This window comes from Paenibacillus sp. GCM10027626 (assembly GCF_042676285.1).
Lineage (GTDB): Bacteria > Bacillota > Bacilli > Paenibacillales > Paenibacillaceae > Paenibacillus_Z.
Genome location: NZ_JBHTHC010000032.1, coordinates 1 through 57,671 on the forward strand (window position 1 = coordinate 1; position 57,671 = coordinate 57,671).

The window sequence follows — 57,671 nt, forward strand, 5'->3', positions numbered from 1 at the left end:
ATCTCCACCATTTCGGCCCCATCAAGGAGCAGATTGTTGCATTTCGTACAACAATTCGGGGCATGCTTGCCCTCATACCGCGGATTTATTGCATAACCTGCAACATTTGAGCGAGTTCTCCCATTTGTCGGACCGTAGATCCGCTATCCCTCTCCAAACACCGTAAAATCCAGCAAAACTAGCGAATAAGTGATCGTCTGTCCGCGAAACTACGAATCAGCCTGCATTTCGGCAAAACGTAGGTCGGTCTCGTGTCTCGCGTCTCGCGTCACACGCCGCGGATCGCGGGCTGTGAACCGCTGCCCGCTGATCACTGCCCTCTGGGACGCACTGCATCATTTATGTGCAGCAGCGCTCTCACTACCACCGATAAACGAGCTTATCGATGGTAGTAGCTGAGATTATCCTCTTGCAGTTTAATGACACCTTCTGGACGCATGGGGCGTAATCGGTATAGTAGAATGATATAGGGCAAGAGCAGCCAGACATGCCAGCTGACCATGGCAATCATCAGAGGCTTGCTGGCCCAGGGATACCATACGCCAATTGCGCAAAGGCCAAGCCAGAGCAGATGACGATGCACCTTGCGGAATAGAGCAAGCTCTATATAGGCGATTGGGGTGTAACCGATCCAGGGAGGGGTGAAGCGCCATCCCCAGCGGCGGTAGTCGGAGACATCGACACGTCTTAAGGTGAGGCGTATTATGATAAAGTGAATGGGTTGAATAATAAGCAAGCCCAAGCCCATTGCTACTGCTCCATCGAGCCGGTACTGGATCAGCTCCCAAGTACAAAAGGCGACAGCCAGTATTAAATATACCCATAATATGCGCTTGTGAATTGTTATTTTACATATAAGCTGATACTGGTAAATTGTTGCTTTTACCTGTTCGGCAAGCGTTCCTCTCATTAATGTTCAACGCCCTTTCTTCATCTGTATAATGTATCGGAAGATGGAAGTTCAGAATGAAGATCAACAGGAAACAAATCTGATACGATGACTCACCAAAGCAAACAGTGTGACATAAGATATATTATTATTTGAAAAAGATTATGAAACAAGTTTAATTTGCTAGACTGCAGGGTATACTAGAAGCAATGAAGTTTGATCAAGGTGAGGTGTGCGGAAATGCCAGATGAAACTGCTGCCATCCATTGCTGTATCATTTGCGGGTTCGAAAATCATGAAGGTATCCGTATTATTGATGATTTTATTTGTAAATCTTGTGAGTATGAAATGGTTCGTACAGAGGTTGAAGATGAAAAGTATCCATTTTTTATTCATCAGCTAAAAAAGATTTGGATTGAGAAAAATGCCTGATTTTAGAGCAGCCATTTATAATCTCCGGCTTGAGCGCGAGTGCTCACTTCTACTGGGTAGAAGCTGCTGGAGATTTTATTGTTTTATACGGCGGAATTCACTATGATAGATGGGAATGCAAAAGGAAGGGAAGTTTCATCATGGAAAGCGGTTCGATGCGATGGAGAGCGCCGATTGTAGAAATGCTGGACAGGCATATAAGCTCGGCACCGACAAGTTATCATGTTCCAGGACATAAATTTGGTCATACGTTGAATTCGGTCCATAAATATATTCCCCAGATGGCTGAATCATTCGCAAAGATTATGGCAATCGATATTACTGAACTGACCGGAACGGACGATTTGCATGCGCCAAGTGGAGCAATTGCTGAAGCGCAGCAGCTTGCCGCAGGCTGTTTTGGAGCGGAGGAGACCTATTTTCTAGTAGGAGGAAGCACAGCGGGCAATTTGGCGATGCTGCTTGCCTGCTGTGGGCAGGGAGAGCTTGTGCTTGTCCAGCGGAATGTGCATAAATCTGTCCTTCACGGACTTGAATTGGCAGGTGCGCAGGCTGTTTTTATTATGCCTGATGAGGATGAAGGAAGCGGCCTGCTTCTTCCCCCGTCTTTAACGGCGATTGAGCAAGCTATGCAGCGCTATCCGCAGGCGAAGGCTGTATTTTTGTCCAATCCAAGCTATTATGGCTTGAGCGTTGATTTACGGCCATATGCTGAGCTGATTCATCAATATAATTGTTTATTGCTGGTGGATGAAGCACACGGAGCCCATTATGGACTGCATCCGGGCTTTCCGCTCTCAGCGATGCAAGCTGGTGCCGATGCGGCTGTTCAGTCGACGCATAAAACGTTATCTGCAATGACGATGGGGGCCATGCTGCATATTCAAGGAGAGCGGCTAAATCGGGGAATGATTAGACGCGTGCTGACGATGCTGCAAAGCTCTAGCCCATCCTATCCGATAATGGCATCACTTGATATTGCCCGGGCAATGATTGACGCTGAAGGCGCTTTTTTGTTTGCAAGCGGCATTGAAGCGGCTGCTGCTTTTCAGAATTGGTTGGATCATTCCAGTCATATATTTGAAAGCGTACGCTGCTTGCATCCGTTATGCCGGCAAGATCCGCTGCGGGTAATATTGCATGACCGGACGATGACAATGTCCGGCTACGATCTTATGCAGCGTTTGGAGCAGCATGGCTGCTGGGCGGAGATGGCAGACAGCCGTTATGTTGTTTTGCTCTTTCCGATCACTGCGGCATTAACTGATGTTGAGAAGCTTAAAGAGGCATTGAAGGCTATTGAGCTGCAAATACAGCAAAATAGGCTGCAGCAAGCGGAGAACGTCCTACATGCCGTTAAAGCGCCTGCTTCTTATGAAGCGATTTCCCAGCCTGTGCACTTCCGCCTGCATGAGCTGTCTAACCAGCAAACAGAGAAGGTGCTACTTGAGAAAGCAGTCAATCGGATAGCGGCTGAGCCGATCGTTCCATACCCGCCGGGTATTCCCGTTGTTTACGGCGGCGAGAAGATTACCAAAGCAATGGTTGATTATTTGTCGCGGATGGGACGGCTGGGAGCGCGATTTCAGGGCGCCTATCGTCCGGATAAAGGCACAATTGCTGTCCTACGCGGCAGATAGCCGTTTACCGCTTGTACTAATGTTTGTTACACTAGATGGAGAAGCAGCAAAGGAGGCCGTTTTTGTGGATAAAGGTCGGTTTATTACGATAGAAGGTGGAGAAGGAGCTGGAAAAACGACACTTATCCAGGCATTAGCACATACATTAAAAGCAGACGGCTACACAGTGATGGTGACAAGAGAGCCGGGAGGAATTCGCATCGCAGAACAGATCCGTGGCGTCATATTGGATTGCGACAATACGATGATGGAGCCCCGTACGGAGGCCTTGCTCTATGCTGCAGCGAGAAGACAGCATTTGACGGAAAAGATTATGCCTGCACTTCAGGCGGGGCAAATTGTCATTTGCGATCGTTTTATCGACAGCAGCCTGGCTTACCAAGGCCACGCCAGAGGAATTGGAATGGATGCGATCCGTTCGATCAATCAATTTGCCATCGACGGTATCATGCCGGATTTGACTTTGTTTATGGATATTGAGCCGGAGGTTGGCTTACAGCGTGTCCGGCAGGGTGACGGCAGGGAAATTAACCGGCTTGATTTGGAGGATATGCAATTCCATCGGCTTGTCCGTGAAGGGTATATGCTGCTGATGCAGGAGGAGCCGGAGCGGATGGTGCGCATCGATGCGGGAGGAACGCCCGAGCAAGTATTAGAGGCTGCTTTAGCTGTTATAAAAGGTCGATTTTCATGAAAATAAAGGACTTTATGCAAACGATGTCAAATAATTAAAGAGTATAACAATTCGGCCGATGGTCAATTTATTAGGAGGGATTAGGATGAAATTAGTGATCGCGATCGTACAGGATAAAGACAGTAACCGATTGTCGAATGCACTCGTCCGGGAAGGATTCAGGGCTACGAAGCTGGCTAGTACAGGCGGCTTTTTGCGAGCAGGAAATACGACATTTATGATCGGTATTGAAGATGAACGCGTGCACGAAGTGCTGAATGTCATACGTTCTAATTGTAAAGTGCGCGATCAACTTGTTTCACCGGTTTCTCCGATGGGAAGTACAACAGATGCTTATATTCCGTTCCCCGTTGAAGTACAAGTGGGAGGAGCAGCAGTGTTTGTCGTTCCGGTTGAACGCTTCGAACATTTTTGATTGGACGTGACAGATGATGAAAATTAATCCGGGCTGGCGTCCACTAGGACAAGATCGGGCGCGTACGGATATCGGCACCAAGCCAGTACAGCCGAAGAGCTTTAACGATATTATGCATCAGCAGGAAGAGATGCGGTCGATGGAGCAATTGCAGCAAAAGCTGCAAGATATTCATTTGCAGGGAGAACGGCTTTCCAGAGCGATGACGGTTCGGGAGCTTAAGCTGTACCGGCAGATGGTGAAGCAATTTTTGGAAGATACGGTTCGGCGCGGTATTGGACTTAAGGAAGTGCGGGGATTCGATCGCAGAGGGCGGACCAAGCGTTATAAGCTGCTTGATGAGATTGATGAAGCCTTGGTGGCAATGGGAGAGGAATTGCTTGCTACTGAGGAAGGGCATCTGGAATTGTTGCAAAAAATTGGCGATATACGCGGCATGTTAATTAATTTGTTCTATTAAGAAAGGAAAGACGATTATGAGCATCGAACAATTACCCGGTCAGCCTAAGGCAAAGCGAATTTTGTTGCATGCGCTGAAAAGCGGTAAGGTATCGCATGCTTATCTGTTTACAGGACCTCCGGGCAGTGGGAGAATGGCGATGGCTCAGGCATTTGCCCAAGCATTGTTTTGCAGCAGCGGCTCTGGCGATGCTTGCGGGGAATGTCTGGAATGTCGCAAATTCGAACATGGCAATCAACCGGATTTGCATATCATTGAGCCTGACGGACAATCGATCAAAATCGACCAAATTCGGGAGCTGCAGCGTGAGCTTGCTTATCGGAACAGCGGTACGGCACGCAAAGTATACATTATGAAGCGTGCAGAGACGATGACCTTGCAGGCTGCCAACAGTTTGCTTAAATTTCTGGAAGAACCGCAATCAGAGGTGGTTGCAATTCTGCTGGCGGACAACGGACAAGCTGTGCTGCCTACGATCCGCTCCAGAACGCAGTGGGTTCCCTTTTTGCCGCTAGCTCCAGGTGAAATGCTGCAAACTTTAACGGAGGAAGGCTTTCCGGCGCTATTGGCCAGAGCTGCCGTTCAACTTGCGTCCGGTTTGGATAGCTGCCGGGAAATTATCCAGCAGAATGAGTTTGCAGAAATGAGAAACGTAGTGATACAATTAGGCAAGGATAGTCTAACCCGATTCACCGCGGCGATGTTGACTGCCCAGCAGCGAGTATTCAAATCCGAGCTCGGCAATCAGCCGCAATTGCTGTTGTCGCTGCTCGTTTTGTGGTATAAAGACATGATTCATATTCAAGCAGGAAGACAGGAAGCAGTCGTTTTTATAGATCAAGTGGATTGGCTAAGCAAGCATGCGTTTGGACGATCAGCCGCTGGATGGGTGCAATGTATGGAGCATACGTTAGAGGCTGGCAAGCGCATTCGAGCTAATGTGGCGCCACAGCTGGCGATTGAGCAGCTGCTAGTGCGCATACAGGAGGGGTGATGGATTGTATAACGTCGTTGGCGTTCGTTTTAAGAAAGCGGGCAAAATATATTACTTTGACCCAGCTGAGCTCCCTGTCGATAAGGAACAGCATGTTATTGTAGAGACAGCGCGCGGAGTTGAGTATGGCAAAGTGGTGGTCGGACAGAAGCAAGTCGGTGAATCGGATGTTGTCCTTCCTTTAAAAAAAGTGATCCGCATAGCCGGTGACAACGACGCTAAAGTTGTAGAAGAGAATAAGGCGGCCGCGAAGAATGCTTTCGCTACTTGTCTCGACAAGATTAAAGATCATCAGCTGAAAATGAAATTAGTCGATGTTGAGTTTACATTTGACCGCAACAAAATTATTTTCTATTTTACAGCCGAGGGCAGAGTTGATTTTCGCGAGCTGGTCAAGGATCTGGCCAGTGTATTCCGTACCCGAATCGAGCTCAGGCAGATTGGCGTGCGCGACGAAGCGAAGATGCTCGGCGGTATTGGGCCTTGCGGCCGGATATTATGCTGTTCCTCTTGGTTGGGGGATTTTGAGCCCGTCTCGATCAAGATGGCCAAGGATCAAAATTTGTCCCTGAATCCGACCAAAATTTCCGGATTATGCGGCAGATTAATGTGTTGTTTGAAATACGAGCACGATAATTACGAAAGTGTTCGCGAAGAGCTGCCTGCAGTAGGCAAAATCGTCATTACATCATACGGTGAAGGAAAAGTAACCGGACTGAATGTTGGCGCTAAGACAGCCTTTGTACAGCTATTTGATGGCGGGAAGCCAAAAGAGCTTCCATTAGATGATGTTATAGTAAAATAGCTTAATCAGAAAAGGATCATATCTCGCAGGCCGAAAGTCCGGAGCAGAACCGTCTTTGGGGTGGGAATGTGAATAAAAATGATTTTTTTAATCGGGTGGAAGAATTGGAGGCGAAAGCAGGCAGCTTGCACCAGGAATTAGGTGAACTGAAAGAGCAGATCAAAAAGCTGCTGGAGGAAAACAAGCGCCTAAGTATCGAAAACCGCCAATTGCGCAAAATATTTAAACGGGAAACCGATGTCCACCGTCATACAGCGGCAGCAGCGCCTGCAACGGTGAGGAAGGTGTCGGTTGCAGCAGTCGCTGCAGCAAGCTCTGTAATGGAGGAAGATGTCGAGCAAGCTGAACAAGAACGGCTGGATGTACCCGGGCAGGTGACAGAAACAGTCGGCGTTGGAGAGGGCTACGACAATCTGGCTCGCCTCTATCATGAAGGTTTCCATATTTGCAATATATATTACGGACATTTGCGAACAGAAGGGGATTGTCTCTTCTGTCTGTCCTTTCTTAACAAATAAAGGTCGGCCAAACAGGACGACGATGATACGGAAGCACCGAATCGAGGCCGTCCTTTAGAAGGGCGGCCTCGCCCTATACATGCGACTATGCGGGAGGAGCAACAGCTGTGGTAAAGGAAGTGGTCTTGCAGCCTAATGAGCGGGTGGACGATTTATTGACACATGGGCTGCATATTATACAAAGCCGTGAAGTGTTCAGCTTCTCGATGGACGCAGTGCTGCTGGCCAGATTTGCCGGCGTACCGCTGCAAGGGAAGGTGCTCGATCTATGTACGGGCAATGGCGTTATCCCTTTGTTGCTGTCGACGCGCACGCAGGCCCAGATCGATGCTGTTGAAATACAGCCAAGGCTTGCCGATATGGCCAGACGCAGTGTAGAGTTGAATGAGCTGCAGCATCGCATACATATTCATGAAGAGGATTTACGCGAATATTTTGCGAATAATGGATACCAAGTATATGACGCGCTGACGATAAATCCGCCTTATTTGCCTGGTCATACCGGGGATAAAAATGACAATGAGCATTATGCGATGGCTCGTCATGAGCTCAACGGCTCGCTTGATGAAATTGTGGCTGCCTGCGCCAAGCTTGTCCGGACGGGGGGACGTGTATCGATGGTGCACCGCCCTTCCCGTTTTGTAGAAATTGTCGAAACAATGCGCAAATACCGTATGGAGCCGAAGCGGGTTCGCTTTGTCCATCCGCATGCGGATGCGGAAGCTAATATTGTGCTGATTGAGGCGGTAAGAGACGGCAAGCCTGATGTTAAGATTCTTCCGCCGTTAATTGTATATAATGAAGAAAGACAATATCATGAAGAAATTTACCGCATATATTATGGGGACAAGCGTCCATAAGAGAGGAAATGCAGCCAATTATGAATGTGCAGAAAAGTTTTGCGCAGCAGCATGAAGCAGGCAGAGAAGGAGCGGGGGCAGGAACGCTCTATTTGGTCGGTACGCCAATCGGGAACTTGGAGGATATGACATTTCGGGCGATTCGGATGTTGAAGGAAGCAAATCTCATTGCGGCCGAAGATACGCGGCAAACCCGCAAATTGCTTACTCATTTTGAAATATCGACCCGTCTTGTCAGTTATCATGAGCACAACAAAAAGGCTAGCGGAAATGAGCTGCTGCGATTGTTGGAGGAAGGGCAATCGATCGCTCTTGTCAGTGACGCAGGTTTGCCGGCGATCTCCGATCCAGGCGCTGATTTAGCCGCGGATGCTATAAAACGGGGAATTGCCGTCGTACCTGTACCTGGTGCTAATGCAGCGCTGTCAGCCCTTATTATGTCCGGATTACCGACTGAACGTTTCAGCTTTGTCGGCTTTCCTCCGCGTGAACGCAAGGCGTTAAGCCAGTGGCTGGACAATATGCGCAAGCTGGAAGGCACTATCATAGCTTATGAATCGCCGCATCGAATCGTCAAAACTTTAACAGCTGTTCAGGAGCACTGGGGAGAACGTCAGCTTGCTTTAGTTCGCGAATTGACTAAGCGGCATGAAGAAGCGGTTAGGGGAACCGTGTCAGAATGTATACAATGGCTGGAGGAGCATCCCCCCCAAGGAGAGTACTGTCTTGTAATCGCTGGATTTGATCCGGCGCTGCAGAGCGAAGGCGGGCATGCTGCTCAGGAACGGCCTTGGTGGGATGATCTGGAGCTGGAGGAACATGTAGGACGCTATGAGGCGCAAACAGGCAATCGAAAGGAAGCGATCAAGCGGGCGGCGGCCGATCGCGGAATACCCAAGCGCGAAGTGTATAATGCGCTGTTGAGGTAAAAAAAAGAAGAAGCGGCTGACGCCGTCTTCTTCTCCTGAGCATATAAGCGGTGAAAAAAAGGGCCTTCCTGATCGGGTTCTTGGCCAGGAAGGCAATAAAGGAGTATAAAAAGGTTAGAATTAACAAGTGCGGTAATTATATTATAACCGATCTTTCCGAATTTGTCTCTTATTTTGTCAGGGGAGTTGGCAATTCTATCAAACAATCATTGCAAACGATTTTCCCTTTGAAATAAGTTACATTTTCGGCATTGCCGCAGAAGATACATGCAGGTTCATATTTCTTGAGCATGATGCGCTCGCCGTCCACATAAATTTCCAGCGCGTCCTTCTCACCAATGCCAAGTGTACGACGCAATTCAATTGGAATTACAACGCGCCCAAGTTCATCAACCTTACGAACGATTCCTGTCGATTTCATCATAATAATATCCTTTCCCCTCTCAAACTACTGATTCGCCATTATTCGACAAAATTCTATCATTTCTTGTATATATAGTACCAACGTTTCCCAAAATAGTCAACATACAATTGATGGGGAATTCGCTGCAAATTATGAGTTATTACGATAGGAACAAGGTTATGCGCCAGCAGTTGCAGGCGGATTAATTGCTAGCAATTTGGAAAATGAAATACGACATTATTCGACAAATTTCTTGGTTCTTTTGTCGAATCGCTCTAGTGAATTGTCGAAAAAAATATAAAGGCTAGGAGGGGTTAAATTGGGGATCAGGCCGAGACCGCTTGCTGAAGAAAAGGTATTTAAAGATCCTGTTCACAAATATATTTATGTGCAGGATGAAATCATTTGGAAATTAATTAATACGAAGGAATTCCAGCGCTTACGAAGGATCAGGCAGCTTGGAACCTCTTATTTGACCTTTCACGGCGCAGAGCATAGCCGCTTTTCTCATTCGCTCGGCGTATACGAGATTACCCGAAAAATTATTTCCCAATTTGAGCGGGGAGGGTATGCAGATTGGCCCAAAGAGGAAAAGCTCGTCTCGCTATGCGCGGCGCTCCTGCATGACTTGGGACATGGTCCTTTTTCCCATTCTATAGAAGAGGTTTTTGAGACGCATCATGAGGAGTGGACATGCCGCATTTTATTAGAAGAAACAGAAATAAATGCAGTACTCCGGGAAGTTGATTCTGCCTTTCCGAAGCAAGTCGCCGATGTGATTTGTAAGTCATATGGGCAACCTATCGTTATAAGCCTTGTCTCCAGCCAGATGGATGCGGACCGGATGGATTATTTGCTGCGCGATGCGTATTTTACTGGTGTAAATTATGGCACCTTCGACCTTGAACGAATTTTGCGCGTGCTGCGTCCCCATAAGGGCAGAATAGTCGTTAAGGAGAGCGGCATGCATGCGGTAGAGGATTATTTGATGTCCCGCTATCAAATGTATTGGCAAGTTTATTTTCATCCGGTGACACGCAGCTCGGAAATTATTTTAAGGCAAATTTTCCGCAGGGCAAAAGAACTGCATCAGCAGGGATATTCCTTTAAGTGGATAATTGAGCCGCTCCGTCAATTGTTGGCAGGGACGATTGATGTCAAAAGCTATACAGCGCTGGACGAGGCCATGGTGCAGACAGCCTTTGGCCAATGGCAGTATGAGCAAGACGAGCTGCTGGTGGATTTGTGCGAACGGTTTTTAAATCGTAAACTGTATAAATATGTAACGATGGACGAAGCTAACGAGTCGTTATGGCAAAAGGCGCGCGAGCAAATGAGTCAGGCGGGATTGCCGCCGGAATATTATTTGGAAATTGATTTTCCGTTTGATTTACCTTACGATGTGTACCGGACAGGAGCGTCCTCAGCGGAAAAAGACGAAAAACCGCCTATTTTGCTGCTTGATCAAGAAGAGAGGCTATTTGAGATTTCGGCAAGATCCGAGATTATTCACTCGATTTCCGGATTACATCGCGGCAAATATCACTTATATTTTCCAGAAGAAATTTTACGAACAAAGGCGCATCAGCTCTCGAGGGATGTTCGGCAATTGTTTGGCTTTTAATAGAAGAAAGGGGATTTGGACAACAGCATGTTAATCGACACACATACACATTTGGACTCTTACAAATTCGACGAAGATCGCGCGGAAGTAATTGAGAGAGCATTCGCATCCGGGGTTGGCAAGTTAATCAATGTCGGATTTAATCGGGAGACGATCCCGACAACGATGAAGCTTGCCGAGCAGTATGAAAATATATATGCAGTGGTAGGCTGGCATCCGGTTGACAGCATTGACATGAAAGATGGAGATCTCGAATGGATTGCATCTTTATGCGATCATGAGAAGGTTGTCGCCATAGGTGAAATCGGGCTGGACTATCACTGGGATACATCCCCAAAAGATGTGCAGCAGCGTGTTTTTCGTCAGCAAATTGCCTTGGCCAAACATAAGAAAATGCCAATTGTTATTCATAATCGCGATGCGCATGAGGATGTTGTAAGGATTTTGAAAGAAGAAAATGCCCGCGATGTGGGAGGCGTTATGCATTGCTTCTCAGGAAGCTGGGAAACGGCCAAGCAATGTTTGGATATGAACTTTTATATTTCGTTCGGAGGGCCGGTAACATTTAAAAATTCTAGGGTACCGAAAGAGGTATTGGCTAAGGTTCCTTTGGACCGAATTTTGATCGAAACGGATTCCCCTTATTTGGCTCCTCATCCACATCGTGGAAAGAGAAATGAGTCATCTTATGTCCGTCATGTAGCCGAGACAGCAGCGGAAATAACAGGGAAATCAATGGAAGAAATTGCCAAAATAACATACGAAAATGCAATAAATTGTTTTGGCATTCGATGAAACAAGCTTTGAGAGCAAGAAAAAGAGACTAATATTGTGAAAAAACTAATTTTCTTATAGAAATTCACGCGGTTTTCACGAGTTTTTCCTTAAAATTCGTTAAAATCGTCATTTATCGCATCTTTACAATGTGCCGCAAAAGACGGTATCATTCATCTCAGAGCTCACGAAGCTGCAATTTGTATTTTCAAAATAATCGCTTAATCTCCAATCTGGAGAGCGGGGGAACCTGGTGCAGGCAGTTCGAAATTTTGAACATGCATGCCCGACATGATTTGGGGTGAATTTTGCGGCTGACCTTTTACTCGGAGGCAATCGGTCAGAAGCGAATAGGGCGACTCTCTCGCCCGAATCCGGCAGCTAACCTCGTAAGCGCAAATAGAGAGATCAACCTCGTGCATCTATTCATTCGCCATTTGCGAAAAAGCCACGAAAGAGATCCTCTGTCGTCGGCTTTTTTGTGATCTAGAATTATAAACTTCCATTCGGCTTATAAATTCTAAGCATCACCTTGAGAAACATCTCAGTCTTTTACAGACCAATGAATCTGTTTCTTCTCGTAATTTTGAATATTATTCTATCTGACGACATAGGGTGTAAGGCGGAGGTGAATGGTAGCACAATCGAGGCAGCGTGCCAGACACGCTATAATCTAACTTAGTCACGTCAAATTCAATCATGCGTAATTCGACGGCGGGACTATGTAAGGAGGACCGATGGAGTGGGCGAACCCAAGATTAAGGACACCCATGAGAAACGATCATCCAGCATGTCTTTCGCATTGCGATGGAAGCATGAGAACTTGCGTTTAATTGTACTAAGCGCTATGATCTCGATCGCTATGACTTTCATGTTTTTGGTGTTGTTGTACGGAACGGCTGACAAGCGCGTATCCGTAGTATTGAACGGACAGGAAAATATTGTTTCGACCAAACAATTGGTCCTTCAACGCCTACTGGATGAACAAGCCATTAAGATTGGACCGCATGACGAAGTGTCCATTCCACTGAACGCGGGAATTAAAGACGGTGATCGGATTGTTGTCGATCAAGCAGTCCCGCTGCAGGTTAAGGCTGACGGCAAAGTAAGAACGTTGTACACGACAGAAAAGACGATAAAGGAAGCGGTCGATAAAGCCAATATATCGATCCGTAAAGAGGATAAAGTATTTCCTTCGTTGGAGAAGACGATTGAGCCGAATATGACGGTCACGGTCGTCAGAATCGACAAGCATCGTTTGTCGCGTGAATATGCTCTGCCTTATTCGATTGTGAAGAAAGAAGATCCCGAACTTGAGAAAGGGAAGGAGAAGCTAATTCAGGTCGGTAAGGAAGGCAAAGTAGTCAAGCAATACGAAAAGGTGTTTGCCGATGGCAAACTGGTCAATCAAACCTTCGTTACGAAATTGTCCCAAGAGAATGCCGTCAACCAAATCGTTGCTGTTGGAACGAAGAAAGAGGAGCCGCCAGTGCAAATTTTAGCGGCCGCAGCCGATGATTCGGATTCTTCAGGTGCGACGGTTACGAAGCAGGGCGTCACTTTCAAAGCGAAAAAAGTATTGAAAAATGTGACCTTAACAGCCTATTCAGCCGGCGTAAATGATACGGGCAAGGGCAAAGGCCATCCTGATTATCGTATTACAGCGTCGGGTGCTCGCGTCAAAGAAGGGCATACCATTGCTGTCGATCCTAAGGTCATTCCGCTTGGCTGGTGGGTTTACATTGAGGGTATCGGCTTCCGCCGCGCGGAAGATACCGGTGGTGCGATTAAGGGGAAAATAATTGACGTTTTTATTGAGAGCGAGAAGAGCGTCAGAAAATTTGGCCGTAAAAAAGGCTATACCGTACATGTAATTGGACCGAAAAAGCCTGATTCCATTTAAGCGATAGCAGGAATCTTAATGAGCGTTGTCATAAATTTATCGTATTTCGCATCGAAATATGCCATTATAAGAAGAGGCGCAGCCTCTTCTTTTTGATTTGCCCAAGTTCGGAGGAAACAGGAAAAATGATACATGAAATTATTGTGGTCGAAGGCAAGGATGACACAACAGCCATTCAGCGCGCTGTACAGGCTGAGACGATTGAGACAGGCGGCTCGGCGATTGGAGAAGCAGTGCTAAGACGTGTAGAGCTGGCGAAAGAGCGTCGCGGCGTTATTATATTTACTGATCCCGACCATGCCGGCGAACGCATCCGGAAAATCGTCTCGCAGCGGGTTCCGGGCTGTAAGCATGCTTTTTTGCCGCAGGAAGAAGCGTTCTACAAAGGTGATATAGGCGTTGAAAATGCTTCGCCGGAAGCCATTAGAAGGGCGCTGGCTAATGTACGGACAGAAGCGGTTGACGGACAAGCAGCTCCCCAACCAGAAGTAACCTGGGAAATGATGATGGAAGCAGGGCTTGTCGTGAGCTCGGACGCTTCAGAGCGCCGCTTGTTAATGGGCAATTTGCTTGGCATCGGGTATGCTAACGGCAAGCAGTTCTACAAAAGATGTGTCATGTTCCGAATAACCCGGGAGGAATTCGATCAAGCTAGGCTGCAAATGGAACGGGAAATCGGAGGGAAAGGCTCATGAAGCAGCTTGAAGTAGCAACACCTAAAAGAACGAAAGATATTATTGCAAAGTACGGTTTTTCTTTTAAAAAGAGCTTGGGTCAAAATTTTTTGATCGATCAAAATATATTGCATAAAATTGTGGCTGCGGCAGATCTGAATGGCTCAAAGGGAGCGCTGGAAATTGGTCCCGGGATCGGCGCATTGACGCAGCATCTGGCAGATACGGCCGCTCAAGTAACGGCAATTGAAATCGATGACCGGCTCATTCCGATCCTTCAGGACATTTTCGCGGAAAGCGAGAATGTGCATATTGAGCATGGCGATGTGCTGAAGCTGAATCTGGCGCAATTGATTGAGCGGCAATTTGCTGATTGTACAGGAGTTAGTGTTGTTGCTAATTTGCCTTATTATGTCACAACCCCAATTGTAATGAAATTACTGGAAGAGAAACTCCCGCTTGAAAATATTGTTATTATGATTCAAAAAGAAGTAGCGGAGCGAATGGCAGCAAGCCCGGGCAGTAAAGCTTACGGCAGCTTAAGTGTAGCCGTACAGTTCTATTGCATCCCTGAGCTGGTCTGTACGGTGCCGCATACGGTCTTCATACCGCAGCCTAATGTTGATTCGGCAGTGATCAAGCTGCGGCTGCGGGAGGCGCCTCCAGTCGATATAGAGGATGAAGCGCATTTTTTCCGCACCGTGCAGGCAAGCTTTGCCCAGCGCCGCAAGACGATGGCGAACAATCTCACGGCCTGGCTTGGCAAGGAGCAGCGCGAGCAATCGCTGGCTATCTTGGAGGAGTGCCAGATCGATGCGTCGCGGCGCGGAGAAACGCTGACCATTGCTGAATATGCCGTCTTAAGCCGGGCGCTGATTAAAGCCGGTCTGGGTGTATAATATTTCGACGTATGACGGCGGCAAATTGTTTCATCGGGCGCTCAAAAAATTTTAGTGAGAATGTTCACCAACCTTTCGTTCTGCCCATAGGATAGACGAAGAGGTGATTGCCCATGAAACAAGGGGATTTGGTCATACGCAAGTCGTATGGCGGGGACGTCCTTTTTCGAATCGCAAAATTGAATAAACAATTGGCTACGCTAAAGGGCACGGATTACCGGCTCATCGCAGATGCGCCGATTCCCGATTTATTGCTTATACCGGATCCAGAGGAGGCAGCTCCATCCAAGCAGGTGCGCATCAAAGTAGACGAGTCAACACAGCGTATGCGCCAGGAGCGTCAGCAGCAGCAGCGGAAGGTGCAGCAAGACGAGGAGAAGATGGGGCGAGCCTTAAATCATAATGCCCCTTATTTTGAAGTGCCCGGAAAAGTGCTGCATCTGGATGGCGATGCCAGCTATTTGCACAAAAGTATGGATCTTTACAGACAGATGCGGGTACCGGCTCAAGGTTTGCATGCCCACGAATCCCAAATGCCGGCGATTGTGCAGCAGCTGCTGCCGCAGATTAATCCGGACATTCTTGTTATAACAGGTCACGACGGCGTGCTAAAGAAGCGGGAGACGCATGATCTATACAACTTGGCCAGCTATAAAAACTCACAAAATTTTGTTAATGCGGTTCACATCGCCAGACAATACGAAAAAAGTCATGATGGTCTCATTATTGTGGCAGGGGCGTGTCAATCGCATTTCGAAGCTTTGCTGCAATCGGGGGCCAACTTTGCCAGTTCTCCAGGGCGTGTGCTGATTCATGCGCTTGACCCTGTATATATTGCGATCAGGGCGAGCTATACGAGCATGAGGGAGACGATCGATCTGGCCGATGTCATTCATGGCACTATTAGCGGCATTGACGGCGTGGGCGGAATTGAAACTAGGGGGAAATATCGGGTAGGTTTACCTAGGCCAAAAACGTTAACGGGTGTCAAGCCAACTGTATAATATGCCACAATTCAAATGATTTATGCATAAATTTAACTTTTCATATTGACAGAGTAATTAACCGACTGTTATAATATAAAATTTTGACAAACTGCCTCTTCCGCGTTATAATGGACAAGGAAAGAGGTGGTAGTGGACAATGGCAAAAAATGCGCTGTTGGAAATCAAACGCAGTTTGGAGGCTCATGTCGGCTCCAAGATTCGTCTCCGTGCTAACGGGGGCCGCCGAAAGACCATCGAAAGAACAGGTGTACTTGAAGAGATCTACCCTTCTGTCTTCATTGTGAAACTGGATCAGGAACAACATGCTTTCAAGCGTGTTTCTTACAGCTATGCCGACATTTTGACCGAATCGGTCGAAGTGATGGTGGATAGCGATGACGGACAGGTTCGCATCACTTATTTGCAATAACGCCTAAAGCTTCATGTCAATAGGATTTGCTTTTTGGATACGGTGCTTGCTGCGCCGGCTAATCTTTATTTCTGCTGCTGCAGAAAAGGGGGAATGCCAGCGTATGCCAGGACCGTGTTCTTATTTTTCCAGCGGAACGCTGCCGCTTAATTCGCATGACGTTCGGTATTTCATTGCATACTAAGCTTATCTTGATGAGCGAAGGAGGGTAATGATACGATGAGCCGAAGACGCCGCAGTATAATGAGTGAGCAGCTGAAGCAGGAATTAGCAAAGGACCTGGGCTTTTACGATACAGTACAAAAAGAAGGATGGGGCGGTATACGCGCCAAGGACGCAGGCAACATGATTAAGCGCGCCATTCAGCTGGCCGAGCAGGCGGCTGCACAGTCCTATACTGCACAGGCCGCTAACCAGCCGGGGCAAGCCGCTCGTCCGGCCATGCCGCAGCAGACATGGCGGCAGACGGCGCCAATGCCGCAACAGCGCCCTGTGCAGCAGCCGTATGGAACACAGCAGCGGACGACTGCCACTATGGCCCATCAGCATGCAACGGGCTTTATGCCATATATGAACACACAGATGACAAGCCAGCAGCAAGCCAATACACCGCCAAATTAATGACCGCAAGGCGCCATCGCAGCGGTTTTAAAAGCTAGGACGCCAGCAGATGGGAGCTTCTGCTTGTAATGCGTCTTAGCTTTTCTTTTTTTCTTTTGTTAAAATAGAGACTAATGGTGATATAAAGTCAACGGAAATGAACGGGTGAAGATGACGAATGAAAATTTATGAGAAGGCCCCGGCTAAAATCAACTTGATGCTTGATGTGCTGCGCAAACGCGAAGACGGGTTTCATGAAGTGGAAATGATTATGACAATGGTCGATCTCGCCGACCGGCTGGAGATGGAAGAGCTGCCGCGCGACAGCATCATGATATCGAGCCAGGCTGGCTATATACCGCTAGATGAAAAAAATTTGGCGTTTCAGGCAGCGAAGCTTATTAAAGAGCGCTACGACGTCCGTAGAGGGGTCTACATTCATCTGGATAAGAAAATACCGGTTGCAGCCGGTCTGGCAGGCGGAAGCAGCGATGCGGCTGCTACGCTGCGTGGATTGAACCGGCTGTGGGATCTGGGGATTTCGCAGCAGGAACTGGCCGAACTGGGAGCGGAGCTTGGATCGGATGTGCCGTTTTGTGTGACGGGGGGAACGGCTTTAGCTACCGGACGCGGGGAACTGCTGCAGCCAATCGACAATCCGCCGCAATGCTGGGTGGTGCTGGCGAAGCCGCCGATTAATGTATCGACAGCCGATGTGTATGGGCGTTTCAATGTTGCGGCTTTGCGGGAGCATCCTTCCGCTGCCGATATGATAAAGGCAATTGCTGACCATTCCTTCTCTGCAGTATGCAGCCAGCTAGGCAACGTGCTTGAGTCGGTGACATTGCAGCTTTACCCCGAGGTAAGGCAGCTCAAAGAAAGCATGCATCGTCTAGGGGCTGACGGTGTGCTAATGTCGGGCAGCGGACCGACTGTTTTCGGCTTAGTCAGCAAAGAAGCCAAAGTTTCACGCATTTATAACGGTTTACGTGGATTTTGCAAGGAAGTATATGCAGTCAGAATGCTCACATAACTGCTGCATATCTTGATTAAATCCGTATAAAAATGATATATTATGTGTATAATATTCGGATTTTTGGCGAAGGGGAATGGCCGTGAAGAAGTTGAAGCGAAGTGCAAGACTCGTGGAAATGACACAGTACTTGCTAACGCGTCCTCATACTTTAATTTCGCTAACAGCGTTCGCCGATCGTTACCAGTCGGCGAAATCGTCCATTAGTGAAGATCTTGCCATCATCAAGGAAGTGTTCGAACAAGAGGGGCTCGGCGAGCTTCAGACTCTTGCGGGCGCGGCCGGCGGTGTGAAGTACCTGCCGAAGATGAACAAGACACAAGCGAAAGAAATTATAGAGCAAGTATGTCATCAGCTTGAGCAGCCGGAAAGAGTGCTTCCGGGCGGCTATTTGTACATGACAGATATATTGGGACAGCCGCTTCTGCTTGCTGAAATCGGGAGAATGTTCGCAACCGCTTTCGCCGGCCGCGATATTGATGTCATCATGACGGTGGAGACCAAGGGGATTCCGCTTGCCTATGCGACAGCAGCCCATATGAATTTGCCCGTAGTTATAGTGCGCCGGGACAATAAAGTAACGGAAGGCTCGGCAGTCAGTATCAATTATGTGTCCGGATCGACGAAGCGTATTCAGACCATGTCATTGGCGCGGCGGGCATTGAAAGAAGAGGCAAGGGTGCTCATTATCGATGACTTTATGAAGGCCGGTGGGACGGTACAGGGGATGATCGACCTGCTCCATGAGTTTAAGGCTAAGGTAGCGGGGGTCGGCGTTCTGGTGGAGTCTGGCGAGCTGGGGACAGAGGAGCGCTTGCTTGAGGATTATATATCCCTTGCTAAGCTGACGGCAGTCGATTTGCGGACGAAGCAGACAACTATAGTGCCGGGTAATTTTTTTCAGTAAATGACCTTGTCTAGAAAAGTTTGCACTGTCCGGCCCGGACAAGTTTAGGGGCGATATGTTTCGCGGATTTGTGAATTTTAGAAGATAATTCTTTTATTGGAGGCGTAGGGGCATTATGGAAAACCTTAAACCGCAAGTCGTTTCTACAGATCAAGCGCCGGCAGCGATCGGCCCTTATTCACAGGCTGTTCGTCTTGGCAATCTGCTGTTTACATCAGGGCAAATCCCGTTGAAGGCGGACGGCACTTTAGTCGAGGGCGGCGTTGAGGAGCAGACACACCAGGTTTTTCAGAACCTGAAAGCTGTTTTGGCAGCAGCCGGCGCTGATTTTTCGGATGTCGTAAAGGCGACTGTATTTATTAAAGATATGAATCAGTTTGCAGAAGTGAATGCGATTTACGGCACCTATTTTGGCGATCATAAACCTGCACGCTCGACGGTGGAGGTTGCCCGTCTTCCAAAGGACGTACTTGTCGAAATTGAATTAATTGTATCGATATAAGTCGAATAAGATCGAATAATTTGTATTTCAAAAAAAAATTATAAAAAAAGGTATTTTTTTACCAAAAACAAGAAGGATTTTGCATCGGAATGTGGAAGTATACACCAAGTCTTCGATAGGCAAAGGTGGTGAACACAGTGCAAATTACCGATGTCAGACTCCGCCGTGTAAATTCTGAAGGACGCATGAAGGCTATTGCTTCGATTACTATTGACAATGAATTTGTTGTTCACGATATTCGTGTGATCGACGGCAACAATGGTATGTTCGTAGCAATGCCAAGCAAGCGAACTCCGGATGGAGAGTTCCGCGATATCGCGCACCCGATTTCTTCAGCAACTCGCGAAAAAATCCAAGCTGCTGTACTCGCTGAGTATGAGCGTGCCGCGACAGAAGAAGAAGTAATTGAAGAGGGAGCGTAATGAAGCGCTTAAGAAATCGGACGGAGGACCCCTTTCTGAGGATTGCCTCCGTTCGCGGGCAAGTCCCGAACAATGGAATGGAGAACATATCGCAGTCATTTCTTCCTAATGCTATTTACGGAGGGAACGATGCGGCATAAAAGGAGAGAGCCGGCAGGCTCTCTCAGCCTGTTGGCATTGTGCCAGCAGGCTTTTTTTGCTTTTATAGAATTATATGTTTTACCTGATAAATTCTATTAAGCCCGTGGCAAAGCGTTACAGAAAAAAAGGAAGATTTCCCAGCTGCTATAAGACTGAGGGTTCTTTTCTTTTGTGTATGAATACGCTATAGTCAGTAGAGAATTAGTTCAGTTGACTCCGCCAATTATCGTAATGGAAGCTAGACTAACAGAATGTGGAGGGAATTCTTGTGAAAGTAATGGCAATCATACTTGCGGCCGGTCAAGGCAAGCGAATGAAATCAAAATTATATAAAGTGCTGCATCCTGTATGCGGCAAGCCGATGGTCGGACATGTGCTGCAAACAGTCAAGGAAGCCAACTGTGAGCGCACAGTCGTCGTTGTCGGCCACGGCGCTGAAGCGGTCCAGGCTTATGTAGGCGAGGGGGCCGAGTTTATCCTTCAGGAGCAGCAGCTTGGCACAGGCCACGCCGTCCGCCAGGCAGAAGGTTTGCTCGCTAAGGAAGCAGGCACAACTGTTATTCTGTACGGCGATACGCCGCTTGTTACGGCAGATACGATCAAATCACTTTTAGAGCTTCACACTAGCAAAGGAGCAGCGGCGACGGTGCTTACGGCTGTCGTGCCGAATCCGCAAGGCTTGGGGCGGATGATACGCGATCAATCCGGACAAGTTCAGCGGATTGTAGAGCAAAAGGACTGCACACCCGAGCAGGCGGCTATTACAGAAATTAATACAGGCATGTACTGCTTCGACAATATCAAATTGTTCGAGGCGCTCAAGCAGGTTAAAAATGACAACGCCCAAGGCGAGTATTATTTGACGGATGTCATTGAAATTTTGAATCAAGCTGGAGAGAAGGTAGAAGCCTTCTGCGCGCCTGATTATGCAGAGGGCGTCGGCGTCAATGACCGGGTAGGGCTGGCGGAAGCCGAGCAGTTAATGCGGACGCGCATCGTGCGCCGCCATCAAATTAATGGCGTGACCATTATCGATCCGGCAGCGACCTATATCGAGGCGGACGTTACAATCGGGGCAGACACAGTCATTTATCCGGGAACGATGCTGCGCGGCTCAACATCAGTAGGCACGGACTGCGTCATCGGACCTAATACTGAGCTTGCGGACACGATCATTGGCGATGAAGTTGAGGTGAAGCACTCGGTTCTAACTTCGGCATCTGTGGGCAATAAGAGTGCAGTGGGGCCATTTGCTTATCTTCGTCCGGGAGCTAAAGTCGGTGCCCGCTGTAAAGTTGGCGACTTTGTAGAGCTGAAAAATGCCGAGCTGGGAGATGGCACCAAAGTTTCGCATCTGAGCTATGTAGGCGACGCCAAAGTGGGACGCGATGTAAATATTGGCTGCGGAGCTATTACAGTAAACTACGACGGCTACAACAAAGGGTTGACCGAGATTGGAGACGAGGCCTTTATCGGCAGCAACGTAAACCTTATCGCTCCAGTGAAGGTTGGCGACAGTGCCTATGTAGTAGCCGGTTCGACGATTACTCATGATGTGCCTGCTGGCGATTTGGCAATTGCCCGCGAGCGCCAGGTGAACAAAGCGGGATACGCCGAAAAAATTCGCAAGCGTGCTAAAGCAAAAAAAGAGAACACTAGTAAGCAATCATAGAAATCACGTAGTTTAAATAACCGGTCAGTTTGCGCAGATGCCATCGATGGCTCAAGGGCTGATCGGTTTTTCTCATTCAGCAAGGCGGATAAAGGCTCATACAAATGGGGAAATATATAGAAGTGCTTAATGAGTGAAAAATTGCAGGGAGGCTTCTACATATGACCCTATTACTTAAAGCTGACGCAAGAAAAGCAGGCTCGCGCGGCGCGTTGAATCAATTGCGGCAGAAGGGACAGATTCCAGGCGTGGTCTATGGAAAGAAGATAGGACAACCGCTGCCCGTCTCAGTCTCGGAAAAGGAGCTGCTGAATATTATTCGCACCCATCCAAATGCTGTGCTTGAATTGCAGCTGGCCGGCGGCAAGCAGCCTGCAATGCTGGCTGAGATTCAGCGCGATCCGTTGTCTGGCTCTGTCCTTCACATTGATTTCCATCAAATCGATATGAATGAAGAGGTTAAAGCCGCGGTACGGATCGAATGGACCGGCGAAGCTCAGGGGGTAAAAGAAGGCGGTATTCTGCAAGCCATGCTGCATGAAATTGAGGTGCAATGTTTGCCGGACCGTCTTCCGGAAGCGATTGAAATCGATATTTCACAGCTGCAGGTGGGTGAAAATCTGCTGGTAAGCTCACTCGAGCTGCCGGCAGGTGTAAAAGCCAAAATGGATCCAGATCAGGTTGTGGTAACAATACTGGCGCCGCAGAAAGATACGGGCACTGATATTGAAGAGCGATTGATGGAAGAGAAGGAAATGCCGGCAGCGGCAGAATAACGAGAACAAGGGCCGCCTGCGGGCAGCCCTTTTAATTTTTCAATATCCAGGCCGGGAAACAAAGGTAAATTGCATGCGGTTGTAGAACACATTATTAACCTTAACGAAGCCTTGAGAAAATTGCTCAATATAGCCGATATCGCTATGATCTTTGCCGCAGTAGATTTGTACGGGCACTTCGTGGTCGCGATGATCTTTAAAATGAAAGTCGGCGAAAATTAATTGACCGTTCGAATACATCAAACGACGCTCCTTTTTTAAATAATATATAGTTGGCACTCAGCCGTTCTATAATGATGACAATTTACAAGGCGGATTCGTTGCATTATTACAAAAAGTTTACAAAATAATTTGCTGGATTATGGCGAAAAGAGGCAAGAAAAATAAAAATTGCTGGAAGTTTAGTGGGAAATAAGCTGATTTCGGCAAAGCAGTAGGAGTGAACAGCATCAATGAAATGGATTGTTGGGTTGGGAAATCCGGGTACGGCTTATGCCGGCACTCGTCATAATGTAGGTTTCATGGCTGTAGATGCGCTCGCCAAACGGCTTGGCATCAATGTGACGCAAAGCAGAAGCAAAGCTCTGGTGGGCGAAGGGCATGCCGGCGGCACGAAGGTGGTGCTGCTGAAGCCGATGACCTATATGAATTTGTCAGGCGAAGCCGTTAGAGGGTATATGGATTATTACAAGGCAGACATTGAGGATCTGATTGTTATTTACGATGACCTGGATACAGAGACGGGAAAAATCCGGCTGCGTTATCAAGGAAGCGCCGGCGGTCATAACGGCATCAAATCGATTATCCAGCATACGGGGACGCAGCAATTCAATCGCATCAGGATGGGGATTTCCCGTCCGCAGCCTGGCATGAATATCGCGGATTACGTCCTGTCGGCTTTTGCGAAAAGCGAAGCTCCACTAATTGCCGAGATGATTGAGCGGACATGCGATGCGCTCGAATTTTCCTTAACAAATTCATTCGACAAGACGATGGCCAAATTTAACGGGTGATCCGTTAAACTTTGACTAAATCGGGCATACTGGGGGTATAACGAATCTTCAGGAGGCATACTATGGCTGTAAACTATATTTGTCGGCACTGTAAAACTGAAATCGGAACGATCCGGGACTCTCATGTGTCAGAGCTGCAGCTAGGCTTCCATTCCTTGACCCTCGAAGAGCGCAGCGATATAATAGCGTATAACCCGAATGGAGATGTTACAGTCACAATCATCTGTGATTATTGCCGTGAGGCGCTGGAAGCTAACCCGGAACTGGCTCTTGTAGCCAATCCGCTCCAGTGAACGGGGAATGGCAGAAGCTTTGCGGAGTCTTGGCATTAAGGCCGAGGCTCCTTTTGTGAATTGCAAAATTAACCGGACGCAGCCGCGTCCGCTTGTGGAATGAAATGAGGTGCCTGTGCGTTGAAAGCATTGTTGTCGGCTTACGCCGAAGATACAGATTTCCAGACAATTGTAACCGGTATTCAGAGAGGAATGCGCGAGCAGCTCGTATCGGGACTTGCGGGATCGTCTCGGCAAGTCATGATTGCAGCGCTATCCCGGCAGCTGAAGCGGCCGATGCTGGTTGTCACACATAATATGTTCGCTGCGCAGAAGATTGCTGAGGATTTGCTGGAATGCTTGTCGCAAGATGAAGTGCTGCTTTATCCTGCTAATGAACTTGTCGCAGCGGAAGCGGCCATCTCGAGCCCGGAAACGCTGGCTCAGCGGATGGACGTACTGGTTCAACTTTCGCTAGGCTATCGGGGCGTAGTCGTCGTGCCGTTGTCCGGGGTTCGGCGTTATTTACCGATTCCGGAAGTTATGGCTGCAGCGCGCATCGAGCTGAAAGTGGGCGAGACGCTGCCGATGGAAGCGTTTTTACATCGGATGGTCGAGCTTGGCTATGTACGTGTCGATAAAGTAGAAAGCAAAGGCGAAATGAGCGTGCGCGGCGGAATAGTAGATTTATACCCGCTAACCTCGCCGCATCCATATCGCATTGAATGGTTTGACGATGAAATTGATTCCATTCGTTCCTTTGATGCTGCTGATCAGCGTTCCATCGAGAAGCTGGATAGCTATACGATAAGGCCGTGCCAGGAACTGCTTGCCGATGGGCAGCGGTTTGAAATTGCCGAACGGGCGGCATCCGAGCTGCTGGAGCAGCAACTGCTGAAAATGACAGACCGTGCGGCTAAAGATCGCCTGCGGACCGAAATTGGAGCAGAGCTGGAGAAGTTAAGGCAAACGCAACATTTTCCTGAAATTTATAAATATGTTTCTCTGCTTTACCCTGAACGATGCACATTATTCGACTATATGGCAGAGGATACGCTGCTAATATATGACGAGCCTACCCGGCTTATTGAGACGGGGCGGCAATTGGAGCGGGACGAAGCGGAATGGGCTACTCATCTGCTGCAAAACGGAAAATCGCTTCCGGGCTTTACGCTAGCTCGTCCTTCAGAAGAAATTTTGTACCATCGTCCGTTTCCGACGATCTTTTTGTCGTTGTTTTTACGGCAAATTCCCCACACACAGCCGCAAAATATTTTGAATGTCGTCAGCCGCGCGATGCAGAACTTTCATGGGCAGATGAACGTGCTGAAGGCGGAGATGGAGCGGTGGCGCAAGGCGGGCGCCAATGTAATCATGCTGGCAGGCAATGCCGAGCGTATGGAGCGAATGCGGCGCGTCTTGCAGGATTACAATATTGAGCCTCCAGAGCTGATTGAAGGCAATCTGCAGGCTGGCTTTGAGCTGCCCTCCATTCACCTTATTGTCATTACAGAAGGCGAGATGTTCTCGCAGAAGCAGCGCAAAGTGCGGCGAGTCGACAAAAAGGTGGACAATGCTGAGCGGATCAAAAGCTATACCGAGCTGAAAATCGGCGATTATGTCGTTCATCAAAATCACGGCATCGGCAAATATGTCGGGATTGGCACACTCGAAATTGCCGGTATTCACAAAGACTATATTCATATTTTGTATGCCGGCGGCGACAAGCTGTCTGTACCGATCGAGCAAATCGATCTGATTCAGAAATATGTCGGTTCTGAGGAGAAGGAACCGAAGATATACAAGCTGGGCGGTACGGAGTGGACCCGGGTCAAAAATAAAGTACGCTCCTCTGTGCAAGATATAGCGGATGATCTCATCAAGCTTTATGCCGACCGGCAAGCGACGACCGGTTTTGCTTTTGGCACGGATACGCCCTATCAGAAAGAATTTGAAGAGATGTTCCCTTATGAAGAGACGCGGGATCAGCTGCGGGCGATCGAAGAAATTAAGAAGGATATGCAGACAAGCCGTCCGATGGACCGTCTGCTTTGCGGCGACGTAGGCTACGGCAAGACTGAGGTTGCTGTCCGGGCGGCGTTCAAGTCGGCCGTCGAAGGCAAACAGGTAGCTATTTTGGTGCCGACGACCATTTTGGCGCAGCAGCACTATGAGACGTTCCGTGAGCGATTCTCGGAGTTTCCGTTCAATATTCAAGTGTTAAGCCGCTTCCGCTCGCGAAAAGAGCAAACGGAGACGATGAAGGGCTTGAAGGCCGGCACAGTCGATGTTGTAATCGGCACTCACCGCCTGCTGTCGCAGGATATTATTTTTAAAGATCTCGGCTTGCTCATTATTGACGAGGAGCAGCGCTTTGGCGTGTCGCATAAAGAAAAACTCAAGCGGCTCAAAACCAATGTCGACGTGCTGACGCTTACGGCTACGCCAATTCCGCGCACACTCCATATGTCGATGCTTGGCGTTCGCGATTTGTCCGTTATCGAGACGCCCCCGGAAAACCGTTTTCCGGTACAAACCTATGTCGTCGAGCATAGCCCGTCGCTCGTGCGCGAAGCGATCGAACGCGAGCTGGCGCGCGGCGGTCAAGTCTACTACCTGTACAATCGCGTCCAGGGGATTTATCAGATGGCCGAGCATATTAATATGCTGGTGCCTGATGCGCGGGTGGCCGTCGGACATGGCCAGATGTCGGAGCAGGAGCTGGAGAAGACAATTCTCGATTTCCTTGATGGCGAGTCGGATGTCCTCGTCAGCACCAGCATTATCGAGACAGGCGTCGATATACCGAATGTAAATACACTGATCGTGCACGATGCCGACAAAATGGGACTTTCCCAGCTCTATCAGCTGCGGGGAAGAGTCGGGCGCTCCAATAGAATTGCCTATGCCTACTTTACCTACCAGCGCGATAAGGTGCTGACTGAAGTGGCGGAGAAGCGCTTGCAATCGATCAAGGAATTCACCGAGCTTGGCTCCGGGTTCAAAATCGCAATGCGGGATTTGGCGATTCGCGGAGCGGGCAACTTGCTGGGTGCGGAGCAGCATGGCTTCATTGCGTCTGTTGGCTTTGATTTGTATTCCCAGATGCTGGCTGATGAAATCGCCAAACGCAAAGCGGGCATGGAAGGTGCTGAAGGGCAGCCGCCGGAAAAGGAAATTACGACTTCGATCGATATGAGCGTCGATGCATACTTGCCCTCGTCGTATATTTACGATAGCATACAGAAGATAGAGATTTACAAAAAAGTTGCCACCGCCCGTTCTTTGGAAGAAGCGGAAGATCTGCGCGATGAGCTAATCGACCGTTTTGGCGACTTGCCGCAGTCGGTAGATAATTTACTGACAGTGTCTAGACTGAAAATGATCGGAGCTGCATGCGGCATCGAGCAAATTTCCGGACGGGGCGACGAAGTAACGATGAAGTTCGCGGAAAGCGAGAAGAAGCGATTCGATACAAAAAAAGTCGACCAGCTCTGCTTGCAATTCGAGAACCGGTTCAAGCGAGCGACCGGGCACGAGCCTAATCCCATTATTCAGTTGCGCGGCAAAGGACTGGACATGGAGCAAAAGCTGGAGCTGCTGGAGCGTTTCTTGGCACAGTACAAAGACACCATTCAATTGAAAGGGGAATTACAGAATGTTGCGCACTAAACGATTCAGAAAAGGAATGCTCATCGCAATTGCAGCGATGCTCGTAATTGTGCTGGCAGCAGGTTGCGGCAAGAAAGCGGAGACGGAAAGCAATACAGGCAAAGGGAGCAATAAACCTCCTGAAGCGGGGCAAACAACGCCGGGTGAAAAAGACGGCAAAGTTATTGCTACGTACAAGGATGGTACAGTTACTGAGGCGGAATTTGATAAGTATACGAAGTTCATGTCGGTTATGGATCAGCAAGCGGCCATGTATTTGAGCATCCCGCAGATGAAGGAACAGTTTCTGCGCGAGTACATCGGATACAAAATTTTGGAAAGCCGCAGCACGAGTTTGAGTGACGACGAGAAGAAGAAAATCGACGAAGAAGCCAACGCTTATTACAACGACAAAATAAAACCGGCGCTGGAGCAAAATGAAGCGATTAAAAAGACACTTGCAGATGCAGGTATAGACGAAGCCTTCTTTAAAGCCTATTTCAAACAAATGAATACGATCGGTATGGCAGAAGAAAAGAAAGTAACAGAGGATGCGATCGCCAAAAAGTTTGAAGAAAGCAAGGATGGCTTGAATGTCGCTACAGTCCGTCATATTCTTGTGATGTCGGGCGATCAGGGCGAAGTAAAGCGTACGGACGAAGAAGCGCTCAAACGCGCCAAGGAAGTGAAGAAGCTGCTGGAGGAAGGCGGCGACTGGACGAAGCTGGCCAAAGAATACTCCGATGACGGCGGTTCTAAGGACAAAGGGGGCCTGTACGAAAAGCAGCAAACCGGCGGCTGGGTGCCTGAGTTTAAAGAAGCAGCCAATACGCAAGAAATCGGCAAAATTGGCGAGCCTGTAAAAACTTCTTATGGCTATCACATTATTAAAGTGGAAGAGCGCGAAATGGCAAGCCTGGAAAAAGACAAAGAAACGGTTAAGCAAATGATCGTTTCCGAAAGTATTGGGAAGTTTATGCAGGACGAGCTGCCTGGACTGATTACCAAGATTGACTTGCCTCAGGAGGAAGCACCGAAGCCGGAGGAAGGCAACAAAACGGATGGGGCGGATAAAGGCACAACAAACGAAGGCAGTAAAAATGACGGCGCTAAAAATGATCCCGGCAATAAAGACGACGCAGCTAAAGATGGCGGAGCCAAAGATGATGCTGCGAAAGATGGCGCGGATAAAGAAGATACAGCAAAAAATACCAAGTAATGATCAGCCTGTTCCTGAAAAGGGACAGGCTTTTTGCTGCGCCGGTATGCGTGAAGTTTGCTTAAAGAGCTCAAGGAGGATCCGGTAAGCCACTCCGAACCCGGCCGCGCTAGAAACCGCAAAAATTGCTGGTTCTGTTTAACCGCATGAATAAGATTTTGGGAGCGGATGAATACTATGGTCAGATTCGAAATTACTTTTGCCAAGAATTCCTCTCTTGAGCGATAGAATTTAGCGTATCCCATCCAGTCAATTTCAAAACCTTTGATGAAAGCGGGGCAACATGAACATGAAAGCAACTGGTATAGTACGTCGCATCGATGATCTCGGACGGGTCGTTATCCCTAAGGAAATCCGTCGAACTTTGCGCATTCGCGAAGGGGATCCATTGGAAATTTTCGTCGATCGCGACGGTGAAGTTATACTGAAAAAATATTCGCCGATCGGCGAATTGGGCGATTTTGCCAAGGAATATGCAGAATCATTGTACGAAAGCACAGGACATATCGCTCTAATTTCAGATCGTGATACGATCATTGCCGTTGCTGGCGCGTCCAAAAAGGACTATCTGGAGAAGCAAATCGGCTCTGTATTGGAAAATTGCATGGAAGGCCGCAAAGCAGTTCTGGAGTCAGGCGGCGGCTCTTATGAAATCGTCAAGGACAACGGCGAGAGCATCAGCTCCTTTGTAGCCGCTCCGATCATTGCAGGCGGAGATCCGATTGGTACGGTCGTGCTGGTGAACAAGGATGAATCGGTCAAAATGGGGCAAATGGAAACGAAAATGACAGAAACAGCGGCTGGCTTTCTGGCCAAGCAGATGGAACAATAGCATGCAGCAAGATCAAGCTTCCTGGCGCAGCGACGTTTAATTAGCCGGGAAGCTTGTTTTGTTTGGCCGTAGGCAGTCCTGCGGCATCTGAATAGCTGCCAAGGGGATGCTTCGAGTATAATGGGAGCAGGAGAGAGGATTGGCAGGTGTACAGATTGGGAAGGAAGACGGAGGATGACAGCCGTTCATCGCTAATTCACGGTGCGGCCATTATGGGGTTAGCGGCGATGGCAAGCAAGGTGCTGGGAACGATGCAAAAAATCCCGCTGCAAAACATAGCAGGCGATCGTGTATTTGGCCTTTATAATGCTGTTTACCCGTTTTATCAGCTGCTGCTGGTGCTGGCGACAGCCGGATTTCCCGTAGCGGTATCGCTGCTCGTCGCGGAACGGGCTGCCTGTCAGGACGGGCGCGGAGCCAGACAGGTTCTGCGGGTCAGCCTGTGGCTTCTCGTGCTGACAGGCGCAGCCGTGTTCGCCGGTATGTGGTTTGGAGCGGATCTTGCCGCCGGCTGGATCGGCGATGCCGCTGCTGCGCCGGCTATTCGGATGTCGGCGCTGGCTTTATGGACGATGCCGGCTGTTGCCGCCCTTCGCGGGTATTACCAAGGGCTCGGGCGAATGCTGCCGTCAGCAATGTCACAGCTGGCCGAGCAGACGCTCCGCGTCACCGCGATGCTGCTGCTGCTCATGGCCGGCTGGCAGCTTGGCTGGCCGGATGAACGGCTGGCCGCCGGAGCGACGGCAGGATCGGCAGTAGGCGGCTTAGCGGCGCTGCTTATGCTTGCCGTCATCGCAATGCGGGAGCGCCGCAGGGCCAGGCGCACTGACAGCGGCAGCGCTGCCGGAGGCGGCGAGGGCACAGCCGTGCTGGTAAAACGTCTGGCAGCATTGGCCTTTCCGGTAGCCCTCGGTGCGCTTGCTGTGCCGATGATCGCGGTTGTCGATGCGTTGACCGTTCCGCGCCTGCTGCAAAGCGGCGGGATGGATGCCGCTGCCGCAATGACATTATTTGGCCAATACAGCCGTGGACAGCCGCTCGTGCAGCTAGTTGTGATGGTCGCTGGGGCCATGGCAGCGGCGATTGTCCCGGCGCTCGCCGCTGCGCGTCAGCGGGGCGATCTGAGAGCTGCGCAGGAGCAGGCGGCATTGGCTTTGCGGATTGCATGGTGCGCAGGCTCTGCATCAGCGATAGGCGTCATTGTGCTGGCGAAATCGATGAATATCATGCTTTACAGCGATAACGAGGGTATACTGGTATTTATGCTGATAGGAAGCACAGCGCTGGCCGGTACGATTAACGCGATTACGGCCGCGCTGCTGCCCGGCCTTGGCGCCGTGCGCATTCCGGCGCTGCTCATGCTCGCCGCCGCTGCGCTCAAGGCGGCGCTCAACGCCGCGCTCGTGCCCGCCTGCGGCATTGCCGGCGCAGCTTGGGCGGGCATCGCCGCCCTGACGGCAGCAGCCTTGCTGGGCGCTGCTGCCGTGCGTCAGGCCGCTGCAGCGCTTGGCGGCGCCGGCGGGCGCAGCGCTGCCTCGGCGCCTTTACGCCGCAGCGGCGGCGTCGTGCTCGCGCTTGCGGTCATGGCCGCAGCGCTTGTGCTTGTCGAGCGCGGCTTCGCACCGCTGCTCGAGCAGTGGCTGCCCCAGCGGGCGGCAGCCACGATCATTGCGCTCGGGGGCACCGCCCTCGGCGCAGCGTTGTTTTTGGCCGCCGCAGTGCGCTTCGGCGGCGTGACGGCGCGCGATTTGCGCGAGCTGCCCGGCGGGACAAGCATCGTCCGCCGCTTGCAGCGCTGGCGGCTGCTGCCGCGTGAATAAATGACGATACCTCTACGAAGGGATGAGGAGTATATGAATAAAGCCAAGGCTGCCATTACAATCGTCGGTCTGGGATCGGGCGAGGCCGATCAATTGACGCTGGGTGTGTGGCGACTGCTGCAAAACGCATCCGAGCGCTATGTAAGAACAGCAAATCATCCAATGATGAAGCTTTTTGCCGAGCATCAGCTGACATATACAAGCTTTGATTATATTTATGAGCAGATGGAGTCGTTTCCGGATGTCTATGAAGCCATTGCGGTGTCATTAATGGAGCGGGCCAAAGCGTCCGGGCAGGAATCAGCACCGGCGGCGGAAAACCAGCCGGTCATCTATGCGGTGCCGGGCCATCCGATGGTCGCTGAGCGGACGGTGCAGCTGCTGCGCGAGCGCTGTCCGCAGGAGGGGATCGAGCTGACGGTTGTCGGGGGAGAAAGCTTCCTTGATCAAGCTTTTATACGGCTTGGCTTTGACCCGATTGAAGGGTTCCAGCTGCTGGATGGGGCTGAGCTGAAGCCATCGCTGCTTCGTCCGGAATTACATACAGTCATCGGCCAGGTGTATGACGAATTTACAGCCTCCGATGTAAAACTGACGCTCATGGAGCGTTACCCGGATGAGCATCCGGTCGTAGTAGGGCATGCGCTTGGGGTGCGCGGCGAGGAGCAGATTGTTACGGTACCGCTGTTTGAGCTGGATCGCACGCCAGGCTTCGGCAATTTATCGCTTGTCTGGATTCCGGCTTCCCAGGATGAAACGCTGCGCAACCGCTCATTTGACCGCTTGCATGAAATTGTGGAGATTCTGCGCAGTCCGGAAGGCTGTCCATGGGACAGGGAACAGACGCATCAGTCGATTCGCAAAAATTTTATCGAGGAAACGTACGAAGCGCTGGAAGCGATCGATGAAGACGATCCGGATGGCATGCGCGAGGAGTTCGGCGACGTTATTTTGCAAGTGATGCTCCATAGCCAGATGGAGGAGGAGCTTGGTTCCTTCTCGGTATACGACGTCCTGCAAACTTTGAATGAAAAGCTGCTGTTCCGTCATCCGCATGTGTTTGGCGATCTGGGTGCAGACAATGCCCAGGAGGCGCTCCAGAACTGGGAACAAATGAAGAAAGAGGAAAAGCAGAGAAAAGGAATCGATCCGGATCAGCAGTCGCTGCTTGACGGCATTCCGCCGGAGCTGCCGGCTCTGATGAAGGCCTATAAACTTCAGAAGAAGGCGGCCAAGGTCGGTTTTGACTGGGATGAAATCGGACCGGTGCTGGACAAGGTGCAGGAGGAGCTGCACGAGCTGCGGGAAGCGATTCAGAGCAAGGATGCAGACGAGCAGGCGGCAGAGCTGGGAGATCTCTTGTTTGCAACGGTTAATGCGGCGCGCTTTATAAATGCCGATCCGGAAGAGGCGCTGGCCAGAACGAACCGCAAGTTTAAGAAAAGATTTTCATATATTGAGCAGCAGCTCCGTATAAGAGGGAGAAGCTTTGACCAAACTGATTTAGTAGAGATGGACCGCTACTGGGAAGAGGCAAAGCGCCTTCCATAGCAGATTGTGACGCAGGAAGTTGCTAGAAATTTTACCTCTATCGTCACGATTCGATTAAAATCTCCACAGATAGTAAAAAAGTTTGCTCTGGGCAGCAGGAGTTTTCTAGAAACAAGCAGAAGTAATAGGGCAGGAAGACAGCAAATCTTTTACTGCAACATGTATTAGGCAATGCTAGCCTGACGATCGTGGTACGGGTTGCTGCATAGCTTCCCGCTGCGCCTGCAATTGAAGCAGCGGTTGTCAGAGTAGTGCCGTCTACTATGATTTAAAAATATAGGAGGCTAATGAAGATGAACAAAACCGACTTGATCAACAACATTGCAACAAAAAGTGGTATGACTAAGCGTGATGTAGAGGCTGTTTTAAACGGGTTTATGGGTGAAATTACCGATGCGCTCGCCAGCGGCGACAAAGTTCAATTGATCGGCTTCGGCACGTTCGAAACTCGCATGCGTTCGGGCAGAACAGGCCGCAACCCGCAAACTGGTGCTCCAATTACAATCGCTGAGTCCAAAGTTCCTGCCTTCAAAGCCGGCAACAAACTAAAAGAAGCGATCCAGTAATTTCATGCGTCTGGACAAATTTCTTAAAGTATCGCGATTGATCAAGCGGCGCACTGTCGCCAAGGATGTGTCTGACCAGGGGCGCGTCTGGATCAATGGTCGCGAAGCCAAAGCGAGCAGCACAGTCAAGGCCGGCGACGAGCTTATGATCCAATACGGGCAAAAGACAGTCACGGTCCGTGTGGAACGTTTGGCAGAGACGACCCGCAAGGATGAAGCGAGCGGTCTATACACGCTAATAAAAGAAGAACACCGTTCGTCCGAGGATATGCTCGGATAGAACAGACAAACCGTCTCCTGCTGCATGGCTGCAATTAACAGCTATCCGGCAGGAGACGGTTTTTTTGCCGTCATCAGCCGTTCAAGTTGTTCTAAAAACTTGTCTCCTGCCATAGGCTAGTCGTAAAGGAGGGGACAAGGCAATGAGCGACCAAATAAATGGGCAGAAGCGCCAGGAAATAAAGATGCTTAATCGCAAAATTCTTGAGGTTACTGGCGTCAAGAATGTGGAGAGCTTTGACAACGAGGAGTTTTTGCTTGAGACCGATCTCGGGTTTTTGACCGTTCGCGGGCAAAATTTGCATATGAAGCATTTGAGCTTGGAGCAAGGTCTTGTCGCCATCGAAGGGCTCGTCCATTCAATCGCCTATTTGGACGGGAACGCGGCAGCGACGAAATCCAAAGGCTTTCTAGGGAAGTTATTTAAGTGAGCCTGCAAGTTCAATGGCTGACGATGGCGATGATGTTGATGTCCGGAGTTGGCATGGGCGTTGTCTTCGACGGCTATCGCGTGCTGTCGGAGGAACTGAAGCTTAGCCGCTGGTTCATCCCTGTACTGGATATTTTATACTGGATTGCAGCGACCATCATCGTCTTTCAGGTTTTATCCGCGAGCAATGAGGGCGAAGTGCGGATTTATGTATTTATCGGACTGCTCATCGGCGTATGTCTTTACCACTGGCTGCTCAGCCGAATAGTCGTTCGGACGGTGCATGCAATGATCCGCGCTGTTAAGGCGACAGCGAGATTTGCTGCCCGGTCGTTCATGCTGCTGGTAGTTCGTCCGCTGCAAATGCTGTACAAGCTTACAAAGCTGCTCCTGGCCTTTTTGCTGACGTTTACTATATTCCTGTTTCGAATTGTGTTACAATTGGTTCGTCCGCTTTGGCTGCTGCTTTGGTGGATGCTTCGGCCGATTGCGCGCCCATTGGCGAAATGGATGAATCGCTTGGCCGGGCCAATTGTACATAGGCTGCGGCTGCATGAACGCAAGCAAGCGATTGCTTCATGGGCTGCAACATGGTGGCGCCGGCTGTTCCGGAGGAAGAAAGCGGAGTAGCGCAGGCCGAGTAGCGCAAGGATAAATTGTAACTGTCAGGAGGTTCATGATGATATGGCTGCAGCAAATAAACAAACCTCATATGAAGGCATGAAGCGCAGATTAAAGATTTGGTTCTTTATTGTTGCGCTGTTTATGGGATGGGCCTTATACACGCTGTATACACAGCTGGACGGGCATGATCAGGCCGAGCGGAAGTTGGCGGAAGTACAACAAAAAATCGAAGAAGCGACCAAGCAAATGTCTGATCTGCAGCTGCAGATCGATCGCTTGAACGATCCGGAATATATTCAACAATTAGCCACAAAAGAGCAAAATATGGTAAGGCCGGGCGAGAAGCCGATCAGAGTTGCAGAATAAGGAAGTCGGTATGGGTATACGTCTGTTGACCTTGCTTCCATCGTTCGGTTATAATCATCGGTAGGAATAGCATTTTAGAAGCATTCGCGTCATATTTTTAGTGATCTTGAGTATCATCTTGAGAAACTTGCTTCGCTTCAAGGGCGGCGTCAGCCGTTTCTTCTTGAATTTTATAGAATTTATAAGTATCATTCGAGAAATTCTATAAAATTTTAGGGGAAGAAACTTGCCTCGCGCCAAGGACGGCGTCAGCCGTTTCTTCTCATTTGGAGTCTTTTCCATTTCGAAGCATCAGTTGCTTCACATAACGGTTAGGGAGGAACATTTTCATCTATGGCAATTGAAGTGGGCGCCAAGTTAGAGGGCAAAGTGACAGGCATTACGCATTTCGGAGCATTCGTCGACTTGTCGGGAGGTGTCACAGGGCTCGTTCACATCTCAGAGATTGCCGATAACTACGTCAAAGACGTTAAAGACCATTTGAAGCTGGAGGATGTTGTAACAGTCAAGGTCATTAATGTTGATAAAGACGGTAAGATCGGACTTTCGATTAAGCAGGCAGTTGACCGGCCAGAGGGAACAGTAGCAGCTGCTCCTCAACGTGGCGGTGATCGCGGACCAGGAGGCTTCAACCGTGACCGTGGGCCAGGCGGTGGTTTCAACCGCGGACCAGGAGGCGGCGGACGTCCATTCAAACCGCAATCAGGTAAACCATCATATGGTAAACCATCCTTCGAGGATAAAATGTCCCGCTTCTTAAAAGACAGTGAAGAGCGCATTTCCTCCCTGAAGAAGAATACTGAAGGCAAACGAGGCGGACGAGGCGCGAAGCGCGTTTAATGTATAGAATCTTCTGGGACAAGGCGGCGGCGAAAGCCTGATTACCCCTCATAGTATGTGAAAACTCTAGTGTCTTTGCTGACGCTGGGGTTTTTTGTTTTCAGCGGCGGTACTCCCTTCGCTTCATCGACAAGATGAGCAGATTCGACTGTCGTCCGCTGCAGAGCCGCTCTTCATTCGTCGACAGGACAGCCGCTTATGCAGGCTGCCGGGGAGATAAAAGCACTGCCAAGCGTGCTCAATATGCGGCTATATAGAAAATTATACCTCGCCTTGCCAAAAACTTTTCCCCCCTTCTCCCTGATTCCCGACAGTTTCGGACGGCATTTCGCCATGAATACGCCAACATTTCCATTCGCTTTTTGTAGAACGGTAGAAGCGCTGCGCCGGCGGCGACAAGTCGCAAAGCCATGCCGCGTAAGCATTTGCAGCAAAGCGACAACAGTGCGAAAGCGTTTTATTGCTTTGTCGGAAAAAACTTTTATGAGTGCTACGGTTTCTGACAAACTTTATAAAAGCTTGCTCCTATAATTAGAACCACAATCAATCGGGAAATGGTGGTGTCTTACAATGATGGACAAGCAAAATGTGGTGATGTTTCCGGGCGCACAAAAAGCCGGTATGATACAAACCGCGTTCCGCAAAGGATTGAACTGGGCGGCGGCTAGACGGTTTGTACAAGTATTATCTGCAAGAAAATGGACCTTTGCGCTAATGGCAGTCGGCATGCTACTCGGCCGGGCGACAATATTGGAAACACTTGCGCCATTTGCTGTTGCCTACTTTGCCGTCATCTATTTTTTAAGACGAGACGCGATCCTCCCTGTTGCTGTATCAATCATCGTTGGCAGCTGGATGGCCGTGCTGCCGGAGCCGATATGGATCGCTTTGGAGCTGGCGGTTGTCTATCTGCTCATTAAAGGTTTGGAAGCGTATGAACGCGCTGAATTATCTTATGCGCCGCTGCTTGTGTTTATATCTACGCTGATTGTCCGGCTATTCAATGTCGTCATCGGCTCAACGCTAGACTGGTATGCATTAATGATGACGCTGGTCGAGGCTGCACTCGGATTTGTGCTGACGCTTGTATTTGTACAAGCTGTTCCGGTGCTTACCGTGATGCGCAAAACGTCAGCGCTGAAAAATGAAGAGATTATCTGTTTAATGATCATGCTGGCCTGTATTATGACAGGAGCCGTCGGTTGGATGGTTGGGGGATTGTCCATTGAGCATATTATGTCCCGTTATATGCTGCTGCTGTTTGCGTTTGTGGGAGGAGCGCCGCTTGGCGCATCCGTTGGTGTTGTCGCGGGGCTTATTCTTAGCTTGGCCGATTTGGGCGCAATCGTGCAAATGAGCCTGTTGGCTTTTGCCGGATTGCTTGCAGGACTGTTGAAGGAAGGAGGGAAAATGGCGGTTGCTTTCGGTATGCTGCTCGGCACATCTATCTTGGCGATCTATATCGGCAATCAGAGTGATGTGATGATTTCTACTTGGGAGTCAGTAGCGGCAGTCGTCTTGTTCCTGCTAACGCCTCGCACGATCGTAAGGACGATCGCGAAGTATGTGCCGGGGACGCACGAGCATGTGAAATCTCAGCATGAGTATGCCAAGCGGGTCCGCGATGTAACCGCTTCGCGCGTAGCTCAGTTTTCGGAGGTGTTTCGCCAGCTTTCACGCAGCTTTGGCCAAGTAAGCGGCATGAATGAGCGCGTGAAGCGGGAAGAAAGGGTGGAGCATTTTATGAATGCCGTAAGCGAGAAGGCGTGCAGCTCATGCCATCGCCGCGGACTATGTTGGGAGGGGAAATTTTATCAGACGTATAAGATGATGACGGAAATGATGACCGTAGTCGAGGAGGGGAAAAAGCCGACTAAAAAGGGCACGCCCAAGGAGTGGTCTACCCATTGCCTTAAATCGAATCAGTTGCTGGACATTATGGAGCAGCAATATGAAATGTACCGCCACGATCAACATTGGAGAAAGCAGCTCAATGATTCCCGTGTGCTCGTCGCAGAGCAATTGTCCGGCGTCTCGCAGGTGATGGAGGATTTGGCGCGGGAGATTAAGCGGGAAGGACAGCAGCTGCATTTGCAGGAGGAACAGATCCGGGAAGCGCTGGAAGGTCTCGGTTTATCGATACAAGGAATAGATATTATCAATTTGGAGGAGGGCAACGTAGAAATTGAAGTCTACCATTCGTTCGGCAAGGGGTATGACGAGTGCCGCAAAATCATTGCGCCGCTCTTGTCGGATATTTTAGGAGAACCGATTGCTGTGATGTCCGAGCGGTATCCGGAATATGCCGGCCAGCCGGTGCTCGTCGTCTTCGGATCCGCAAAAGCTTATGAGGTGGAAACCGGAATTGCCGGTGTAGCCAAGGGAGGCGATTTGCTGTCCGGCGACAGCTTCAGTACAGTCGAGCTGGGCAATGGGAAATTTGCAGTGGCGATCAGCGACGGGATGGGCAACGGTGAGCGTGCCAAGCTGGAGAGCAGCACTGCGCTCACGATTTTGCAGCAATTGCTGCAATCCGGCATGGATGAGAAGCTGGCGATCAAATCAGTCAATTCTGTATTGCTTTTGCGGTCCGCAGATGAAGTATTCGCTACAGTAGATGTCGCCTTAATCGATATGTACACAGCAAAAACAACCTTTTTGAAGATCGGATCGACGCCCAGCTTCATAAAACGGGGACAGGAGGTAATTCCGATTACGGCAAACAATTTGCCGGTCGGCATTTTGCAGGACATCGATGTCGATTTAATTCGGATTCAGCTGCTGCCCGGCGACACGCTCATTATGATGACGGACGGTATTTATGATGCGCCGGGGCATGCTGTGAATAAGGAGATGTGGATGAAGCGGGTCATTCAAGAGATTCAATCGGAAAATCCGCAAGAGATCGCCGATTGCCTGCTGGAAACGGTCGTACGTTATCATAAAGGAGATATATTGGACGATATGACGGTAGTCGTCGCTCGTGTCGATAAACATCAGCCGGAGTGGGCTACGTTCCGCTGGCCGGGAATTTCCAAAGTAGAACGTCCAAGGACGGTAAGCTAGTACAAATCGGGGCATGATCCCTCCGTGATCATTAATCGCGGGGGGATTATTTTATGAGTGGATAGAGATTCATGGTTATCGATCCCATGCCAGGGATGTCGAGGTCAGCCGCTTTAAAGATTTATGTATGAAGCAGGCATTGCTTGTTCTTGATGGTTGGTACTTCCTTCCTGTTGCTTACTTGTCGATTCGTGACAACCCCGAAGTTTGCAAGCAGTTGGCGCTTTCCTTTGTTGGCAAGTTCTTGTCCATTGAAGTTTCATCACAGCTTAGCTGGGCAGAAGCAGAGACGCTGCGATTTGCCCGCAGACTGTTGCGCCTATCGCTCCTAAAGAGCTTGCCGCACATTTGAGACTCTCTGAGCGCCAAACGAGGGTTATTCTTCATGAATTAGTAGACAAAAATCTACTTACCATTGCAAGCGGCATTCAGCGGTATCGTACATACTGCCTGGCGCGAGAATTTTAACGGATGTCACGGCCGCTATTTTCGATAATTCGACTGATCTGAAATTGTAACGGAACTGAGCGCCGCTATTTGAGGACAGTCAGCACTATTTCGCAAGAAAAAGGCCAATTAAGGTCGCTCAAATCCGTTAGATTTTAAAAAGAGGTTCTATTGGCAAAATAACGTCGGTGGCTTCCGTTAGCTCTTCGGCTTACCCCCTTCGGAGCCCGAACTTCTGACCTCTGCTGGCGGCGATGCGTTCTTCCAATTGAGCTATTTGGAGATGATGCATTCCGCCGGCTGTTCGATTCGATTCATATAACCGGAACGGCTGTTTCAGTCTCTCCTTCTACGATAATGACTTCTTCGATATTTTCCCCCTCATCGCGGTTCACTTCGATTACAAAAGTTCTAGGTGTTGCATCAGCAGTACATGTACCTCCGGATTCGCGCAAATGGACAGTAAGGGCTGTTCCTTCCGGGTTAATTTTAACGTCGCCCAGATCAACGGGGCACGAACCGGATTCACGCACACCGATAAAATAGGCATCATGCTCCGTAAAATTGACCGAATAATTGTTTGGGGTTAATTCATAATATTTCCATATTTGTTCATAATCTTTTTCGTTCTCTGCCCTCATTACCAGATACTCATAGTAGGGAACGCTTTGTCTCTTAAATGCTATCTCATCGATATTTTGAGGCAGTTTTTTTTCACTCGTTATCAGTTTTACATTAATAGCACGGGTGTTGTCTGTTTTTGGTTCCTTCACAATCTCGGTCTCGGTCATCTTTTCCGGCTCAGCCTGGTTAGCGCCGCAAGCGGATAGAATGAAGACGAACAGCAGCAGCAGCAGTGAAAGCATTTTGCCATTGTACATGAAACCACCTCCCATGTTATAGAGTTGTATGCACACAAACCTTGCTAATTATCGTACGCAATCAAGCGAAATAATGTTGCAAATCCGCTGGCGTATAAATGGCAGCTAAAACCAATGCTTCTCACCTCCCCTGCAATTCTTCTAAATACGGTTAAAGGCTGGAATTTATGGGTAACCTGATAGAAAGAGTAGCGGTAATATGAAGAGTCTCACAGCAGATTCCCTAAGAGGCTGTTCAAAAAGTCGTCTTTAGATCACGAAGCAGACTGAAAGCCTATTCGACATCGAATCTCGCGTTCACCTTTGAAGTCCGGTGCTCATGTAGGTTCTGGCCTACACTTCGCTCCTCCTTCTTCAGGTTCGCGCAACCTTCTCGGTGCTGAAAACCCGACTTTTTGAACACACATTAAAATGGAGGTAAGGAAGCATGAATCAAATTTTGCTTATTACAGACGGTTGCTCTAATGTCGGGATCAGTCCGGTCGTAGCAGCGGCGCAAGCATTGGCGGAAGGCATTACGGTTAATGTGGTAGGCGTGCTGGATTATGGCGAGCTGGGCGAGTTCGGAATGACGGAGATAGAGGAGATCGCTAAAGCTGGAGGCGGGCTGAGCCGGATGGCCAATACCCGGCAGTTGTCGCAAACGGTGCAAATGCTCACACGCAAAACAGTGGTGCAGACGATTCAGCAAGCGGTTCATAAGGAGCTTCAGCATGTGCTCGGCACCTCCTCGCTTGAAGCGCTGCCTCCGGATAAGCGCGGGGAAGTTGTACAAGTAATCGACGATCTTGGCGAAACTAGTCATTTGCGGGTAGCGTTATTAATAGATGGAAGTGCAAGTATGAAGCCGAAGCTGCATGCGGTAGAAGAGGCAATTCGCGATCTGGCGCTTAGCCTGCAGGCAAGGCAAGGAAAAAGTGAAATTGCCGTTTTTCATTTTCCCGGGACGGCGAGCGGCGAGGATTGCAAGCTGGATTTGGATTGGACGACCAATATTGGCGGCATGACACAATTTCTTCCGCGTTTGCGCATGCGAGGGACGACGCCTACAGGCCCTGCATTGATGCATGTCATTGATTTTTACCGGAAATCCCATTATGGTAATAGGAAGAATGATGAAACGGACGGGATGATGAGTGACTACGTCGTTTGATTGGAGTTTGCCGCGCGGCGCAATTGTTAAAGGCAAATGGAAGCATGGCAGTTATCGGGTGGAACGCTTGCTGGGTGAAGGCGCTAATGGCAAAGTGTACTTGGTAGAGAGCGCCCGCAACTGGTATGCGATGAAGATCGGTGCCGATGCCGTCGATTTGCAATCTGAAGTGAATGTACTGCAATCGATCGCGCAGCAGCGCAAAGGGGCGCGCTCCGAGTCGTACCTGATCGATGTAGACGATATGCGGGCCTCGAACGGAAAGGAATATCCCTTCTATATAATGCGCTATATTAAGGGAGCCGTTCTGTCGGACTATTTATTAAAGGAAGGTACCGACTGGTTTCCGGTTGTCGGCTGCAATTTGCTGGGGAAGCTGGCTGAGCTGCATAGTGCGGGATGGGTGTTTGGCGATGTGAAAATTGAGAATGTGCTCGTTGCCAGCTATGGCCGGGTAGAGCTGGTAGATTACGGCGGCGTAACGGCAATGGGAAAAAGCGTGCGGCAATTTACTGAAATCTATGACCGCGGCTATTGGAATGCCGGGACGCGGGTTGCCGATGCGCAGTATGATTTGTTCTCTTTTGCAGTGCTCTGCATTCAGTTGTATGAGGGGCGCCGACTGGCTCAATTGAGCGCGGCATTGCTGCCGCAAAATCGCATGCCCGAGGAACTGCTCAAGCTGGTGGCAGTTAATCCGCAATTAAAATCGTTGTCACATTGGCTGCGCAAAGCCTTGCTGGGCGAGTTCCAACATACGCGCGAAGCGGTCAATAGCTGGCGGCAATGGATGAACAGACCGGGCAACAGGCGGTCGTCAGCTCCGGCGTCGCGCTGGATTAAAGGCTTATTTGTCGCTTCGGCTGCTGCCCTGGCCACAACGATTTATTGGTTTTTGCGTACAAGTTAACAGCATGCAGAAGGATTTTTCCCGCTGCAGGCGAAAAGAAAAGGGGTACTGGTTGTGTGGGAACAGGAGATGCTGAAGGAGGTCGCAGCTTTCGCCGCCAGCGAGCAGCTTTGGCATGAGGGAGACACGATTGTCGTTGGCTTGTCAGGCGGTCCGGATTCGATGGCGCTGCTGGATATGCTGTACCGTCTTGCTCCAGAGCAGCGATTGACCATCGTGGCCGCACATCTGGATCATGGCTTTCGCGGAGAGGAGTCGAAGCGGGAAGCTGAGGCAGTGCAGGCATGGACTGCGTCAATAGGTGTGCCGTGTGAGGCTGCTTATATTGATGTCCCGGCCTTTATAGAAGAAACCCGAATGAATTTGCAAGCGGCTGCGCGCGAGAAGCGGTACGATTTCCTTTGGAAAACGGCAATCAAGTACAATGCTTCCCGGATTGCACTTGCCCATCACGCCGATGACCAGGCCGAGACGGTACTTATGCGGATCATTCGCGGAACGAGCATAAGCGGGCTCGGGGGCATACCGCTGAGGCGCAAAGAAACGCGTTTTGAAAAAAATGTGGAACTAATAAGGCCGCTGCTTCGTATGAACAAAGATAGCCTGCTCAGCTATTGCCAAGAGCGCGGATTAAGCTACAATGTAGACAGCAGCAATGAAAAACGCGATTATTTGCGCAACGAGCTGCGTCTTGACGTTTTACCCATGCTTACGCAGTATAACCCGCAGCTGTCGGGATCGCTCAATCGATTGGCGGAGCTGGCATCAACCGAGGATAGCTGGATGGAGGCCGAGACAGAGCGTATCTATGCGAGCATGGTCAAGCATGTGTCGAATGGATGGCAAATCGGCTGTAAGCAGCTAAATGGCCTGCATGTAGCTTTACAAAGGAGAATGATTAAACTAATATTAAAACATATGGGAATAGAAGCGGAAACCGCCACCTTTGACGGGGTTGAGACCATTCGGGCAGCAGTGGCTGACGGAGCGGCGACAACCTGGAGCGCCGATGTGGGGAATGGGATCCGATGTTTAAGGGAATACGATACGATGCGCTTTCTGCATGCAGGCGCTTCAGACGGGGCCGATGCAGACAAGTCTGGCAGTTATGCGTATTCTGTGGAGGAGGAGGCCCGATCGCTTGCAGTTCCGGAAGCGGCTGCCGTATTGATGTTTAGCCGTGAGCAGTATCATGGTATTGATCATCCATCCAGCCGGCTCGAAGCGGTATTTGACGCCGATCAGCTAAGTTTCCCGCTGACTGTGCGCAACCGCCGCCCTGGAGATCGTATGAGGGTACTAGGTTTAAACGGTGCCAAAAAAGTGCAAGATATGTTCGTTGATGACCGGATTGCTCCGTCGAGGCGGGAGCGGCTGCCGCTGCTGGCCGATGCAGACGGAACGATTTTGTGGATTCCAGGGGTGAGGCGCTCAGCAAGCGCACTGATCTCTAATCGTACTGTTCGGGTGCTTCGCATCCGGGCCCAATTTATTGAGGAATAACATCATGACTTGAATAAGTCGCACTCATCTGTTCATAAGTATAGGTGAGAAGAAACGGCTGACGCCGTCCTTGGCGCGAGGCAAGTTTCTTCCCCTGAAATTTTATAGAAATTATCGAGTAAAACTTATAAATTCTATAAAATCAAGAAGAGACAGCTGGCGCGGTCCTTGGGGCGCAACAAGTTTCTTCCCTTAGAAATATAAGCTAGGTATAAGGTAAAACTTATACTTTCTTATATTTTAAAAAAAGTGGGAGGTCCCAGCATTGCTGAATGACATTCAGGAAATATTGTATGACAACAACCAGATTCAGCAGAAAGTAAAAGAGCTTGGCGAACAGATCAGCCGGGAATTTGAAGGGCGGAATCCGCTCGTCATTTGCGTGCTTAAAGGCGCATTTATTTTTATGTCTGATTTGGTCAAAACGATTACGATTCCGCTGGAAATTGACTTTATGGCGGTATCCAGCTACGGTCAGTCGACCAAAACATCGGGTGTCGTCAAAATTATTAAAGATCTTGATACGCCGGTACAGGGCCGGGACATCATTATTGTGGAAGATATTATCGATAGCGGCCTGACATTAAGCTATTTGATCGATGTGCTCGAGCGGCGCAGCGCCAAATCGGTTACGCTTGTTACGCTTTTTGACAAGCCTGCCGGACGCAAGGTGGAGCTGGAAGCAGATTACAAAGGATTCGTCCTGCCTGACGCCTTTGTCGTCGGCTATGGCCTTGATTATGCGGAGAAATACCGCAATTTGCCGCTTATTGGCGTGCTGAAGCCTGAAGTGTATTCTTGATCGTCCTGTATAACAACATAGAACGATGCGATTCACTGTACAAGAACCTTCTCCATAAGGTTTGTAGTAGGGAATCATGCTATGGTAAAATATTTAAAGCGTCTTGAGAGGAGGTAGGGGATGAATCGGATCATCCGTAACACCGGATTTTATTTGATCATTTTTTTAGTGACCGTCGGGATCTTCCAATTTATCAGCAGCCAAAATGATACCACCGTCGAAATTCGATACGATCAGCTGAAGCAGGCCGTTAACGACAATAACATCAAAGAGCTGAATTATCAATTTGACGGCTACTCCTACTTGGTCACTGGTGAATATAAAACGAAGCCCGCAGAGATGAGCTCGGCGAAATTCTACACACATACCAATGTGGAAGAATTCGTCATCAGGGATATCTTTGAAGTTGCTGAAAAGAACAAAGTCGAACTTACCAACAAGCCAATGAAAGGCGAAAGTTTCTGGCTGACGTTTCTGACGTCAATCATTCCTTTCGTAATTATATTCATCCTGTTCTTCTTCCTGATTAATCAGGCACAGGGCGGCGGCGGCAAAGTGATGAACTTTGGCAAAAGCCGTGCGCGGCTGTACAATGAGGAGAAGAAGCGCGTCACATTTGAAGATGTGGCGGGAGCCGATGAGGAGAAACAGGAACTTGTGGAAGTGGTCGAGTTCTTGAAGGACCCGCGCAAGTTTGCTGCTGTTGGTGCACGTATCCCGAAAGGGGTTCTGCTCAATGGTCCTCCGGGAACAGGTAAGACACTCCTTGCACGGGCAGTTGCAGGGGAAGCGGGTGTGCCGTTCTTCAGCATCTCCGGTTCTGACTTTGTAGAGATGTTTGTCGGCGTCGGCGCATCACGTGTCCGCGACCTGTTCGAAAATGCGAAGAAGAATGCGCCATGTATTATTTTTATTGACGAGATTGACGCTGTAGGCCGTCAGCGCGGCGCCGGACTCGGCGGTGGGCATGACGAGCGCGAGCAGACACTTAACCAATTGCTCGTAGAGATGGACGGATTCGGGGCTAACGAGGGCATCATCATCGTAGCTGCGACGAACCGCCCTGATATTCTTGACCCGGCGCTGCTGCGTCCGGGACGGTTTGACCGGCAAATTACCGTTGACCGTCCGGATGTAAAAGGACGCGAAGCTGTTCTTAATGTTCATGCGCGCAACAAACCGCTGAACAAAGACGTTAAGCTGGATGTTATTGCGAAGCGCACGACTGGCTTTACCGGTGCAGACCTGGAGAACCTGCTGAACGAAGCAGCGCTTCTTGCAGCTCGCCGCAACAAGAAAGACATCGCCATGGTCGAGGTTGACGAGGCGATTGACCGCGTTATCGTCGGTACGGAAAAAAGAAGCCGCGTCATCAGCGACCGCGAGAAACGGATCGTGGCTTACCACGAAGCCGGACACACCATTATTGGCTACTTCCTTGAGCATGCCGATATGGTGCACAAAGTTACCATTATTCCTCGCGGACGTGCAGGCGGTTATGTCATTATGCTGCCGAAGGAAGATCGGATGCTTACTACAAAGCAGGAATTGCTGGATAAGGTTACCGGATTGCTTGGCGGGCGTGTAGCCGAGGAGCTGTTCATTGGCGAAATCGGCACCGGCGCATATAGCGACTTTAAATCGGCTACCGGCATTGTACGCAGCATGATCATGGAATACGGGATGAGCGACAAGCTCGGGCCGATGCAATTCGGAAGCTCGCAGGGCCAAGTATTCCTTGGACGCGACATTGGCCACGAACAGAACTATTCCGACGCAATCGCTTATGAGATTGATCAGGAAATGCAAAGCATCATCAATGATTGTTACACAAAAGCTAAGCAGTTGCTGACCGAGAAATCGAAGGAAGTTCATTTGATTGCTCAAACCTTGCTGAAAGAAGAGACACTGGAGATTGAGCAAATCAAGCGCCTGATCGATACGGGATCGCTGGACGGCGATGGATCGGAAGGCAATGAGCAAGTAACGGATGAGCCGACTACAGAGCCAATCGTTGATACGCTTGGCGGAGTAAAGGTCCGCATTCAGACACGCGAGCCTGGCGAAACGACAGTAGATCCGGACAACGGTCCAGATGATCAGGGATCTAATAAAGGCTAATCAAGGCGGGAAGCGATACAGCCTGTAAAAGGGCAAATTGGTCCATCTTGAGCGCTCTGCACCCTCATGCTATCCTTTGCTTGGATGCATGGGGGTTTTTCTTTATTCATCTATGTTGACAGTTGTACGACGCCCGTGTAAATTTATTCTTAATTAAATGAATTTATTGTGAATGGTCACACTAATGACAACTCGTCGATTAGTTTGTGCATCTGTTCACAAAGTAGGCTACCAAGTAAACAAGAGGAGAGGACATCCATGGAAGCATTGGCATTGGAACGCAAAGCGGAACAGCAGCGCGAATTGCGTGAACGCCTGATGCAATTGAAGAAAGAACGTAATGCCATCATACTTGCTCACTACTATCAGCGTGATGAAATACAGGAGGTTGCGGATTTCCGCGGCGATTCGTTTTTGCTGGCTCAGAAAGCAGCGCAGACCGATGCGGAGGTGATCGTTTTCTGCGGCGTTCACTTTATGGGTGAAAGTGCGAAAATATTGGCGCCCAACAAAACGGTCCTTATTCCGGATGAGCGCGCGGGCTGCCCGATGGCTGACATGGTCAATGTTGACGGTCTCCGCAAATTGAAAGATCAGCATCCGAATGCCAAAGTTGTCACTTACATTAACTCATCAGCCGAAGTAAAATCGGAGACAGATATTTGTTGTACATCTGCCAATGCAGTGCGGGTTGTCAACTCTGTAGATGCAGATGAAATTATTTGGGTTCCTGATAAAAATCTGGGACACTACGTACAGCAGCAGACGGACAAGAAAATGATCATCTGGGAAGGCTATTGCAACACGCATGACATGCTGACTGTCAAGGACGTAGAAGAAATGAAAGCCAAGTATCCGAACGCGGAGTTTGTGGTGCATCCGGAATGCCGCCCTGAAGTCGTGGCGCTTGGCGATTTTGTAGGCAGTACGACGGCAATTATTAAATATTGCAAAGAGTCGGAACGCAAAGAATTTATCGTTGGTACAGAGGATGGAACGGGCTATCAGCTGCGTATGGACAGCCCGGATAAAACTTTCCATTTTGCAACCAAATACCTCGTTTGTCCGAACATGAAGGTGAACAACCTGAAAAAGCTTGTGAAATGTTTGGAAACGATGCAGCCGCAAATTTATGTTCCAGAGCATGTCGCCGCTAAAGCGCGTCTATCCTTGGAGCGCATGTTACAAGTGAAGTAACATGCGCTACTCTCTTTCCAGAGAAAGGAAAGGTTAATCCGATGGTTCCTCGTTATTTAATAGATGTAGCAATTGACGAACTGCCCGTCATTGAAAAGGATGTAATTATCATAGGGGCCGGCATTGCCGGCCTTTTTACCGCATTAAAAGCAAGTTCCTCCAATGATGTACTAATGATTACCAAAAAATCGCTGATGGACAGCAATACGCGCTATGCTCAAGGGGGAATAGCAGCCGTTATTTCCGAAGATGATTCACCGGCTTATCATCGGCAGGATACGTTAGTTGCCGGCGCAGGCTTATGCTTGCCTGAGGCAGTAGATGTACTTGTGCACGAAGGGCCAAAAGGCGTGCGGGATTTAATTAAAATGGGTACGCAGTTTGATGTGGAGAATGGTACCTTTGCTTTGACCAAGGAAGGCGCTCACAGTCAGCGGCGGATTTTGCATGCCAACGGCGATGCCACTGGTTTTGAAATCGTCCGGGCATTATCGGAGAAAGCGGTAGCGGATCCGAAAATTGAAGTGTGGGATGACCATTTTGTGATTGATCTTGTCACTGAGGCCGGAGAATGCTGCGGCGCGATTGTGCAAAAGCCGGACGGCCAGCGGTTATTTGTTCGGGGAAAAGCGACGGTTCTTTGTTCAGGCGGAACAGGGCAATTATACCGCTATACGACCAATCCCGATGTAGCTACTGGCGATGGCATTGCAATGGCATACCGCGCAGGCGCATACATTCATGACATGGAATTTGTTCAGTTTCATCCGACTTCGCTTTGTTACCCGGGAGCGCCGCGGTTTTTAATTTCGGAAGCTGTGCGCGGCGAAGGGGCATATCTTCGCAATATTAAAGGCGAGCGCTTCATGGAACGGTATCATGAGCTGCTCGAGCTTGCTCCTCGCGATGTAGTGGCGCGTGCGATCGTTTCTGAAATGGAAGAGACGAAATCGACATTCGTCTATTTGGATATTACGCATGAGTCGCCTGAGATGATCAAGCATCGTTTCCCTAATATTTACGAGTTTTGCTTGCAATATGGGCTCGATCTGACGACAGACTGGATTCCTGTTGCGCCAGCTGCGCATTATATGATGGGCGGGGTCAAAACCGACCTTAACGGAGAAACGAGCATCGCCCGATTATTCGCATGCGGCGAATGCTCGTCTACGGGCGTGCATGGCGCGAACCGCCTAGCCAGCAACTCGCTCTCGGAGGCCATTGTGTTCGGCCGCCGCATTGTAGGCCGCATCAACTCTCTCGATCGTTGTCAGGTTACGCCGACAGCCAGCCAGGCGGATCATATGCCTGCACGCCAGAATACACCGATGCAAGCAGTCGTTGAGAAGCGGCTGAAGCTGCAAAAAATAATGGTCCGCTACGTGGGTTTGCGGCGTGACGGCAAGGGGCTGGAAAAAGGGCTGGAGGAGCTTCAGCGCCATTTGCCTATTTTTCAATCGGTGCTGCGGTTAAGAGAGGAATTTGAATTTGCCAATTTATTAACCTGTGCATTGTTGACGACGAAGGCGGCCCAGACGCGTACAGAAAGCCGCGGCGCGCATGCGCGTGAGGATTTCCCTGAACGGGATGACGTTAATTGGCAAAAACATACGGTATTGCACCGGGAATTTGGTGTGACAGAGGAGCGGATTGCAAATGGGGAATTATGATACGGAGCTGAGTGCAATTGTAGCTGGCGGGGGCGAGCTTGCGCTGCGGGAGCAAATAAAAAGCTGGCTGGCCGAGGATATCGGCACCGGCGATATTTCCAGCTGGGCAACGATTCCGGCCGAAAGCCGGTCCAAAGCCGTTATTCATGTTAAGGAAGACGGTATTGTTGCCGGTCTGCCTGTCGCACGTCTTGTATTTCAAATTGTCGATCCGACGATTGCGTTTTCGGCCCAAATAGCAGATGGCGCCGCTGTCACCAAGGGGACGGTATTGGCAGAAGCGGAAGGACGCACGCACAGCTTGCTTACGGGCGAACGGCTGGCACTCAATTTGCTGCAGCGTTTGTCAGGCATCGCTACCAAGACGAGGCAATTTGTTGCTGCTCTGGAAGGTTTGCCGGTTCGTTTGACTGACACGCGCAAAACGACGCCCGGCCATCGCCTGCTGGAGAAGTATGCGGTACGTGTAGGCGGGGGCTTCAACCATCGTCTTGGCCTGTATGATGCGGTCATGATTAAAGATAATCATATTAAAGGTGCGGGCGGCATTACACAAGCGGCTGCTGCCGCTCGGGCGAAAATACCTCATACGATGAAAATTGAGGTGGAGACAGAAACGCTGGAGCAGGTGGACGAAGCGCTTGCTTGCGGCGCGGATATTATCATGCTCGACAATATGGGCCATGAGCAGATGAGACAGGCCTCCCAGCGTATTAAATCGCAATCTCCGCATGTTATTGTGGAAGCGTCCGGAGGTGTGAGACTGGAGACGATTCGCGGCATTGCAGCGTGCGGAGTTGATGTTATTTCTGTTGGCGGACTCACCTATTCCTTCCAGTCCCTTGACATCAGTCTGGATTTGAATGAGAAAAAGGGAGGACCGTCAGTGTGATTTTAGTTGTAGACGTAGGCAATACGAATATCGTGCTTGGCATTTACAAAAAACAGACCTTGCTGCATCATTGGCGGCTAAGCACCAACCGATCGGGAACGGTCGATGAATATGGCGTGATGATCCACAATTTGTTCCATATTGCCGGGGTAAAGCTGCAGCAGATCGAAGGGGTTATTATTTCCTCCGTCGTTCCGCCGCTTATGCGGACATTGGAGCAGCTGTGCCGCCAGTATTTGCACCATACTCCGCTAATTGTCGGGCCTGGCGTCAAAACCGGACTCAACATTCGCTATGAGAACCCGCGCGAAGTGGGCGCTGACCGCATCGTAAATGCCGTTGCCGGGGTCGAGAAATACGGGGCGCCGCTGATCATCGTCGATTTTGGTACGGCGACTACGTTTGATTTCATCGATGAGAACGGCAATTATTTGGGTGGAGCGATTGTTCCGGGGATCGGCATTTCCACAGAGGCGCTGTATCAACGGGCAGCGAAGCTGCCGCGCATAGAGCTGGTCAAGCCCAAAAGCGTAGTCGGCCGCAATCCGATCACTTCGATGCAAGCCGGGATTATTTTTGGCTATGCGGGACAAGTGGACGGGATCGTCGGCAGAATCCGGCGCGAGTTCAATGTAAACCCCAAGGTGATCGCGACAGGCGGTTTGGCGGAATTGATTGCAAGCGAATCGGAAACAATTGATCTGGTAGATCCGCTAATTACACTTGAAGGGCTGCGCCTGATTTATGAGCGCAATCAGGAATAAGGAGGGATTAAGTTGGAAAAGGATATTTTAGTGCGCGGCATGGCCTGGGGCGGGAAAATTCGGGTGTTTGCCGTTCGGACAACCCGTCTCGTCGAGGAACTCAGACAGCGGCACAATATGCATCCGACAGCGACAGCGGCGCTTGGGCGTACAGCTACTGCAGGAGCGATTATGGGCGCGATGCTGAAGGGAAAAGAAAAACTGACGATCCAGGTAAAGGGCGACGGGCCGCTCGGCCAGATTGTCGTTGATGCCAATGCCGATGGCGAAGTGCGAGGCTATGTCGAGCATCCGGACGTTCACTTGGCGAGCAATGCTCAAGGCAAGCTTGATGTAGCGGGTGCTGTCGGCCGCAATGGTTATATACACGTCACTAAGGACATCGGCATGAAAGAGCCTTACCGGGGAAGTATTCCGATTATTTCCGGCGAGCTGGCAGAAGATTTTACTTACTACTTTGCGACTTCGGAGCAGACGCCTTCTGTCGTCGGCCTGGGCGTGCTGGTGGATCGCGACGGCTCTTTACTGCATGCCGGCGGTTTTGTCGTCCAATTAATGCCTGGCGTTACGGACGAGGAGATTACGCGGCTGGAGCAGGCTGTCGCCGCAATGCCGCCAGTAACGGCTTTGCTTGACCAAGGGGAAACGCCAGACGAAATATTGCGTTTTCTTGTAGGCGATGACGTCAGTCTGATGGACACGCTTGACATTAAATTTCAATGTCAATGCTCCGCTGACCGTGTCGAAAGAACGCTGATCAGCTTGGGTGCTGACGACTTGCAACAGATCATTGAAGAAGACGGGCAAGCGGAAATTGTATGTCATTTCTGCAACGAAGCTTATACGTTCAACCGCCCGCAATTGGAACAGCTGCTGGCGCAAGCAAAATCCAAGATGGTGCAGTAATCGTATGAAGAAGGATCGGGTATTAAAAGGCGCTGTGACGCTTCAGGCCATATGTTTCATTGTACTGACTGTTGTTGTCGTAACTAGGGTGCTAACTCCTTCTGATCCTTCAATCGCTTCGGAGGGAGAAGTGGACAACGGCGGAGATAGCAGCAATGCATCTGCTGGCATTGCCGCCGTTATCGGCGGCGAAGTCATTACAAAAGGGGCTTTTCAACGCGAGCTCGAGCTCCAATATGGAGAGACGGTCCTGCGTACAATGCTAGTTCGTACTGCAATTCAGCTGGAGGCGGACGCGTATGAACTCGCGGTGTCGCCAGAGGAGCTGCAGTCCGAACTGGACCGAATGATAGCCGGTTATGAAAGTGAGGAGCAATTTTATGCCGTGATGCAATCGCAGCTTGGCATGTCGCCTGACGCCGTTCGGGAAGAGGCGGCATATCGCCTGCTGCTGGAGAAAATTGCTACGCGGACGGTAGAAGTTTCGGATGAAGAGATAGATGCCTATATAGATGAAAACAAAAGCTTGTTCGAACCCCATGTCCATTATCGGCTGGCATGGATCGTCGTTTCGGACAAGCAGGAGGCGGCAGAGGTTCTGGATAAGCTCGCTGCCGGCGAAAGCTTTGAACATCTGGCACAGACACGCTCGCTCGACAAAGATACAGCCGAATCTGGCGGAGATCTCGGCATGATCGATTCGGACGATCCATTTATAGATCATGAAGTTTTGCAGGCGGCTGGTGCGATGAAAGCAGGCGATAACGTTGGTCCGATTGCAGTCGAACAAGGCCAGGCGATTATTCATCTTGCGGATAGGCATGAAGATCGCCCGATAGATGATGCAGAGAAGCGCGGCTCGGCCCGCAAACAGGTTGCACTGTCCAAAGCGATGTCGCTGCAAGAGGTTGAGGAGCAGCTGCTGAAGAAGTATGACGCTCAGGTTGTGGCAGCAGCCTCCTAACCATATCCGGCGTGCAGCTTGCAAGTAGCCGCGCCTTCGCTTCGGCATCAGGAAAGCAGGTTTTATATAAAAGAGGCTATTGACAATGGTTTACATACATTGATAAAATGTATTTAAAACCAACTGAATTAGTCGGATTAGGGAGGCTTACTTTTCATGGCCAAAGTCGTACAGAATGTAACTGAACTTATCGGTGATACACCTCTTGTTCGTTTGAATCGTTTAGTGCCGGAAGATAGTGCCGAAATTTATGTAAAGCTTGAATATCAAAACCCTGGTGCCAGCGTTAAGGATCGGATTGCCATCAGCATGGTAGAGGTTGCGGAGCAGGAAGGCGTTCTGAAGCCTGGCGACACCATTATCGAGCCGACTAGCGGCAACACCGGTATTGGTCTTGCGATGGTAGCTGCTGCCAAAGGTTATAAAGCTATTCTTGTTATGCCTGAAACAATGAGTATTGAGCGGCGCAATTTGCTGCGCGCTTATGGCGCAGATCTTGTACTTACTCCAGGGGCTGAAGGCATGAACGGCGCAGTCCGCCGCGCAGAAGAGCTTCTGAAGGAAAATCCGAGTTATTTTATGCCTCAGCAATTTAAAAATCAGGCGAATGTTAAAGTCCACCGTGAAATGACTGGTCCGGAAATCGTCGAGGCCATTGAGTCGCTGGATGGTAAATTGGATGCTTTTGTTGCTGGTATTGGCACAGGCGGTACAATTAGCGGTACGGGCGAAGTGCTGAAGAAGCATTTTCCGGATATTAAAATTGTTGCCGTTGAGCCGGCCGCTTCCCCGCTGCTGTCAGGCGGCAAGCCGGGACCTCACAAAATTCAAGGGATCGGCGCCAACTTTGTACCGGACATTTTGAATCGAGAAATATATGACCAAGTAATTGCAATTGAGAATGACGATGCTTTCGAGACTGCTCGCCGCGTTGCTAAAGAAGAGGGCATTTTGTGTGGCATTTCTTCCGGCGCAGCGATATTCGCCGCTCTGAAGGTTGCCAAGGAGCTTGGCAAAGGCAAGCGGGTTGTAGCGATTGTTCCTTCGAATGGCGAGCGCTATTTGTCCACACCGTTGTTCAATTTTGAGAATTAATGAACAGCTAATTAATGGGATTTAAGGGACTCACTTCATTTTGAAGGAGTCCTCTTTTCTTTTTTCCTATGATCCGGTATACTAGCTTGAACAAATTATTATGGCTTAAGGTTGTATGGCCAATAATCGGCTTCTACTAATTAGGCGAATGGGGCTGGGACCATGATTTTAGTAATTGATAATTATGATTCTTTTACGTATAACTTGGTGCAATATTTGGGCGAGCTGGGCGAGCAGGTAGTCGTGAAGCGCAATGACGAGATTGATCTGGAGGGGATCAGCGAGCTGGCTCCCGATCATATCCTGATCTCCCCAGGACCTTGCAGCCCGAACGAGGCTGGTATCAGTCTTGCTGTAATTGAGCGGTTTAAAGGAGAAATACCGATGCTGGGGGTCTGTCTCGGCCACCAATCGATCGGGCAAGCCTTTGGCGGCGAGGTTGTGCGCGCAGACAAGCTGATGCACGGCAAAACATCGGAAATTATTCATGATGGGAAAACGATCTTTGCCGGCATTCCGTCGCCGTATACCGCGACGCGTTATCATTCTCTTATTGTGAAGCGCGAGACGCTGCCGGATTGTCTGGAAATAAGCGCAGAGACAGCAGAAGGCGAAATTATGGGCTTGCGTCATAAACAATATCCAATCGAGGGTGTGCAATTTCATCCGGAATCGATTATTACGGAAAACGGTCTGACCTTGCTGCGTAATTTTTTGGCAATGCGGATCGGCGCGGCGAAATGAACTATATCGGCTGGAACGGATCAGTGGTGAAAGCGGAGGAAGCCGTGGTCTCGGTCTTTGATCACGGCTTTTTGTATGGCATGGGTTTATTCGAAACCTTTCGTACGTATGGCGGCCGGCCTTATTTGCTGGAGCGGCATTTAAAGCGGCTCGGCGACGGGTGTCGTCAGCTGGGAATTATCTATCCGGCTGAGGACCAGTCCAATATCGAACGGTTAAAAGAATGGATTGCGCAGTTAATGACGGCCAACGAGCTTGAAGAGGCTTATATCAGGCTGACAATTACCGCGGGAGAAGCGGGCCTTGGCCTGCCGGCAGCGGATTACGAAGCGCCCAATGAGGTGCTGCTTGCCAAGCCGCTCCCATCCGCCGATCCTATGCTATACCAAACCGGAAAGCAGCTGGCTCTATTAAATACAAGGCGCAACACACCAGAAGGAGAAGTGCGCTTAAAATCTCTTCATTATATGAATAATTTGCTAGCAAAGCGGGAATTGCTGCAAAGTGGAGCTGCGCCTGGAGCAGAAGGGCTGATGCTGACCGGAGAGGGCTGGCTGGCAGAAGGAATTGTGAGCAATTTATTTTTTGCCCGAAGTGGCGTGATTTATACACCTGCGATTCAAACGGGAATATTGCCGGGCATTACGCGGGAGCGAGTGATAGAGCTGGCGCGCTCAGAGCAGCGTTTCGCAGTCGAGGAAGGGTTGTACACTTGGGATGATTTGCTGCTTGCCGATGAGGTATGGCTGACTACCTCGATTCAAGAGCTGGTGCCGGTCACATCGCTCCGCCATCAGGATGGCACCGTGACTGAGATCGGGGCAGGGGGTGCCGGGGCCATTACTTTATGCCTTTTGGAGGCTTACCGTCAGGATCATCTTTAAAGGAGGAGCGGATAATGTTGCCGGTACAGCGAAAGTACGAAATGCGCAGTGGAGTTACATTGACGCTGGGACAAAGAACGCTGATCATGGGTATTTTGAATGCGACGCCTGATAGTTTCTCAGATGGTGGACAATTCAATACGATGGAGACAGCTGTCGCGCATGCGCGCGAAATGGCTGCCGCTGGAGCGGATATGATTGATATTGGCGGCGAATCTACCCGTCCTGGTCATGAGCCCGTCTCCGCCCAGGAGGAAATAGACCGGGTAGTGCCGATTATTGCGGCCGTGCGGCAGACGCTGCCGCATATGGCGATCTCGATAGATACGTATAAGGCTGCTACTGCGCGGGCTGCGCTGGAAGCGGGCGCTGACATCATTAACGATGTATGGGGCTGCAAGGCAGATCCGTTAATGGCCGAAGTAGCCGGAGAATATGGCTGTCCGGTCATTTTAAACCATAACCGGGCTGATAGCCATTATCGCGACCTGATGCCGGAACTTATTGCGGATCTCCAGCAAAGCATTGCAATTGCCAAGTCGGGCGGTGTAGAGGATAATCAGATCTGGCTGGATCCAGGGATTGGCTTCGCTAAGACGAGGGAACACAATCTTTATGTCATGGGGCATTTGGATGAGATTGCCGCCCTTGGGTATCCTGTTTTGCTAGGCACCTCGCGCAAGCGATTTATTCGCGAGACATTGCAGGTGCCGGTCGAAGAGGCGATTTTTGGCACAGCGGCTACGGTAACACTTGGTATTGCCCAAGGCTGTCAAATTGTACGGGTTCATGATGTACTTGCGATGAAGCGCAATGCGCTGATGGCAGATGCCATTATATACGGTACTCGGAGATAGCGGCGTTAGGCTTTGAAGAGAGGGGGAGAACGGCTATGGACAAAATTCGTATGCAGGGAATGCGGTTTTACGGTTATCATGGCGTTTATCCGGAGGAAAATAAGTTAGGCCAGCAGTACAAGGTAGATGTCGAATTACATCTCGATCTGTCGAAAGCGGCTGCCGAGGACGACCTGACGGCAACAGTCAATTATGCAGAAGCGTATACTGTAATTAAGCAGATTGTGGAAGGGCCGCCGTTCCAACTGATTGAGGCATTGGCTGGCAGCATTGCATCGCGGCTGCTCGACATTTATACTAGTGTCAATGAAGTTACGGTGCGTGTGACGAAGCCTAATCCGCCATTTGAGGTATACTTTGATGGCGTAGTCGTGGAACTCAGCAGAAAGCGGGACGTGTAGGCGATGAGCGACAATAATCGTATACTGGCATATATTGCCCTTGGTTCTAATATTGGCGATCGTCCGGCGTTGCTGTCCGAGGCTTTACAGCGTCTGGAGGCACATCCCGAAATTGAGGTGCTTCAAGCCTCCTCGATATATGAGACCGATCCGGTCGGTTATGAGAATCAGCCGCCCTTTTTAAATATGGCGGCCAAACTCTCCACGAAGCTCGCGCCGCTCGGTTTATTGCGGGTAATGCAGGGCATTGAGCTTGAGCTTGGACGTGTGCGGGATATCCGCTTTGGACCGCGCACACTTGATTTGGATTTCCTGCTTTGCGAAGATATACAGATGAATGAAGATGAACTGATTTTGCCTCATCCACGTATGATGGAACGGGCTTTTGTACTTGTGCCGCTGAATGATGTACTTGAAGCAGGGCATCCGCTTGAAGATCAAATCAGGCGTGCGGCGGAACAGGCATTACAGGGAGGGGAAGGCATTACGTTATGGAGTACCAGCAATTGGCAAGCCGTGTCCGGGCCTTCAGGAAGCTGAAAGGCTACACGCAGCAGCAGTTGGCAGAG

General features: G+C 49.8%; 59 protein-coding genes, 2 pseudogenes and 1 riboswitch (1 of these 62 running past the window's edge). Of the genes and pseudogenes, 57 read left to right on the forward strand and 4 right to left on the reverse strand.

Annotated elements, in window-relative coordinates; all coding sequences use genetic code 11:
• Positions 1-379 precede the first annotated feature (379 nt).
• On the reverse strand, positions 380-910 hold the full coding sequence (locus ACFQ0N_RS34875; RefSeq protein ID WP_379334734.1) for a transposase: 531 nt from the start codon (positions 908-910) through the stop codon (positions 380-382).
• Positions 911-1,129: 219 nt separating this feature from the next.
• Here ACFQ0N_RS34875 and ACFQ0N_RS34880 point away from each other — a divergent pair, with 219 nt between their 5' ends.
• The 10 genes from ACFQ0N_RS34880 to rsmI all read left to right on the forward strand — a co-directional run bounded on the left by ACFQ0N_RS34880 (position 1,130) and on the right by rsmI (position 8,636).
• Positions 1,130-1,321, forward strand: a complete 192-nt coding sequence (locus tag ACFQ0N_RS34880; protein WP_379334735.1) for a sigma factor G inhibitor Gin — start codon at positions 1,130-1,132, stop codon at positions 1,319-1,321.
• Between the two features lie 140 nt (positions 1,322-1,461).
• A complete protein-coding gene (locus ACFQ0N_RS34885) occupies positions 1,462-2,961 on the forward strand; it encodes an aminotransferase class I/II-fold pyridoxal phosphate-dependent enzyme (RefSeq protein ID WP_379334736.1) in 1,500 nt (499 codons plus the stop codon).
• Between the two features lie 64 nt (positions 2,962-3,025).
• Positions 3,026-3,655 (forward strand): dTMP kinase, encoded by a 630-nt coding sequence (gene tmk / locus ACFQ0N_RS34890; RefSeq protein WP_379334737.1) that lies wholly within the window; start codon positions 3,026-3,028, stop codon positions 3,653-3,655.
• A gap of 85 nt (positions 3,656-3,740) precedes the next feature.
• A complete protein-coding gene (locus ACFQ0N_RS34895) occupies positions 3,741-4,070 on the forward strand; it encodes a cyclic-di-AMP receptor (RefSeq protein WP_379334738.1) in 330 nt (109 codons plus the stop codon).
• Positions 4,071-4,086: 16 nt separating this feature from the next.
• Positions 4,087-4,530 (forward strand): YaaR family protein, encoded by a 444-nt coding sequence (locus ACFQ0N_RS34900; RefSeq protein ID WP_379334794.1) that lies wholly within the window; start codon positions 4,087-4,089, stop codon positions 4,528-4,530.
• A gap of 16 nt (positions 4,531-4,546) precedes the next feature.
• The gene (holB, locus tag ACFQ0N_RS34905; protein ID WP_379334739.1) at positions 4,547-5,524 is read left to right on the forward strand and encodes a DNA polymerase III subunit delta'; all 978 of its coding nucleotides are present in this window, start codon (positions 4,547-4,549) and stop codon (positions 5,522-5,524) included.
• Positions 5,525-5,528: 4 nt separating this feature from the next.
• Complete coding sequence (locus ACFQ0N_RS34910) at positions 5,529-6,329, forward strand: PSP1 domain-containing protein (RefSeq protein ID WP_379334740.1); 801 nt, start codon at positions 5,529-5,531, stop codon at positions 6,327-6,329.
• 68 nt (positions 6,330-6,397) lie between these two features.
• Positions 6,398-6,847, forward strand: a complete 450-nt coding sequence (locus tag ACFQ0N_RS34915) for an initiation-control protein YabA (RefSeq protein ID WP_379334741.1) — start codon at positions 6,398-6,400, stop codon at positions 6,845-6,847.
• Positions 6,848-6,954: 107 nt separating this feature from the next.
• A complete protein-coding gene (locus ACFQ0N_RS34920; protein WP_379334742.1) occupies positions 6,955-7,707 on the forward strand; it encodes a tRNA1(Val) (adenine(37)-N6)-methyltransferase in 753 nt (250 codons plus the stop codon).
• A gap of 20 nt (positions 7,708-7,727) precedes the next feature.
• Positions 7,728-8,636: a 16S rRNA (cytidine(1402)-2'-O)-methyltransferase gene (rsmI, locus tag ACFQ0N_RS34925; RefSeq protein WP_379334743.1), complete on the forward strand. Its 909-nt coding sequence runs from the start codon at positions 7,728-7,730 to the stop codon at positions 8,634-8,636.
• Between the two features lie 169 nt (positions 8,637-8,805).
• Here rsmI and ACFQ0N_RS34930 read toward each other — a convergent pair whose 3' ends face one another.
• Positions 8,806-9,060: an AbrB/MazE/SpoVT family DNA-binding domain-containing protein gene (locus tag ACFQ0N_RS34930; RefSeq protein ID WP_379334744.1), complete on the reverse strand. Its 255-nt coding sequence runs from the start codon at positions 9,058-9,060 to the stop codon at positions 8,806-8,808.
• 304 nt (positions 9,061-9,364) lie between these two features.
• On the opposite strand from ACFQ0N_RS34930, the gene ACFQ0N_RS34935 reads away from it, so the two are divergent.
• The 14 genes and pseudogenes from ACFQ0N_RS34935 (at position 9,365) to ACFQ0N_RS35000 (ending at position 22,382) form a co-directional block, all read left to right on the forward strand.
• The gene (locus tag ACFQ0N_RS34935) at positions 9,365-10,663 is read left to right on the forward strand and encodes an HD domain-containing protein (protein ID WP_379334795.1); all 1,299 of its coding nucleotides are present in this window, start codon (positions 9,365-9,367) and stop codon (positions 10,661-10,663) included.
• A gap of 27 nt (positions 10,664-10,690) precedes the next feature.
• Positions 10,691-11,458 carry a TatD family hydrolase gene (locus tag ACFQ0N_RS34940; protein ID WP_379334796.1) on the forward strand — a complete coding sequence of 256 codons (768 nt, stop codon included), beginning with the start codon at positions 10,691-10,693 and terminating at the stop codon, positions 11,456-11,458.
• A 187-nt stretch (positions 11,459-11,645) separates the two neighbouring features.
• A riboswitch (cyclic di-AMP (ydaO/yuaA leader) is annotated at positions 11,646-11,849 on the forward strand.
• A 330-nt stretch (positions 11,850-12,179) separates the two neighbouring features.
• Positions 12,180-13,340, forward strand: a complete 1,161-nt coding sequence (locus tag ACFQ0N_RS34945; protein WP_379334745.1) for a resuscitation-promoting factor — start codon at positions 12,180-12,182, stop codon at positions 13,338-13,340.
• Positions 13,341-13,465: 125 nt separating this feature from the next.
• Positions 13,466-14,035 (forward strand): ribonuclease M5, encoded by a 570-nt coding sequence (gene rnmV / locus ACFQ0N_RS34950; RefSeq protein WP_379334746.1) that lies wholly within the window; start codon positions 13,466-13,468, stop codon positions 14,033-14,035.
• Positions 14,032-14,913 carry a 16S rRNA (adenine(1518)-N(6)/adenine(1519)-N(6))-dimethyltransferase RsmA gene (gene rsmA, locus ACFQ0N_RS34955; protein WP_379334747.1) on the forward strand — a complete coding sequence of 294 codons (882 nt, stop codon included), beginning with the start codon at positions 14,032-14,034 and terminating at the stop codon, positions 14,911-14,913. Before rnmV ends, rsmA begins: the two co-directional genes overlap by 4 nt.
• 113 nt (positions 14,914-15,026) lie before the next feature.
• Positions 15,027-15,917 (forward strand): sporulation peptidase YabG, encoded by an 891-nt coding sequence (gene yabG / locus ACFQ0N_RS34960; RefSeq protein ID WP_379334748.1) that lies wholly within the window; start codon positions 15,027-15,029, stop codon positions 15,915-15,917.
• A 139-nt stretch (positions 15,918-16,056) separates the two neighbouring features.
• Positions 16,057-16,329 (forward strand): biofilm formation stimulator Veg, encoded by a 273-nt coding sequence (veg, locus tag ACFQ0N_RS34965; protein ID WP_379334749.1) that lies wholly within the window; start codon positions 16,057-16,059, stop codon positions 16,327-16,329.
• 219 nt (positions 16,330-16,548) lie between these two features.
• Positions 16,549-16,719: pseudogene (locus tag ACFQ0N_RS34970) on the forward strand (small, acid-soluble spore protein, alpha/beta type); the annotation flags it as partial.
• Between the two features lie 388 nt (positions 16,720-17,107).
• A complete protein-coding gene (gene ispE, locus ACFQ0N_RS34975) occupies positions 17,108-17,962 on the forward strand; it encodes a 4-(cytidine 5'-diphospho)-2-C-methyl-D-erythritol kinase (protein ID WP_379334750.1) in 855 nt (284 codons plus the stop codon).
• 82 nt (positions 17,963-18,044) lie between these two features.
• Positions 18,045-18,869, forward strand: coding sequence for a pur operon repressor (gene purR, locus ACFQ0N_RS34980; protein ID WP_379334751.1), 825 nt, complete (start codon positions 18,045-18,047; stop codon positions 18,867-18,869).
• A gap of 115 nt (positions 18,870-18,984) precedes the next feature.
• Positions 18,985-19,371, forward strand: coding sequence for a RidA family protein (locus ACFQ0N_RS34985; protein WP_379334752.1), 387 nt, complete (start codon positions 18,985-18,987; stop codon positions 19,369-19,371).
• 137 nt (positions 19,372-19,508) lie between these two features.
• On the forward strand, positions 19,509-19,793 hold the full coding sequence (gene spoVG, locus ACFQ0N_RS34990) for a septation regulator SpoVG (RefSeq protein WP_379334753.1): 285 nt from the start codon (positions 19,509-19,511) through the stop codon (positions 19,791-19,793).
• A 409-nt stretch (positions 19,794-20,202) separates the two neighbouring features.
• On the forward strand, positions 20,203-21,606 hold the full coding sequence (glmU, locus tag ACFQ0N_RS34995; protein WP_379334754.1) for a bifunctional UDP-N-acetylglucosamine diphosphorylase/glucosamine-1-phosphate N-acetyltransferase GlmU: 1,404 nt from the start codon (positions 20,203-20,205) through the stop codon (positions 21,604-21,606).
• 161 nt (positions 21,607-21,767) lie between these two features.
• Positions 21,768-22,382, forward strand: coding sequence for a 50S ribosomal protein L25/general stress protein Ctc (locus ACFQ0N_RS35000; protein ID WP_379334755.1), 615 nt, complete (start codon positions 21,768-21,770; stop codon positions 22,380-22,382).
• A 39-nt stretch (positions 22,383-22,421) separates the two neighbouring features.
• On the opposite strand, the gene ACFQ0N_RS35005 is transcribed toward ACFQ0N_RS35000, so the two are convergent.
• Entirely contained in the window at positions 22,422-22,622 is a 201-nt protein-coding gene (locus tag ACFQ0N_RS35005) for a hypothetical protein (protein ID WP_379334756.1), read from the reverse strand.
• 212 nt (positions 22,623-22,834) lie between these two features.
• On the opposite strand from ACFQ0N_RS35005, the gene pth reads away from it, so the two are divergent.
• From pth to ACFQ0N_RS35080, 15 genes and pseudogenes are all read left to right on the forward strand, one after another.
• Positions 22,835-23,395 carry an aminoacyl-tRNA hydrolase gene (gene pth, locus ACFQ0N_RS35010; RefSeq protein WP_379334757.1) on the forward strand — a complete coding sequence of 187 codons (561 nt, stop codon included), beginning with the start codon at positions 22,835-22,837 and terminating at the stop codon, positions 23,393-23,395.
• Positions 23,396-23,457: 62 nt separating this feature from the next.
• On the forward strand, positions 23,458-23,688 hold the full coding sequence (fin, locus tag ACFQ0N_RS35015) for an anti-sigma-F factor Fin (RefSeq protein ID WP_379334758.1): 231 nt from the start codon (positions 23,458-23,460) through the stop codon (positions 23,686-23,688).
• 120 nt (positions 23,689-23,808) lie between these two features.
• Positions 23,809-27,339: a transcription-repair coupling factor gene (gene mfd, locus ACFQ0N_RS35020; RefSeq protein WP_379334759.1), complete on the forward strand. Its 3,531-nt coding sequence runs from the start codon at positions 23,809-23,811 to the stop codon at positions 27,337-27,339.
• Positions 27,326-28,537 (forward strand): peptidylprolyl isomerase, encoded by a 1,212-nt coding sequence (locus tag ACFQ0N_RS35025; RefSeq protein WP_379334760.1) that lies wholly within the window; start codon positions 27,326-27,328, stop codon positions 28,535-28,537. The genes mfd and ACFQ0N_RS35025 overlap by 14 nt, the downstream gene beginning before the upstream one ends.
• Positions 28,538-28,826: 289 nt before the next feature.
• Entirely contained in the window at positions 28,827-29,369 is a 543-nt protein-coding gene (spoVT, locus tag ACFQ0N_RS35030) for a stage V sporulation protein T (RefSeq protein ID WP_379334797.1), read from the forward strand.
• Between the two features lie 146 nt (positions 29,370-29,515).
• Complete coding sequence (locus tag ACFQ0N_RS35035; protein WP_379334761.1) at positions 29,516-31,189, forward strand: oligosaccharide flippase family protein; 1,674 nt, start codon at positions 29,516-29,518, stop codon at positions 31,187-31,189.
• Positions 31,190-31,222: 33 nt separating this feature from the next.
• Positions 31,223-32,740 (forward strand): bifunctional methyltransferase/pyrophosphohydrolase YabN, encoded by a 1,518-nt coding sequence (yabN, locus tag ACFQ0N_RS35040; RefSeq protein WP_379334762.1) that lies wholly within the window; start codon positions 31,223-31,225, stop codon positions 32,738-32,740.
• 293 nt (positions 32,741-33,033) lie between these two features.
• Positions 33,034-33,306, forward strand: a complete 273-nt coding sequence (locus ACFQ0N_RS35045) for an HU family DNA-binding protein (RefSeq protein ID WP_379334763.1) — start codon at positions 33,034-33,036, stop codon at positions 33,304-33,306.
• Between the two features lie 4 nt (positions 33,307-33,310).
• The gene (locus ACFQ0N_RS35050; RefSeq protein ID WP_379334764.1) at positions 33,311-33,586 is read left to right on the forward strand and encodes an RNA-binding S4 domain-containing protein; all 276 of its coding nucleotides are present in this window, start codon (positions 33,311-33,313) and stop codon (positions 33,584-33,586) included.
• A gap of 142 nt (positions 33,587-33,728) precedes the next feature.
• Positions 33,729-34,016: a sporulation protein YabP gene (gene yabP, locus ACFQ0N_RS35055; protein ID WP_379334765.1), complete on the forward strand. Its 288-nt coding sequence runs from the start codon at positions 33,729-33,731 to the stop codon at positions 34,014-34,016.
• Positions 34,013-34,645: a spore cortex biosynthesis protein YabQ gene (yabQ, locus tag ACFQ0N_RS35060; protein WP_379334766.1), complete on the forward strand. Its 633-nt coding sequence runs from the start codon at positions 34,013-34,015 to the stop codon at positions 34,643-34,645. The genes yabP and yabQ overlap by 4 nt, the downstream gene beginning before the upstream one ends.
• 54 nt (positions 34,646-34,699) lie before the next feature.
• The gene (locus ACFQ0N_RS35065; RefSeq protein WP_379334767.1) at positions 34,700-35,005 is read left to right on the forward strand and encodes an FtsB family cell division protein; all 306 of its coding nucleotides are present in this window, start codon (positions 34,700-34,702) and stop codon (positions 35,003-35,005) included.
• A 333-nt stretch (positions 35,006-35,338) separates the two neighbouring features.
• The gene (locus tag ACFQ0N_RS35070; protein ID WP_379334768.1) at positions 35,339-35,845 is read left to right on the forward strand and encodes a S1 domain-containing RNA-binding protein; all 507 of its coding nucleotides are present in this window, start codon (positions 35,339-35,341) and stop codon (positions 35,843-35,845) included.
• A gap of 573 nt (positions 35,846-36,418) precedes the next feature.
• Positions 36,419-38,911: a stage II sporulation protein E gene (spoIIE, locus tag ACFQ0N_RS35075; protein ID WP_379334798.1), complete on the forward strand. Its 2,493-nt coding sequence runs from the start codon at positions 36,419-36,421 to the stop codon at positions 38,909-38,911.
• 61 nt (positions 38,912-38,972) lie between these two features.
• A pseudogene (locus tag ACFQ0N_RS35080) lies at positions 38,973-39,379 on the forward strand (transcriptional regulator); the annotation flags it as partial.
• A gap of 293 nt (positions 39,380-39,672) precedes the next feature.
• Here ACFQ0N_RS35080 and ACFQ0N_RS35085 read toward each other — a convergent pair.
• A complete protein-coding gene (locus ACFQ0N_RS35085; protein ID WP_379334769.1) occupies positions 39,673-40,239 on the reverse strand; it encodes a hypothetical protein in 567 nt (188 codons plus the stop codon).
• A 427-nt stretch (positions 40,240-40,666) separates the two neighbouring features.
• Between ACFQ0N_RS35085 and ACFQ0N_RS35090 the strand changes: the two genes are divergently transcribed.
• From ACFQ0N_RS35090 to ACFQ0N_RS35175, 18 genes are all read left to right on the forward strand, one after another.
• Positions 40,667-41,392, forward strand: a complete 726-nt coding sequence (locus ACFQ0N_RS35090) for a vWA domain-containing protein (protein ID WP_379334770.1) — start codon at positions 40,667-40,669, stop codon at positions 41,390-41,392.
• On the forward strand, positions 41,376-42,302 hold the full coding sequence (locus ACFQ0N_RS35095) for a protein kinase domain-containing protein (RefSeq protein ID WP_379334771.1): 927 nt from the start codon (positions 41,376-41,378) through the stop codon (positions 42,300-42,302). The genes ACFQ0N_RS35090 and ACFQ0N_RS35095 overlap by 17 nt, the downstream gene beginning before the upstream one ends.
• Positions 42,303-42,356: 54 nt before the next feature.
• Complete coding sequence (tilS, locus tag ACFQ0N_RS35100) at positions 42,357-43,805, forward strand: tRNA lysidine(34) synthetase TilS (protein ID WP_379334772.1); 1,449 nt, start codon at positions 42,357-42,359, stop codon at positions 43,803-43,805.
• Positions 43,806-44,070: 265 nt separating this feature from the next.
• On the forward strand, positions 44,071-44,607 hold the full coding sequence (gene hpt / locus ACFQ0N_RS35105) for a hypoxanthine phosphoribosyltransferase (protein ID WP_379334773.1): 537 nt from the start codon (positions 44,071-44,073) through the stop codon (positions 44,605-44,607).
• A 120-nt stretch (positions 44,608-44,727) separates the two neighbouring features.
• Positions 44,728-46,728: an ATP-dependent zinc metalloprotease FtsH gene (ftsH, locus tag ACFQ0N_RS35110; RefSeq protein WP_379334774.1), complete on the forward strand. Its 2,001-nt coding sequence runs from the start codon at positions 44,728-44,730 to the stop codon at positions 46,726-46,728.
• Positions 46,729-46,986: 258 nt separating this feature from the next.
• The gene (nadA, locus tag ACFQ0N_RS35115; protein ID WP_379334775.1) at positions 46,987-47,925 is read left to right on the forward strand and encodes a quinolinate synthase NadA; all 939 of its coding nucleotides are present in this window, start codon (positions 46,987-46,989) and stop codon (positions 47,923-47,925) included.
• Between the two features lie 41 nt (positions 47,926-47,966).
• Positions 47,967-49,595, forward strand: coding sequence for an L-aspartate oxidase (locus ACFQ0N_RS35120; RefSeq protein WP_379334776.1), 1,629 nt, complete (start codon positions 47,967-47,969; stop codon positions 49,593-49,595).
• The gene (gene nadC, locus ACFQ0N_RS35125) at positions 49,582-50,487 is read left to right on the forward strand and encodes a carboxylating nicotinate-nucleotide diphosphorylase (protein WP_379334777.1); all 906 of its coding nucleotides are present in this window, start codon (positions 49,582-49,584) and stop codon (positions 50,485-50,487) included. The genes ACFQ0N_RS35120 and nadC overlap by 14 nt, the downstream gene beginning before the upstream one ends.
• The gene (locus tag ACFQ0N_RS35130) at positions 50,484-51,251 is read left to right on the forward strand and encodes a type III pantothenate kinase (RefSeq protein ID WP_379334778.1); all 768 of its coding nucleotides are present in this window, start codon (positions 50,484-50,486) and stop codon (positions 51,249-51,251) included. The genes nadC and ACFQ0N_RS35130 overlap by 4 nt, the downstream gene beginning before the upstream one ends.
• A 12-nt stretch (positions 51,252-51,263) precedes the next feature.
• The gene (gene hslO / locus ACFQ0N_RS35135; RefSeq protein ID WP_379334779.1) at positions 51,264-52,157 is read left to right on the forward strand and encodes an Hsp33 family molecular chaperone HslO; all 894 of its coding nucleotides are present in this window, start codon (positions 51,264-51,266) and stop codon (positions 52,155-52,157) included.
• Between the two features lie 4 nt (positions 52,158-52,161).
• The gene (locus ACFQ0N_RS35140; protein ID WP_379334780.1) at positions 52,162-53,121 is read left to right on the forward strand and encodes a peptidyl-prolyl cis-trans isomerase; all 960 of its coding nucleotides are present in this window, start codon (positions 52,162-52,164) and stop codon (positions 53,119-53,121) included.
• Between the two features lie 156 nt (positions 53,122-53,277).
• The gene (gene cysK / locus ACFQ0N_RS35145) at positions 53,278-54,216 is read left to right on the forward strand and encodes a cysteine synthase A (RefSeq protein WP_379334781.1); all 939 of its coding nucleotides are present in this window, start codon (positions 53,278-53,280) and stop codon (positions 54,214-54,216) included.
• Positions 54,217-54,378: 162 nt separating this feature from the next.
• Positions 54,379-54,960: an aminodeoxychorismate/anthranilate synthase component II gene (gene pabA / locus ACFQ0N_RS35150; RefSeq protein ID WP_379334782.1), complete on the forward strand. Its 582-nt coding sequence runs from the start codon at positions 54,379-54,381 to the stop codon at positions 54,958-54,960.
• Entirely contained in the window at positions 54,957-55,844 is an 888-nt protein-coding gene (locus tag ACFQ0N_RS35155; protein WP_379334783.1) for an aminotransferase class IV, read from the forward strand. The genes pabA and ACFQ0N_RS35155 overlap by 4 nt, the downstream gene beginning before the upstream one ends.
• Positions 55,845-55,858: 14 nt before the next feature.
• The gene (gene folP / locus ACFQ0N_RS35160) at positions 55,859-56,701 is read left to right on the forward strand and encodes a dihydropteroate synthase (protein ID WP_379334784.1); all 843 of its coding nucleotides are present in this window, start codon (positions 55,859-55,861) and stop codon (positions 56,699-56,701) included.
• 35 nt (positions 56,702-56,736) lie between these two features.
• Entirely contained in the window at positions 56,737-57,102 is a 366-nt protein-coding gene (gene folB / locus ACFQ0N_RS35165) for a dihydroneopterin aldolase (RefSeq protein ID WP_379334785.1), read from the forward strand.
• A 3-nt stretch (positions 57,103-57,105) separates the two neighbouring features.
• The gene (gene folK, locus ACFQ0N_RS35170; RefSeq protein ID WP_379334786.1) at positions 57,106-57,642 is read left to right on the forward strand and encodes a 2-amino-4-hydroxy-6-hydroxymethyldihydropteridine diphosphokinase; all 537 of its coding nucleotides are present in this window, start codon (positions 57,106-57,108) and stop codon (positions 57,640-57,642) included.
• Positions 57,594-57,671: the beginning of a helix-turn-helix domain-containing protein gene (locus ACFQ0N_RS35175; RefSeq protein WP_379334787.1), read on the forward strand. The gene runs 141 nt beyond the window's last position; only the first 78 of its 219 coding nucleotides appear in the window; its start codon is at positions 57,594-57,596; the stop codon falls past the right edge of the window. Before folK ends, ACFQ0N_RS35175 begins: the two co-directional genes overlap by 49 nt.

Bases quoted from the DNA above. Each gene is read 5' to 3' on its own strand.
- ACFQ0N_RS34930 (WP_379334744.1), bottom strand. From the start codon at position 9,060: ATGATGAAATCGACAGGAATCGTTCGTAAGGTTGATGAACTTGGGCGC.
- ACFQ0N_RS34900 (WP_379334794.1), top strand. From the start codon at position 4,087: ATGAAAATTAATCCGGGCTGGCGTCCACTAGGACAAGATCGGGCGCGT.
- ACFQ0N_RS35120 (WP_379334776.1), top strand. From the start codon at position 47,967: ATGGTTCCTCGTTATTTAATAGATGTAGCAATTGACGAACTGCCCGTC.
- ACFQ0N_RS34885 (WP_379334736.1), top strand. From the start codon at position 1,462: ATGGAAAGCGGTTCGATGCGATGGAGAGCGCCGATTGTAGAAATGCTG.
- veg (WP_379334749.1), top strand. From the start codon at position 16,057: ATGGCAAAAAATGCGCTGTTGGAAATCAAACGCAGTTTGGAGGCTCAT.
- rsmI (WP_379334743.1), top strand. From the start codon at position 7,728: ATGAATGTGCAGAAAAGTTTTGCGCAGCAGCATGAAGCAGGCAGAGAA.
- ACFQ0N_RS35070 (WP_379334768.1), top strand. From the start codon at position 35,339: ATGGCAATTGAAGTGGGCGCCAAGTTAGAGGGCAAAGTGACAGGCATT.
- ftsH (WP_379334774.1), top strand. From the start codon at position 44,728: ATGAATCGGATCATCCGTAACACCGGATTTTATTTGATCATTTTTTTA.
- ACFQ0N_RS35090 (WP_379334770.1), top strand. From the start codon at position 40,667: ATGAATCAAATTTTGCTTATTACAGACGGTTGCTCTAATGTCGGGATC.
- ACFQ0N_RS34895 (WP_379334738.1), top strand. From the start codon at position 3,741: ATGAAATTAGTGATCGCGATCGTACAGGATAAAGACAGTAACCGATTG.
- pth (WP_379334757.1), top strand. From the start codon at position 22,835: ATGAAATGGATTGTTGGGTTGGGAAATCCGGGTACGGCTTATGCCGGC.
- nadA (WP_379334775.1), top strand. From the start codon at position 46,987: ATGGAAGCATTGGCATTGGAACGCAAAGCGGAACAGCAGCGCGAATTG.
- ispE (WP_379334750.1), top strand. From the start codon at position 17,108: ATGAAAATTTATGAGAAGGCCCCGGCTAAAATCAACTTGATGCTTGAT.
- holB (WP_379334739.1), top strand. From the start codon at position 4,547: ATGAGCATCGAACAATTACCCGGTCAGCCTAAGGCAAAGCGAATTTTG.
- yabN (WP_379334762.1), top strand. From the start codon at position 31,223: ATGAATAAAGCCAAGGCTGCCATTACAATCGTCGGTCTGGGATCGGGC.
- nadC (WP_379334777.1), top strand. From the start codon at position 49,582: ATGGGGAATTATGATACGGAGCTGAGTGCAATTGTAGCTGGCGGGGGC.
- folK (WP_379334786.1), top strand. From the start codon at position 57,106: ATGAGCGACAATAATCGTATACTGGCATATATTGCCCTTGGTTCTAAT.
- yabP (WP_379334765.1), top strand. From the start codon at position 33,729: ATGAGCGACCAAATAAATGGGCAGAAGCGCCAGGAAATAAAGATGCTT.
- ACFQ0N_RS35000 (WP_379334755.1), top strand. From the start codon at position 21,768: ATGACCCTATTACTTAAAGCTGACGCAAGAAAAGCAGGCTCGCGCGGC.
- cysK (WP_379334781.1), top strand. From the start codon at position 53,278: ATGGCCAAAGTCGTACAGAATGTAACTGAACTTATCGGTGATACACCT.
- ACFQ0N_RS34985 (WP_379334752.1), top strand. From the start codon at position 18,985: ATGGAAAACCTTAAACCGCAAGTCGTTTCTACAGATCAAGCGCCGGCA.
- ACFQ0N_RS35050 (WP_379334764.1), top strand. From the start codon at position 33,311: ATGCGTCTGGACAAATTTCTTAAAGTATCGCGATTGATCAAGCGGCGC.
- yabG (WP_379334748.1), top strand. From the start codon at position 15,027: ATGAAACAAGGGGATTTGGTCATACGCAAGTCGTATGGCGGGGACGTC.
- pabA (WP_379334782.1), top strand. From the start codon at position 54,379: ATGATTTTAGTAATTGATAATTATGATTCTTTTACGTATAACTTGGTG.
- ACFQ0N_RS35045 (WP_379334763.1), top strand. From the start codon at position 33,034: ATGAACAAAACCGACTTGATCAACAACATTGCAACAAAAAGTGGTATG.
- ACFQ0N_RS34940 (WP_379334796.1), top strand. From the start codon at position 10,691: ATGTTAATCGACACACATACACATTTGGACTCTTACAAATTCGACGAA.
- rsmA (WP_379334747.1), top strand. From the start codon at position 14,032: ATGAAGCAGCTTGAAGTAGCAACACCTAAAAGAACGAAAGATATTATT.
- ACFQ0N_RS35155 (WP_379334783.1), top strand. From the start codon at position 54,957: ATGAACTATATCGGCTGGAACGGATCAGTGGTGAAAGCGGAGGAAGCC.
- rnmV (WP_379334746.1), top strand. From the start codon at position 13,466: ATGATACATGAAATTATTGTGGTCGAAGGCAAGGATGACACAACAGCC.
- ACFQ0N_RS35005 (WP_379334756.1), bottom strand. From the start codon at position 22,622: ATGTATTCGAACGGTCAATTAATTTTCGCCGACTTTCATTTTAAAGAT.
- ACFQ0N_RS34880 (WP_379334735.1), top strand. From the start codon at position 1,130: ATGCCAGATGAAACTGCTGCCATCCATTGCTGTATCATTTGCGGGTTC.
- folP (WP_379334784.1), top strand. From the start codon at position 55,859: ATGTTGCCGGTACAGCGAAAGTACGAAATGCGCAGTGGAGTTACATTG.
- ACFQ0N_RS35085 (WP_379334769.1), bottom strand. From the start codon at position 40,239: ATGTACAATGGCAAAATGCTTTCACTGCTGCTGCTGCTGTTCGTCTTC.
- ACFQ0N_RS35140 (WP_379334780.1), top strand. From the start codon at position 52,162: ATGAAGAAGGATCGGGTATTAAAAGGCGCTGTGACGCTTCAGGCCATA.
- ACFQ0N_RS35025 (WP_379334760.1), top strand. From the start codon at position 27,326: ATGTTGCGCACTAAACGATTCAGAAAAGGAATGCTCATCGCAATTGCA.
- folB (WP_379334785.1), top strand. From the start codon at position 56,737: ATGGACAAAATTCGTATGCAGGGAATGCGGTTTTACGGTTATCATGGC.
- ACFQ0N_RS35065 (WP_379334767.1), top strand. From the start codon at position 34,700: ATGGCTGCAGCAAATAAACAAACCTCATATGAAGGCATGAAGCGCAGA.
- fin (WP_379334758.1), top strand. From the start codon at position 23,458: ATGGCTGTAAACTATATTTGTCGGCACTGTAAAACTGAAATCGGAACG.
- ACFQ0N_RS34875 (WP_379334734.1), bottom strand. From the start codon at position 910: ATGAGAGGAACGCTTGCCGAACAGGTAAAAGCAACAATTTACCAGTAT.
- spoVT (WP_379334797.1), top strand. From the start codon at position 28,827: ATGAAAGCAACTGGTATAGTACGTCGCATCGATGATCTCGGACGGGTC.
- spoIIE (WP_379334798.1), top strand. From the start codon at position 36,419: ATGGACAAGCAAAATGTGGTGATGTTTCCGGGCGCACAAAAAGCCGGT.